Annotated in this window: 57 protein-coding genes, 1 tRNA gene and 4 pseudogenes (2 of these 62 running past the window's edge); 23 read left to right on the top strand and 39 right to left on the bottom strand. The window is 36.6% G+C overall.

Features of this window, described 5'->3' with window-relative positions:
• Positions 1–714, bottom strand: partial view of a malate synthase A gene (gene aceB / locus NZD88_RS09150; RefSeq protein WP_259828833.1) — the beginning only. The gene continues 864 nt to the left of window position 1, outside the view; only the first 714 of its 1578 coding nucleotides appear in the window; the start codon lies at positions 712–714; the stop codon falls past the left edge of the window.
• Positions 715–839: 125 nt separating this feature from the next.
• Between aceB and NZD88_RS09145 the strand changes: the two genes are divergently transcribed.
• The 3 genes from NZD88_RS09145 to NZD88_RS09135 all read left to right on the top strand — a co-directional run bounded on the left by NZD88_RS09145 (position 840) and on the right by NZD88_RS09135 (position 3884).
• Complete coding sequence (locus NZD88_RS09145; protein WP_259828832.1) at positions 840–2324, top strand: helix-turn-helix domain-containing protein; 1485 nt, start codon at positions 840–842, stop codon at positions 2322–2324.
• A 110-nt stretch (positions 2325–2434) separates the two neighbouring features.
• Complete coding sequence (locus tag NZD88_RS09140) at positions 2435–3088, top strand: ComF family protein (protein WP_259828831.1); 654 nt, start codon at positions 2435–2437, stop codon at positions 3086–3088.
• Positions 3089–3194: 106 nt separating this feature from the next.
• Positions 3195–3884, top strand: a complete 690-nt coding sequence (locus NZD88_RS09135) for an alpha/beta fold hydrolase (RefSeq protein WP_259828830.1) — start codon at positions 3195–3197, stop codon at positions 3882–3884.
• A gap of 1 nt (position 3885) precedes the next feature.
• On the opposite strand, the gene upp is transcribed toward NZD88_RS09135, so the two are convergent.
• On the bottom strand, positions 3886–4539 hold the full coding sequence (gene upp / locus NZD88_RS09130) for a uracil phosphoribosyltransferase (protein ID WP_169236390.1): 654 nt from the start codon (positions 4537–4539) through the stop codon (positions 3886–3888).
• Between the two features lie 83 nt (positions 4540–4622).
• Positions 4623–5933 (bottom strand): ribosome biogenesis GTPase Der, encoded by a 1311-nt coding sequence (gene der / locus NZD88_RS09125; RefSeq protein ID WP_169236389.1) that lies wholly within the window; start codon positions 5931–5933, stop codon positions 4623–4625.
• A gap of 256 nt (positions 5934–6189) precedes the next feature.
• Here der and NZD88_RS09120 point away from each other — a divergent pair.
• Positions 6190–6260: transfer RNA gene (locus tag NZD88_RS09120), tRNA-Gln, on the top strand.
• 97 nt (positions 6261–6357) lie between these two features.
• Here the strand turns inward: NZD88_RS09120 and NZD88_RS21360 are convergent.
• The 25 genes and pseudogenes from NZD88_RS21360 to NZD88_RS09020 all read right to left on the bottom strand — a co-directional run bounded on the left by NZD88_RS21360 (position 6358) and on the right by NZD88_RS09020 (position 23133).
• The gene (locus NZD88_RS21360; RefSeq protein ID WP_423738660.1) at positions 6358–6546 is read right to left on the bottom strand and encodes a polymorphic toxin-type HINT domain-containing protein; all 189 of its coding nucleotides are present in this window, start codon (positions 6544–6546) and stop codon (positions 6358–6360) included.
• A gap of 59 nt (positions 6547–6605) precedes the next feature.
• Positions 6606–7079, bottom strand: coding sequence for a CPCC family cysteine-rich protein (locus tag NZD88_RS09115; protein ID WP_259828829.1), 474 nt, complete (start codon positions 7077–7079; stop codon positions 6606–6608).
• 4 nt (positions 7080–7083) lie between these two features.
• Positions 7084–7413 carry a hypothetical protein gene (locus NZD88_RS09110; protein ID WP_259828828.1) on the bottom strand — a complete coding sequence of 110 codons (330 nt, stop codon included), beginning with the start codon at positions 7411–7413 and terminating at the stop codon, positions 7084–7086.
• Positions 7414–7422: 9 nt separating this feature from the next.
• Positions 7423–7473, bottom strand: a pseudogene (locus NZD88_RS21355) (hypothetical protein); the annotation flags it as partial.
• A 52-nt stretch (positions 7474–7525) separates the two neighbouring features.
• Positions 7526–7825 (bottom strand): hypothetical protein, encoded by a 300-nt coding sequence (locus NZD88_RS09105; protein ID WP_259828827.1) that lies wholly within the window; start codon positions 7823–7825, stop codon positions 7526–7528.
• A gap of 11 nt (positions 7826–7836) precedes the next feature.
• Positions 7837–8133 carry a papain fold toxin domain-containing protein gene (locus NZD88_RS09100; protein ID WP_259828826.1) on the bottom strand — a complete coding sequence of 99 codons (297 nt, stop codon included), beginning with the start codon at positions 8131–8133 and terminating at the stop codon, positions 7837–7839.
• Positions 8134–8186: 53 nt separating this feature from the next.
• Positions 8187–8231 (bottom strand): annotated as a pseudogene (locus tag NZD88_RS21350) (hypothetical protein); the annotation flags it as partial.
• A gap of 37 nt (positions 8232–8268) precedes the next feature.
• Positions 8269–8820, bottom strand: a complete 552-nt coding sequence (locus NZD88_RS09095) for a hypothetical protein (RefSeq protein WP_259828825.1) — start codon at positions 8818–8820, stop codon at positions 8269–8271.
• 11 nt (positions 8821–8831) lie between these two features.
• A complete protein-coding gene (locus NZD88_RS09090) occupies positions 8832–9311 on the bottom strand; it encodes a hypothetical protein (RefSeq protein ID WP_423738659.1) in 480 nt (159 codons plus the stop codon).
• A 17-nt stretch (positions 9312–9328) separates the two neighbouring features.
• Positions 9329–9934, bottom strand: coding sequence for a hypothetical protein (locus tag NZD88_RS09085; protein ID WP_259828823.1), 606 nt, complete (start codon positions 9932–9934; stop codon positions 9329–9331).
• Positions 9935–9936: 2 nt separating this feature from the next.
• A complete protein-coding gene (locus NZD88_RS09080) occupies positions 9937–10218 on the bottom strand; it encodes a hypothetical protein (protein ID WP_259828822.1) in 282 nt (93 codons plus the stop codon).
• Positions 10219–10239: 21 nt separating this feature from the next.
• Positions 10240–10299, bottom strand: a pseudogene (locus NZD88_RS21345) (hypothetical protein); the annotation flags it as partial.
• Between the two features lie 65 nt (positions 10300–10364).
• Positions 10365–10781 (bottom strand): hypothetical protein, encoded by a 417-nt coding sequence (locus NZD88_RS09075; RefSeq protein WP_259828821.1) that lies wholly within the window; start codon positions 10779–10781, stop codon positions 10365–10367.
• A 4-nt stretch (positions 10782–10785) separates the two neighbouring features.
• Positions 10786–11193: an HINT domain-containing protein gene (locus NZD88_RS09070; RefSeq protein WP_259828820.1), complete on the bottom strand. Its 408-nt coding sequence runs from the start codon at positions 11191–11193 to the stop codon at positions 10786–10788.
• 76 nt (positions 11194–11269) lie between these two features.
• Complete coding sequence (locus NZD88_RS09065) at positions 11270–11881, bottom strand: hypothetical protein (RefSeq protein ID WP_259828819.1); 612 nt, start codon at positions 11879–11881, stop codon at positions 11270–11272.
• A gap of 2 nt (positions 11882–11883) precedes the next feature.
• Positions 11884–12273 carry a hypothetical protein gene (locus NZD88_RS09060; protein ID WP_259828817.1) on the bottom strand — a complete coding sequence of 130 codons (390 nt, stop codon included), beginning with the start codon at positions 12271–12273 and terminating at the stop codon, positions 11884–11886.
• 37 nt (positions 12274–12310) lie between these two features.
• Positions 12311–12808 (bottom strand): hypothetical protein, encoded by a 498-nt coding sequence (locus NZD88_RS09055; RefSeq protein ID WP_259828816.1) that lies wholly within the window; start codon positions 12806–12808, stop codon positions 12311–12313.
• A gap of 4 nt (positions 12809–12812) precedes the next feature.
• On the bottom strand, positions 12813–12947 hold the full coding sequence (locus NZD88_RS09050) for a hypothetical protein (protein WP_259828815.1): 135 nt from the start codon (positions 12945–12947) through the stop codon (positions 12813–12815).
• Positions 12948–13024: 77 nt separating this feature from the next.
• Positions 13025–13240 (bottom strand): hypothetical protein, encoded by a 216-nt coding sequence (locus NZD88_RS21340; protein ID WP_423738658.1) that lies wholly within the window; start codon positions 13238–13240, stop codon positions 13025–13027.
• A gap of 36 nt (positions 13241–13276) precedes the next feature.
• Complete coding sequence (locus NZD88_RS09045) at positions 13277–13579, bottom strand: hypothetical protein (protein WP_259828814.1); 303 nt, start codon at positions 13577–13579, stop codon at positions 13277–13279.
• A 2-nt stretch (positions 13580–13581) separates the two neighbouring features.
• Positions 13582–13881 (bottom strand): hypothetical protein, encoded by a 300-nt coding sequence (locus tag NZD88_RS09040; RefSeq protein WP_259828813.1) that lies wholly within the window; start codon positions 13879–13881, stop codon positions 13582–13584.
• On the bottom strand, positions 13878–14201 hold the full coding sequence (locus NZD88_RS09035; RefSeq protein WP_259828812.1) for a hypothetical protein: 324 nt from the start codon (positions 14199–14201) through the stop codon (positions 13878–13880). Before NZD88_RS09035 ends, NZD88_RS09040 begins: the two co-directional genes overlap by 4 nt.
• 2 nt (positions 14202–14203) lie before the next feature.
• Complete coding sequence (locus NZD88_RS09030; RefSeq protein WP_259828811.1) at positions 14204–18223, bottom strand: DUF6443 domain-containing protein; 4020 nt, start codon at positions 18221–18223, stop codon at positions 14204–14206.
• A gap of 9 nt (positions 18224–18232) precedes the next feature.
• A complete protein-coding gene (locus NZD88_RS09025) occupies positions 18233–21589 on the bottom strand; it encodes a DUF5977 domain-containing protein (protein WP_259828810.1) in 3357 nt (1118 codons plus the stop codon).
• A gap of 2 nt (positions 21590–21591) precedes the next feature.
• Positions 21592–23133 carry a T9SS type A sorting domain-containing protein gene (locus NZD88_RS09020; protein ID WP_259828809.1) on the bottom strand — a complete coding sequence of 514 codons (1542 nt, stop codon included), beginning with the start codon at positions 23131–23133 and terminating at the stop codon, positions 21592–21594.
• A gap of 508 nt (positions 23134–23641) precedes the next feature.
• Here NZD88_RS09020 and NZD88_RS09015 point away from each other — a divergent pair.
• Positions 23642–23836, top strand: coding sequence for a bacteriocin-like protein (locus NZD88_RS09015; protein WP_169235696.1), 195 nt, complete (start codon positions 23642–23644; stop codon positions 23834–23836).
• A 150-nt stretch (positions 23837–23986) separates the two neighbouring features.
• On the opposite strand, the gene NZD88_RS09010 is transcribed toward NZD88_RS09015, so the two are convergent.
• Positions 23987–25219: an autotransporter outer membrane beta-barrel domain-containing protein gene (locus NZD88_RS09010; protein WP_259828808.1), complete on the bottom strand. Its 1233-nt coding sequence runs from the start codon at positions 25217–25219 to the stop codon at positions 23987–23989.
• A gap of 129 nt (positions 25220–25348) precedes the next feature.
• Positions 25349–27628, bottom strand: a complete 2280-nt coding sequence (gene katG, locus NZD88_RS09005; RefSeq protein ID WP_259828807.1) for a catalase/peroxidase HPI — start codon at positions 27626–27628, stop codon at positions 25349–25351.
• A gap of 330 nt (positions 27629–27958) precedes the next feature.
• Here katG and NZD88_RS09000 point away from each other — a divergent pair, with 330 nt between their 5' ends.
• A complete protein-coding gene (locus tag NZD88_RS09000) occupies positions 27959–28420 on the top strand; it encodes a heme-binding domain-containing protein (protein ID WP_169235699.1) in 462 nt (153 codons plus the stop codon).
• 11 nt (positions 28421–28431) lie between these two features.
• Positions 28432–28845: a thiol-disulfide oxidoreductase DCC family protein gene (locus tag NZD88_RS08995; protein WP_259828806.1), complete on the top strand. Its 414-nt coding sequence runs from the start codon at positions 28432–28434 to the stop codon at positions 28843–28845.
• An 84-nt stretch (positions 28846–28929) separates the two neighbouring features.
• On the opposite strand, the gene NZD88_RS08990 is transcribed toward NZD88_RS08995, so the two are convergent.
• Positions 28930–30363, bottom strand: coding sequence for an alpha-amylase (locus NZD88_RS08990; RefSeq protein ID WP_259828805.1), 1434 nt, complete (start codon positions 30361–30363; stop codon positions 28930–28932).
• Positions 30364–30551: 188 nt separating this feature from the next.
• Between NZD88_RS08990 and NZD88_RS08985 the strand changes: the two genes are divergently transcribed.
• Both NZD88_RS08985 and murA read left to right on the top strand, forming a co-directional pair.
• A complete protein-coding gene (locus NZD88_RS08985) occupies positions 30552–31241 on the top strand; it encodes a DUF4290 domain-containing protein (RefSeq protein WP_259828804.1) in 690 nt (229 codons plus the stop codon).
• Positions 31241–32548 carry a UDP-N-acetylglucosamine 1-carboxyvinyltransferase gene (gene murA / locus NZD88_RS08980; RefSeq protein ID WP_169235703.1) on the top strand — a complete coding sequence of 436 codons (1308 nt, stop codon included), beginning with the start codon at positions 31241–31243 and terminating at the stop codon, positions 32546–32548. The genes NZD88_RS08985 and murA overlap by 1 nt, the downstream gene beginning before the upstream one ends.
• A 73-nt stretch (positions 32549–32621) precedes the next feature.
• Here the strand turns inward: murA and NZD88_RS08975 are convergent, their stop codons facing one another.
• The 4 genes from NZD88_RS08975 to NZD88_RS08960 form a co-directional block, all read right to left on the bottom strand.
• Complete coding sequence (locus NZD88_RS08975; RefSeq protein WP_259828803.1) at positions 32622–34547, bottom strand: DUF2207 domain-containing protein; 1926 nt, start codon at positions 34545–34547, stop codon at positions 32622–32624.
• Between the two features lie 2 nt (positions 34548–34549).
• Positions 34550–35098 carry a LemA family protein gene (locus NZD88_RS08970; RefSeq protein WP_169235705.1) on the bottom strand — a complete coding sequence of 183 codons (549 nt, stop codon included), beginning with the start codon at positions 35096–35098 and terminating at the stop codon, positions 34550–34552.
• 227 nt (positions 35099–35325) lie between these two features.
• The gene (locus NZD88_RS08965; protein WP_259828802.1) at positions 35326–35643 is read right to left on the bottom strand and encodes an NIL domain-containing protein; all 318 of its coding nucleotides are present in this window, start codon (positions 35641–35643) and stop codon (positions 35326–35328) included.
• 269 nt (positions 35644–35912) lie between these two features.
• The gene (locus tag NZD88_RS08960; RefSeq protein WP_259828801.1) at positions 35913–36584 is read right to left on the bottom strand and encodes a YiiX/YebB-like N1pC/P60 family cysteine hydrolase; all 672 of its coding nucleotides are present in this window, start codon (positions 36582–36584) and stop codon (positions 35913–35915) included.
• Between the two features lie 102 nt (positions 36585–36686).
• On the opposite strand from NZD88_RS08960, the gene NZD88_RS08955 reads away from it, so the two are divergent.
• The 6 genes from NZD88_RS08955 to NZD88_RS08930 all read left to right on the top strand — a co-directional run bounded on the left by NZD88_RS08955 (position 36687) and on the right by NZD88_RS08930 (position 45425).
• The gene (locus NZD88_RS08955; RefSeq protein ID WP_259828800.1) at positions 36687–37391 is read left to right on the top strand and encodes a response regulator transcription factor; all 705 of its coding nucleotides are present in this window, start codon (positions 36687–36689) and stop codon (positions 37389–37391) included.
• 9 nt (positions 37392–37400) lie between these two features.
• Positions 37401–38756 (top strand): sensor histidine kinase, encoded by a 1356-nt coding sequence (locus tag NZD88_RS08950; RefSeq protein ID WP_259828799.1) that lies wholly within the window; start codon positions 37401–37403, stop codon positions 38754–38756.
• Between the two features lie 402 nt (positions 38757–39158).
• Positions 39159–39854: an MgtC/SapB family protein gene (locus NZD88_RS08945; protein WP_259828798.1), complete on the top strand. Its 696-nt coding sequence runs from the start codon at positions 39159–39161 to the stop codon at positions 39852–39854.
• Between the two features lie 61 nt (positions 39855–39915).
• Positions 39916–41010, top strand: a complete 1095-nt coding sequence (locus NZD88_RS08940) for an efflux RND transporter periplasmic adaptor subunit (protein ID WP_259828797.1) — start codon at positions 39916–39918, stop codon at positions 41008–41010.
• Between the two features lie 70 nt (positions 41011–41080).
• Complete coding sequence (locus tag NZD88_RS08935; RefSeq protein WP_259828796.1) at positions 41081–44176, top strand: efflux RND transporter permease subunit; 3096 nt, start codon at positions 41081–41083, stop codon at positions 44174–44176.
• Positions 44166–45425: a TolC family protein gene (locus NZD88_RS08930; RefSeq protein ID WP_259828795.1), complete on the top strand. Its 1260-nt coding sequence runs from the start codon at positions 44166–44168 to the stop codon at positions 45423–45425. The genes NZD88_RS08935 and NZD88_RS08930 overlap by 11 nt, the downstream gene beginning before the upstream one ends.
• Before the next feature lie 247 nt (positions 45426–45672).
• Here NZD88_RS08930 and NZD88_RS08925 read toward each other — a convergent pair whose 3' ends face one another.
• Positions 45673–46155, bottom strand: a complete 483-nt coding sequence (locus NZD88_RS08925) for a DUF1801 domain-containing protein (protein WP_259828794.1) — start codon at positions 46153–46155, stop codon at positions 45673–45675.
• 125 nt (positions 46156–46280) lie between these two features.
• Positions 46281–48077 (bottom strand): T9SS type A sorting domain-containing protein, encoded by a 1797-nt coding sequence (locus tag NZD88_RS08920; protein ID WP_259828793.1) that lies wholly within the window; start codon positions 48075–48077, stop codon positions 46281–46283.
• Between the two features lie 403 nt (positions 48078–48480).
• On the opposite strand from NZD88_RS08920, the gene NZD88_RS08915 reads away from it, so the two are divergent.
• The 6 genes and pseudogenes from NZD88_RS08915 (at position 48481) to proC (ending at position 52948) form a co-directional block, all read left to right on the top strand.
• Positions 48481–49686 (top strand): pyridoxal phosphate-dependent aminotransferase, encoded by a 1206-nt coding sequence (locus tag NZD88_RS08915; protein WP_259828792.1) that lies wholly within the window; start codon positions 48481–48483, stop codon positions 49684–49686.
• Positions 49687–49696: 10 nt separating this feature from the next.
• A complete protein-coding gene (locus tag NZD88_RS08910) occupies positions 49697–50185 on the top strand; it encodes a hypothetical protein (RefSeq protein WP_259828791.1) in 489 nt (162 codons plus the stop codon).
• 4 nt (positions 50186–50189) lie between these two features.
• A complete protein-coding gene (gene murB, locus NZD88_RS08905) occupies positions 50190–51203 on the top strand; it encodes a UDP-N-acetylmuramate dehydrogenase (protein ID WP_259828790.1) in 1014 nt (337 codons plus the stop codon).
• A gap of 18 nt (positions 51204–51221) precedes the next feature.
• Positions 51222–51494 (top strand): annotated as a pseudogene (locus NZD88_RS08900) (cytochrome-c peroxidase); the annotation flags it as partial.
• A gap of 68 nt (positions 51495–51562) precedes the next feature.
• Complete coding sequence (locus tag NZD88_RS08895; protein ID WP_259828789.1) at positions 51563–52117, top strand: hypothetical protein; 555 nt, start codon at positions 51563–51565, stop codon at positions 52115–52117.
• Positions 52118–52126: 9 nt separating this feature from the next.
• Positions 52127–52948, top strand: coding sequence for a pyrroline-5-carboxylate reductase (gene proC, locus NZD88_RS08890; protein ID WP_341483009.1), 822 nt, complete (start codon positions 52127–52129; stop codon positions 52946–52948).
• Here proC and NZD88_RS08885 read toward each other — a convergent pair.
• The gene (locus tag NZD88_RS08885) at positions 52929–53351 is read right to left on the bottom strand and encodes a VanZ family protein (protein WP_259828787.1); all 423 of its coding nucleotides are present in this window, start codon (positions 53349–53351) and stop codon (positions 52929–52931) included. The two genes, proC and NZD88_RS08885, sit on opposite strands and share 20 nt — an antisense overlap.
• A gap of 55 nt (positions 53352–53406) precedes the next feature.
• Here NZD88_RS08885 and lnt point away from each other — a divergent pair, with 55 nt between their 5' ends.
• A complete protein-coding gene (gene lnt, locus NZD88_RS08880) occupies positions 53407–55041 on the top strand; it encodes an apolipoprotein N-acyltransferase (protein ID WP_259828786.1) in 1635 nt (544 codons plus the stop codon).
• A gap of 452 nt (positions 55042–55493) precedes the next feature.
• On the opposite strand, the gene NZD88_RS08875 is transcribed toward lnt, so the two are convergent.
• Complete coding sequence (locus NZD88_RS08875; protein ID WP_259828785.1) at positions 55494–57209, bottom strand: T9SS type A sorting domain-containing protein; 1716 nt, start codon at positions 57207–57209, stop codon at positions 55494–55496.
• Between the two features lie 240 nt (positions 57210–57449).
• On the opposite strand from NZD88_RS08875, the gene rpmB reads away from it, so the two are divergent.
• Positions 57450–57671, top strand: partial view of a 50S ribosomal protein L28 gene (gene rpmB, locus NZD88_RS08870; RefSeq protein ID WP_002976757.1) — the 5' portion only. Its footprint extends 21 nt past the window's final position; the window shows 222 of its 243 coding nt (coding positions 1–222); its start codon is at positions 57450–57452; its stop codon lies off the right edge, out of view.

Here is a 57671-nt window from a genome sequence, read left to right as displayed (position 1 = left end):
TTTGATGGTTCCATTTGGAATTCCAAGATAATTTTGGGCAAAAACAAAAACATCATTCCACCAGCGTGCTTCTTTATAATGTTCTAATTTCGGAAGGTAAAAATAGGGACCACTTCCGTTTTTCAATAACTGTTGAGCATTGTTAAAAAAATAGATTCCAAAATCGGTCAGCGAGCCTGATGTTTCTTTACCATTGATCTCCATATGTTTTTCCGGGAGATGCAAGCCTCTTGGACGTACCTGAAGAACAGCTGTTTTTTCATTGAGTTGATAAGATTTTCCATTTTCAGCGGTGAAATCTATATTTCGCCTTACGGCATCCGCCAGATTCATCTGCCCCTGAATACAGTTTTCCCAGGTTGGCGAGCTGCTGTCTTCAAAATCAGCCATAAAGGTTGATGCTCCGGAATTCAATGCATTGATGATCATTTTCCGGTCTACAGGTCCTGTGATCTCTACTCTTCTATCTAAAAGGTCAGCGGGAAGTGATGCACAGGTCCAGCTTCCGCTTCTCACCTCTTCAGTCTCAGGAAAAAATTGAGGAAGATTTCCCAAATCAAAAAACTGTTGTGTTTTTTTTCTTTCTTCTAAAAGCGCCAGTCTTTTTGGGTTGAAATTCTGATGAAGGGCTACCAGAAAATCGGTCAGTTCCGGAGTGAATATTTCATCAAACTGCTTCTTAGCTTTTATTTTTAATTGAGTTCTGGTTTCCATAACCTATTGATTTTGTGATTCGATGTTACAAACATAAATAAAAATTTTCACAATCAGCGAACGTTCGCTAAATATTTTTAAAATTTATTATGCGAATAATCGCATTCAATTATTTATATTTGAATATGAATTCAGACAGTGATTTTATCAAAACAGTTTTCGGACTAAAGCTGAAACAGCTGAGACAAAAGAAAAACTGGTCTCTGCAGGATCTTGCAGTAAAGACCGGTTTATCCAAATCTTACCTTAATGAAATTGAAAACGGAAAAAAATATCCGAAGCATGATAAAATCATCCAGCTTTCGGAATCACTGGGCTCTACTTTTGATGAACTGGTTTCTACTAAACTGGATAAAAGTTTGGCCCCGTTCAACGAGATCCTGCAATCGGATTTTTTCAAGGAAGTACCACTGGATCTTTTCGGAATCAGCAAAAACAATCTGATCAGCATCATCAGCGATGCGCCTAAAAAGGTAACCGCTTTCATTAATGCATTGATTGAGATTTCACAGAATTATAATTTAGGAAAAGAACGTTTTTATTTTGCCGTACTCAGATCTTTTCAGGAGCTGTATGATAATTATTTCCCTGAAATTGAGGATAAAACAGCTGAATTCATTAAAGAAAACGGATTGGATATCAACAAAGACCTGAGAGCTTCTGTTTTGGAAAGTATTCTTACGGAAAAGTTTCACTACAGCATCCGGTCGGAGGATTTTGAACAGTTTGGAATTCTGGATAATCTCCGTTCGCTGTTTGTTCCTGAACAGAAACTTTTACTGTTGAACCGGAAACTTGAAAAAGATCAAAGAACATTTATTCTGGCTAAAGAAATAGGGTTTAATGTTTTGGAGTTGAAGATTCGTCCCAACACATATTCGTGGCTGGATTTCGGAAGTTTTGAAGAAATTCTGAATAATTTTTATGCGTCTTATTTTGCCGGAGCTTTATTAATTTCCAAGGAAAGAACGCTTGAAAAAACCTCAGACTTTTTACTCCAGCCCACCTGGGAGCCGAAAAGCTTTGAAGAGCTGATTGAAAGCTTTACAGATTCTCCGGAAACCTTTTATTACAGACTGACCAATCTGCTTTCTTCTGAATTGGGAATAAAGGATTTATTTTATCTGTGTTTGGTTAAGAAAAAGAATTCAGATAAGATCCAGATCTTAAAGGAACTTCACCTGAATCATCAGCAGGCACCGCACGCCAATGCCATGAACGAACACTATTGCCGAAGATGGATTGCAGTAAAAAACCTGCACCATTTAAAGGAGAATGAGACACTGACCGATGCCCAAATTTCCCATTACAAGGATCAAGGGGTAAGTTATCTGGTGATTTCCACTTCACAGAAAAATCCGTTTTCAGATGGAAGCAACCGAAGCTATTGCCTTGGAATTTTATTAAACTCCCAGACCATCAAAAAGATCGGTTTTATAAAATCCCCGACTTTAAAGACAATTAATGTAGGAGTCACCTGCGAGTCCTGCAGTATTCCGGATTGTGAAGTACGGCAGTCACCGCCGGTCCGACTGGAAAAAGAGCATTTTAACCTGAGTATGAAGAATGCGATTGAGAAGATCAGGAAACAAATGATGAGTGATGAGTGATGAGTGATGAGTGATGAGTGATGAGTGATGAGTGATAGTTGCAAAATTACAAATTCAACAACTAAATTCTAATCTCTAGCTTCTAACTTCTAATTTTAAAAACACACATAATGATATTAGATTTATTTTTCCCCAACCGCTGTATTGAATGCAGCCGGATCATAGACGCAGATCTTTTGGTCTGCAGTTTATGTTTTGAACAGATACATTTTACTCATTTTGACTATTTTGGAGAAAATTTCATTAAAGAAAAATGCAGGTTGCTGTTTCCAGTTGAAAACACGTATGCTTTGATGAATTTTGAACAAGAGAGCTTAAGTCAAAAACTCATCCACGAACTGAAATACAAAAGCAGAGAAAATGCAGGTAAAACTCTTGCGCATTGGGTTACAGAACGTCTGAATTTCAATGATGAAAAACCTGATATTCTGGTATCTGTTCCGCTTCATCCTAAAAAATTAAAGGAACGGGGTTATAACCAGTTGCATGTATTTACAGAAACATTATCAACGTTTTATCATATTCCGTTTGACCATGAATTAATCCAAAGAAATCACTATTCAAAAGCACAAGCACTGAAGGATAAAAAACACCGTTTGGAGACAGCTAATCCGTTTTCTCTTTCAAAACCTATTTCCGGAAAGCATGTTCTTTTGGTTGATGATGTTTTCACCACCGGAAACACAGTCTCCTCGATCGCCTGGGAGATCTTGAATGCTGGTGATAATAAAGTGAGTGTTTTGGTGATGGCGGTGGATGTTTAGTTATTAATCATCACAACACTAAAACTCTCAAACAATCATACCCTCCAACTCAATTCCCTTTCTGCTTTCAATTCTTTTTCCTAATTTTCCGGTAAACTATTAGATCATGAAAAATCTGCTTTTGCTACATGGTGCATTGGGACACCGTGATATTTTTAAGCCTTACGAAAAGAAATTGTCAGAATATTTTAATATCCATACGCTTTTATTTTCCGGGCATGGAAATACAGAACTGGCGGAAAGTGGTATCAGTATTGAAAAATATACCGAGGAAGTAAAAGATTATCTGGAAAAAGAAAATTTAGAAGAGGTCTGTATTTTCGGACACAGTATGGGAGGTTATGCAGCGCTTTGCTGCGCGCTAAGATATCCTGAAAGAATTCATTCGATCATGACGCTGGGTACAAAATTCGACTGGACCGAGGAACAGGCTTTAAAGGAAAGTAAAATGCTTGACCCGGAAGCTATTCTTCTGAAAGTTCCCCGCTATGCCGAACAGCTGGAAAACCAACACGGAGCACAATGGAAACAGCTCCTGCCTGCTATTGCAGAGATGATGGTTTCACTTGGCAAAAACCCTCCTCTGAACGAAAGTAGTCTTTGGGCTATTGCTATTCCGGTACAGATCATGACCGGAGACAAAGACAATATGGTGAGTATAGAGGAAAGTATTGCTGCTTACCGCAGTATTCCAAATGCAAAATTGGCCATACTTCCGGATACCAAGCATCCTATGGAAAAAGTACGGCCTAATTTATTATTTGATCTGATGAAAGATTTCTGGAATCTTTCTTAATTTATCGTTGTAGTTTTTCACCGTAGCTTAAATCTCCGGCATCGCCAAGTCCTGGTGTGATGTACCCTTTTGAAGTCAAGCCTTCATCGATGGCTCCTACCCAAATTTTTGCATCAGGATAAGCTTTCTCAATGGTTTCTACGCCCTGTCTGGAAGCGATGGCCACAACAATATGCAGCTGGGTTGGAGTTCCGTTGGTCAAAAGGTCTTTAATGGCTTCAATTAAAGAGGCTCCTGTTGCCAGCATTGGATCAGCTACAATTAATGGTCTTCCTTCAATATTCGGGCAGGTGAGATAATCCTGTTTGATCGAAAAATAGTCATTGGCATCATGCTTTCTGTAAGCGGCAACGAAACCACAGTCTGCTCTGTCGAAATAACTCAGGATTCCTTCAAATAAAGGTACTCCAGCTCTCAAAATAGTGGTAATCACAGGCTGAACTGCAATTTCCTGAACTTTGATTTTATCTAAGGGCGTTTGGATCTCTACTTCTTTATATTCTAATCCTTTACTGATCTCGAAAGCTGCAATCTCACCTATACGTTCCATATTTCTACGGAATCTCATTCTGTCATGCTGGATGTCTATATTCCTAAGCTCATTGATCCAGGAGTTTACTAAAGAAAATTGTTTTGACAATACAATTGTATTCATTATTCTGAAAAAACTTTTTATTTAAAATATTAACTTTAATATGAATAAAATCCCTTTTAGAAAAATCTAAAAGGGATTGTTTTTTATTTCTGTCTGAAATACACTTCAATAGGAACTCCGGTAAATCCGAATTCTTTTCTCAGCTGGTTTTCAGTAAATCTTTTGTAAGGTTCTTTTACGTACTGCGGCAGGTTACAGAAAAATACAAATTGTGGTGACGGCGTTGGAAGCTGTACACAATATTTGATTTTAATATATTTTCCTTTATTGGCCGGCGGCGGCGTGCGTTCAAAAATAGGAAGCATTATTTCGTTTAGCTTTGAAGTTTTGATCTTCATTTTACGTGCTTCGAAAACTTCCATAGCCACTTCCACAGCTTTTAAAATTCTCTGCTTTGTTAAAGCTGAAATGAATAAAATAGGAATATCACTGAACTGGCCGATTTTATCTTTGATCACTTTCTCGAAATCACGCATGGTATTGGTTTTCTTGTCTTCTACAAGGTCCCATTTATTCACCACAATCACAATTCCTTTTCTGTTCTTTTGTGCCAATCCAAAAATATTCATATCCTGAGATTCCCATCCTAATGTAGCGTCTACCATAATGATAACCACATCAGAAAATTCAATGGAACGAATGGATCTCATTACCGAATAGAATTCCAAGTCTTCATTTACTTTAGACTTCCTTCTCATTCCGGCAGTGTCTACCAACACAAACTCGTATCCGAATTTATTATAAAGCGTCTGGATACTGTCTCTTGTAGTCCCTGCAATATCGGTTACAATATTTCTTTCTACATCAAGCAAAGCATTGGTCAAAGTAGATTTCCCTACGTTTGGACGTCCTGCAATGGTGATCTTAGGCAGACCTTCAAACGGATCTTTGTAGTCTGTTGTCGGGAAATCTTTAACGATATCATCTAAGATCTCTCCTGTTCCAGAACCTGTAGCTGAAGAAAGTGTGTAATATTTTTCAATACCTAACTGGTAGAATTCTGTAGCGGGAAGTTCTTCTTTTGAAGAATCCACTTTATTGATAACAACGTAGATCGGTTTATTTGATCTTCTTAACAGACGGTAGATCTCATAATCTGTATCAGTAAGACCTTCTTCTACATTCATCATAAAAATGATAGACGTAGCTTCATCTACTGCCAACTGAACCTGCTTGCGGATCTCTTCTTCAAAAATATCATCCGTTCCTACATCATATCCGCCTGTATCTATAACTGTAAAATCTACTCCGTTCCAGTCAGATTTCCCGTGATGACGGTCTCTGGTAACCCCAGCCGTAGAATCTACGATGGCTTCCCTTCTTTCTAGTAAACGGTTAAAAAGTGTTGATTTTCCTACGTTGGGACGCCCAACGATTGCGACAATATTTGACATAAAAATGTTTAATAAATGAAATTATTAATGGGTATCTCCAACTTTTGGAGCCCAATTTTTTGCAAAGATAAGATTTTATTATTTAGTGATTAAAAAACACCACCATTGAAACTATTTTTCAATAATTCATTGCGTCATCTATTTAATTAAAAATCATGCAATTATAGATAAACACTCGTTTTTTCGCTATTGATTTGCAAAAAATATTTTTTCAATCAAATATTTTTTATAATTTTGCCTCACCAAAAAATAATACAGACCCATGGTGTAACGGTAGCACTCTGGTTTTTGGTACCATCAGTTGGGGTTCGAATCCCTGTGGGTCTACAACCAAACAAAAGCAACTCGCTAATTTACAGTAAGTTGCTTTTTTATTTTGGAAAATTGGTCACGATATTGGTCACTTCTTCGTAAAAAATGCCCATTATTCATGTTTCCAGCAAGTGTTATGCACCAAAATTCCTTTCTCAGAAACATAATAATTATGGTTATCTTCTACTTTAAAGTTATAGGTTTTTACCTTTTCATCCAAGAAATTAATAGATTCTACAGGAGAAGTTTTTCTGTCTAAAGTAGTAAGAAGTATTCCTTTTCTAAAGTCTTTAACCTCTATTTAGCTTTCGTTTAGATAGAATTAAATGAGGCTATACAAAAGTACAGCCTCTTATTGATCTATATTAGAGAATCATTCTTATAATATTTTACTTTGCCTTCAATGTCTACAAATTTTAAAAATCTGTCTAAAATAGCTCCCTTTGTTTTAAAATTATCTTTTGCTTCTTTTAATGTCATATGATTTACATGACTATACTTAGATTCATCATGACCTCCATCATCTTCCCAAAAACACACCTTACAAATTTGATAGTTCCCTTTTTCAAGAATCGTTTTGTAATTACAACAATGGCATGTAAATAATTCTTTTGGAATACCTTTAACATCAATTGACAGTTGATACAAATCTCTGATTTTCCCTTCTATATATGATAATCTTATTCCAATATATCTATCTCTTATATATTCAAATAATTCTTCTTTATCTAATCCTTCATCATCAATCATTTTTTCACGTTCTTGAATTGTCATTTTTGAGTATTCATCTAATGATAATATATTTATAGCTGAATTTAGATCTAATTCTATCATAATTTTATTTTATTAAAGTTGCGGCATAATCAAGTGCATCTTGAAATGGAGTCTTTACAGTCATTGCAGGATTTGCTTTATAAAACGTTCTAATTTCTCTTACATCCATTCTTCCCACAAAAATCTCTTGAGTATTAGAATTAAATTTTATTAAGAAATTTTTAACTGTTTGTTCTTGAATATGCTCTCCAGTTTCTGCAGCAAAATTTTTAGCTAATTTTAAATATTGTCCTTGTGTGATCTCTCCAAATTCGAGTCCATGCTTAGCAAAATGAATTCCTAATTCACCTTTTGAAAAACCTTTCCAAACAATACCACAATTATTATGTACCAAAATATCTTTCTAAGAAACATAGTAATTATGGTTGCCTTCAACTTCAAAGTTATAGACTTTTACTTTTCTTTAAAATAAAATATTCCCTTACTGTAAAGGAATATTTTTGATTTTATATATGTTCTTTTTTAAATAAATGATATTCTCTAAAAAAAACATCTACAGAGTTTAAATTTTCATTCTTACTTATTATATCTATAAAATCAGCCCAAGTTGCATTGTTTTCAAGATTAAACTTATTTTGTAACCATTCGTAAAAATTATGTCTAAAATCATTTTTAAAATTTTCATCCTTAAGATGTTCATTTAAAAGATAACCACCTAAGAATGCTTCTAAATAAAACACATCCTTTCCACGAAAATACATTTGAGGTCTTTTCTCAATGTATGGAAATAATTCTTCTATATTCATAATTCAAAAATTTAAAAGGGAGTTACTACAGGAGGTTGCATTTTAGGAAAACCAATTCCTAAATCATATAGCCATTTAGAATATTCAACTTCTTTGGGAAACATATTATCATATACCATATTACCTACTTTTACACCAACATGGTCACCATTAGTTGTAATACTCTTGTCTAAAGTTTCTGACCAAATATATCCAGTATCAGATTTTAAAATTACCATTTCTCCTTTTATCCCTTGTGATGCCATTCGTGACATTAGTTCTGCTGCAAATTCTTTACATTGAAATAGTTGTTTTAATGGGGAAGGCAACGATTCATAATTGCAGCGATACCGCAATCGTTATGCACCAAAATCCCTTTCTCCTAAACATAATAATTATGGTTGCCTTCTACTTCAAAGTTATAAGTAAAGAGTTATTCCATTAAAGGAATAACTCTTTTACTATTATATATAAAATCCAGAAATTATATTTTCCTCTGTCTTTAAAGATTGAAGTTTATCTATTATATCACTTTTGGTAATATTCTTTAAGAGTAAAAACCTATTTAAAACAAAAGCAATTTCGTTAGGATAATAATCAAAATATATATCTTCAGATCTTTTATTTGTTGTTGCAATTAAATAATCCATTGTTGAATAGGTCCAGTAATATTTATTATTGCTCTCTTTTGAAACAGCTTCGATCATTATGACATCTAAATCTTTTTTATCTATTTGAAAGTTGGTAAAAAATTGAAAATTCTCATTTTCTGTCAACAAAAATTTATTTTTTAGTTTAAAGAAAAACATTCCATTTTCATTAATCTCTGTTGGACTATAAAAAATTACATCCTCATCTTCGTAATCATAATAGTTTCCGTCTTCTTTATAAAGCATTATATCACAAATGAATGCGCCTTTATACTTATAGCCTGATGTTAAAGAGTTTCCTCCTAAAAAAGTTGTAAATTCATAAGGTTGAAAACCTAAAAGTTCTATATTTTTATCTATATTCATATATAAATTTTTTATCTAATGATATAAGGATGTAAACTGCCAATACTTGTTCCAGTTTCATCCAGCCAAATTCGAACATGAGTAGTGGTTCCCGACTGATTTATTGCTCTTCCATAATCTAATATAATTTCCGAAACACCTCGAGAAGAAGTACCAAAAGTACCTTCCCCTCTTCCAATTCGTAAAGCGGCTTCTTCTAACACATCTTTATATGATAGTCCTTTTTGAAACATGTGCGACAAAGGCCTACCTCCAATATTAAATTCACCTGCGAAGAAATGTTCTGAAAGATGTTTTGTAAAAACAGATGATTGATTTTCTAATGTCTTTGCTATCGCGCTTGTCCATTCACAGTTGTTATGCACCAAAACCCCTTTCTCAGAAACATAATAATTATGGTTGCCTTCTACTTCAAAGTTATAGACTTTTACTTTCTCATTCGACTCTACAGGGAAAGTTAAAGTTGTTTCCTTAAAAAAAGAGTAACTAATAGCTACTCTTTTTTTACTTATGATTCTATTAATGGGATATCTTCATAGTTATCGACATCGAGATTAAGAATATATTCTATAATTTTATCAACATTTGTTTCTGGACAACCTTTTCCTTCATCCCATACAGGATTTTCAGGATAAAAAGATAAATCACATTTACCGTCTTTTTTAAAAATAACAACAAAATTATATTTCATTTTTTTGTCTTTTATTGATAAGTCACTTATATCACAACGAAGCATCATATTTTCGATTGTATAATTATTTACAGTATTAAATAATAATGTCTTATATTGTATATCTAACTCTTTTAATTTAAACATGAAATAATGATATAGTTCGTAGCGAATATCTGTTGTTACATTTGCAAGATATTTTGTGTAACTAATTGCTGTATGCGTATTGTTAAATTTTTTAAAAGTATTATATTTATTAATAAATTGCAGTTTCGTTGTAGTTCTCATATCTTCAATATCATAATAAACGGAAATATTTTCCTGAGTTCCAAATACAATAACATTCTTATAAACGTATTTCACATAATTGTCACTTTGTTCAAAGTTTCTATTTAGATTATAATCATCAAAATCAAATAATGAATATTTTATTTCTTCTAACATAATTATTTAAATTTATCTATTATAAGCTTTCCATCTCTATAAATTCTGAATCCTCCATCTGGGTTAATAATTGTTGAGTTTCCTGCTTTAAATTGTTTAATTATCATTTTGCCATCTACTATATCAACATTTTTTGCTCCTTCTCCTACTAATTTAATTATTCTATCATCTGTTCTAGTCTTATCTAGGAATTTAAGAACACCTTCTAGGTGATTTAAAGTAGCTTCTTGTGAAGTAAGTGATTTTGTTTCAATATTAGCAGCATATTCTAGAAATTGAGCCATTCTATCTGTCCAACAAGTATTATGTACCAAAATCCCTTTCTCAGAAACATAATAATTATGGTTGCCTTCAACTTCAAAGTTATAGACTTAAAAATGTATTTTTCCCCTATTTGAATAAAATAGGGGAAAAATTTATATCATATTTTCTATTCTAAAATCGAAGTATTTTTATTAATAATGATATTTAGGTGCGTCAAATTTTTTATTATTTCAGTAATTATTACCCAAGATCTTTGCTCAAGTTTTAATGGTAACATTTTTTCACTATAATAAATATAGATATAGTTTTCATCAAGGAACTTTATGTTACTAGGAATTTCAATTTTTAAAACTTCTTTTAAGTTTATAATGCTTAAAAAACTATTATAAATATTCTGGTTTGTTATTAACCACCAATCAAGATCATTTAGATATAATGAAATTATAGGTATTTCATCTGTTAATAAATTTATTTTTCTAAGAATTATATTTTGTTTAGAAACTTCTAAAGATTTCCAAAGTGATGTATAATTGAGTTCTAATTTACTTCTTCTGAATTTCGCTTCTAAAATAGATACTTTCATATTGTTATGGAATTGGTGCAGTAAGTCGTATTGATGATTCGCTTAATTTTTCAAAGGTGAAACCTAGTCTTCTAGCAATTGCTTCATTAAACATTTTATTATTCATTATGTCTGTTCCTCTTACTTCAAGCATTGTTGCTCCATGACTTTTTGCTTCGTTAAACATCGTTTTTATTAATAAATTAAGATCTGTAGATTCAGTTGCTTTCATTAATGTTGAAATAGATTTTGTATATGTATTTCCAGAAATATAATTTTTTGAATACATAAAATATTGACCTTCAGCATATAAATCATTCGTCAGTCCTAAAAATCTCTCACAATTATTATGCACCAAAATCCCTTTCTCGGAAACATAATAATTATGGTTGTCTGCTACTTCAAAGTTATAGACTTTTACTTTCTCATCCAAGAAATTAATGGATTCTACAGGAGAGGTTTTTCATTCTAAAATAAGAAAAGAGTAGCCTTGACTACTCTTTTTTTACTTATGATTCTATTAATGGGATATCTTCATAATTATCAACTTTAAGATTAAGAATATATTCTATAATTTTATCAACTTCTCTTTTAGGACATATTTTTTCTTCGTTCCATTCTGGATCTTCAGGATAAAAAGAAAACTTACATGATCCGTCATTATTAAAAATAATCAAACAATTGTATCTCACCTTTTTATTCATTATACTCAAGCCTTCAAAATCACAACGAATACTTCGATTGTCCTTAGAATAATTACGATAACTCCCAACCAAACCAAATGAAAAATGAGTATAATTAAATTCTATTTCTTTCAATCGGTGTAAAAAGTAATGATATAATGTATACCTTATATCGGAAGTTACCCTAGAAAGGTAATACATATAGCTTAAAGCATTCGAAATGTCACTAAATGTTTTTAAGGAGTTTTCTTTATTAATAAATTTTAATTGAGTGAGAACTCCCATTTCTGTATCATCATAGAAAACTGAAATAGAATCTTTATATCCGTAAACAATAACATCCTGATAGATAAATTTTATACTTGTAGAGTCTTGAACAAAATTTATATACTCAAAATCTGAAATATTGAAAATTGCATTTTTAAGATTTTCGATCATTACTATTTTATTTTATTAATAACTATTTTTCCTTTTTGGAATATTTGAAAACCTCCATTTGGATATACAAGAGTTGCGTCTCCTGCATTCTTTTGACTTATCTCTAGAACTCCTTTACCCACAAGTTTGACATTACTCATATCATCAGCAACAAATTTTAAAATTCTATCATCTGTTCTGGTCTTATCTAACATTTTAAAAACATTTTCTAAATGATTAATAGTTGCCTCTTGTGACGTAAGAGATTTAGTTTCAATATTTGCTGCATATTCCATAAACATTCCAAGTCTTTCTGTCCAACAAGTATTATGTACCAAAATCCCCTTCTCAGAAACATAATAATTGTGGTTGCCTTCTACTTCAAAGTATAGACTTTTATTGTTAAATAACAAAAGAGACTGATTTTGGTCAATCTCTTTTTATTGTTATCTAAATTTTGCTATTCAAAGTTTTTTTACTTGGATTTAAAAACCACCTTCCTTCTTTTTTATATAGCAATACATTACATATTAGCATTTTAGCAAAAAAAGCTGGATAATAAGAATCTGTAATTACTAACAACTTTGCTTTATTAGTCTTTTCAATACATATAAAATTTGTCTTAGGATGTTGGTTATTCTCATTTTTATAATTAAATTTTTCGTAATCATTACATAATCCTTCAAGATCTTTAGAATACACCTCATCATACTTATTATCTATTATCGAAATAACTCTTTCAGTTGTAACTAATAAATACGAATTATTTAAGCTACAATTTAAAATAGGTAATTCATTTTTTTCTAATAAAACAAATTTGGATTTATAGCTATCATCTAATAATTGTGTATTCATTTTATCATTAAATGTAAGCCAATCTTTTGGTTCTTTGTCTACACATTTAAGACTAATCTCAATCGCTTTATCTTTAAATTCTTTTGTATTCATAATATTAATGTAAAACTTTTTCCCAAACAACAGTATCACCCTCTCTACTGAAGAAATATCCATATTCTCTAGCCCAAAGAGAATTGTGTTTAAGGTTTTGATTCATTACCATATTAAACTGTATTCTAACTTCACTCATTCCATATTTTTTAGCCATAGTTTCAGCCCCTTCTGTTAATGCTTTAAATACTGCATTTTTAGGAGCATTACTAGCTCTTACAATGCCATTAACTTGAATTCCATTACGTCACCAGTAAACCATCCCATATTTATACTTCCATCAAAAACTGAAATATGTTGACGGAACTGTCCCATAAATTCAGTCATTAAACTACAATTATTATGCACCAAAATCCCTTGCTCAGAAACATAGTAATTATGGTTGCTTTCTACTTCAAAGTTATAGACTTTTACTTTTCTTTGAAATAAAATATTCCCTTACTGATTAGTAAAGGAATATTTTTGATTTTATATATGTTCTTTTTTAAATAAATGATATTCTCTAAAAAAAACATCTACAGAGTTTAAATTTTCATTCTTACTTATTATATCTATAAAATCAGCCCAAGTTGCATTGTTTTCAAGATTAAACTTATTTTGTAACCAATTATAAAAATCATATCTAAAATCATATTCTGCCCTATTTCCTAAACGGTTACTGTCATTAAGTAAATAACCCGAAAGAAAGGCACTTAATAGAAATATATTTCTTTCTCCGACATATACTTCTGGTCTTCTTTCTATATGTGACATTAATTCATCGAAATTCATAATCATTTACTTTCCATAAATAATTTATACTCTCTAAAGAAAACATCCACAGAATTCAAATTTTCATTCTGACTTATTTTAAATATATAATCAGCCCAAGTAAAGCCTAAATCCATGTTAAATTTTATTCTTAGCCATTCATGAAAATTAGATTGGAAATCTATATCACTAAAATTCTTATCATAGATTTGCTGACAAGATAAATACCCTCCAATAAATGAATCTAAAAGATAAATGTCTTTTGTTTTTAAATACATTAAAGGTCTTTGCTCAATGTAAGGTAATATTTTATGTATTGTCATGGATAACTCTTGTTAGAGAAATATTCTTTAAAGAAAATTTCTAAAGTATCTAATAGTTTTTCTATTTTTTCTATTTCGGTCAAATTTTTATTAACATGTTCAAATTGAGAAAACCAACTCATGTTAGGGGCTTTAAATTTGACTCTTTTTTGATACCATCCTGAAATTTCTCTTTCTAAATCTATATTAGTGGAACAATCAAAACTATAAAAAAAACCTTGAAAATATATAATATAACTATTAAAAGTGTCATCGTTCCAAAAAAACATTTTTGGTCTATGCCTCATATACTTTATTGTATGTAAAATTTTGTTTTCCATAATTATTTTAATGTTCTTGTCGCTGTTACTTCAAAATTTATTGATTCATTAAAATCGAATAATTTGATATAATCATCTAGCATCATTCCTGCTTTTCCTGTTAATCTATCAAAGACCCTTCCATCCTTTATCGCTGTTACATGCCATCTCCATCCTGAATTTTGTCCCATTACATCACCTAATTCAAACCCAAATTTTGGCGTAATCTGTAAATATTCGGCTCCTTTTCCTAATGCGCCTACAGCTCTGTCTGCTACAACTTCACAGCCATTTCTTATTACACTTAAACTTCTTGCTTTACTAAGCCAATCTAAGCAATCATTATGCACCAAAATGCCTTTCTCAGAAACATAGTAATTATGGTTGCCTTCTACTTCAAAGTTATAGACTTTTACTTTCTCATCCAAGAATTTAATAGATTCTACAGGAAAAGTTTTTCCTTCTAAAGTGGTTAGAAGCATTCCCTTGGTAAGGTCTTTAGCTTCTATCCAGCTTCCGTTTACATAGAACGGGTGTTCCGGTGTACAGGTAATTTCTGTACCGTTTACAGAGATTTTAACTAATGAAGAAGACGTATTGCGGGATAGCTCAACTACTTTTTTCAGCTCTTTTTTGCCCGTTCCTTCGTTGTAGCTCCATACCAGATCGCCTTCTTTGATGTCTTCGATCTTTTTGCTGCCTTTTTCTGTGGCTACTAAAGTTCCCTCTGTAAAGCATAGCTTAATCAATCCTCTGCTTAAATTCCCTAATGGTTTACAGATAAAACGGCTCATTCCTGCTGCTCTCCAACCCACTGAAAGAAGTTCTCCCCCCATAAAAGATGCCGGAAGCTCCAAAAATAAGAACTGTTCGGCTTCTTCGGTACTTTTTGCTGCCTTACTATTATTTACCGCTATCTGAAAGTTAGAAAGGTTTTGTTGGTAGTTACCTATAGACTGGCTTGAGCTTAACCCAAAAAATGCGCTTGTAAGCATACTGTTTACACTATCTCCCATGCTGATGATGGCACTGGAAATTATGCCTGCAAGAGAAAAACCGCTGCCGCTACCGCCTCCGCTGCCGACTATAATTTCATCAACTGCTAATTCATCATTTTTTGTATTTTTCCATCCGCCTTCAACTCTTTGCCACCAGCCTTCTCCGTCTGTCCATACCTGACCGATAGAATATCCGTTACTATCTGTTGGAGGTGTTGATTTTAGCCCCAGAAAATCTATAAATAAAATAGGATTATTGCTGGCAAAGGAATAGGGCTGCAAAGTTGTATCTGCTAATGGATCAACGACTCCAAACCTTCCGATGTCCGACATGTATTGTCTAAAACCAAAGTCATTCCATCCCGTTTCTTTCTGCAATTCATGACCATTATATCCGTATTTATTGGAAGGGTTCCCGGCTAAAAGGTTATACCCTTCGTGCTTCATCCCAAAAGGATAGTAATTGTTTTCTTCAAGAACTTCTGCGCTGCCGTTTGTATTTCTACAATAGCTCAAACGTACATTTCCCAGATGATCAGTATAACTGTAAATATATTTATTATTCTCAAAATTGTAATATCCTTCTGCGGTAGGAACAAATTTTAAGGTGCTTACATTTTGTTCTGTTTCATACTGAAAGCCATCCAGATAATCAGTTACGACTGTAATCTCAGGAGAAAAAAATGTTGCACCTTCTCCATACGTGTATACTTTGCGTAATTTACTCCCATCCGCCCTGTACAGATAATTGGCTTTAACACTACGAATGTCCACTTTACCTGTGATTAAATTTCTTACATTATATGTTTTGTCAAATTTAATATATTGAGGAAGGTTAAGGAAATTGTAGTCAGCCTGCAAAATACCTTTATCTACATGATTCTTCATATTGCCATTATCATCGTAGGATATGGCAGTTCCCGAGGTATCCGGATAACCGCTGTAATTCGTTGAGCTATCGGTAACCGAATTCAACCTGTTTCCTGCATAATCATACGTAAGATTATCAATCGCTGCAGCTACTGTTTCGCTTCCTTTTGCCGCTGTTCTTTTCAGGTGGGTAATATTTCCGTTGAAATCATAATCCATTTTCTCATAATACTCCTGAGCAGAAGGGTTATCATCTCTTTGATAAAAACCTGCAGAAAGCCTGTTGGCTCTGTCATAAACATAACCGTATCTTCGTAAATTATCATTCGGTGTAGTGCCTGTTTTCCAGTCTACTTCTGCAATATTTCCGTTGTATCTTGGTTTTACCTGAAGATCAGTATATTCAGCATTTGGAGTTTGCAGTCCTTCTACCTGATTATACTTTATCTCGTAACCAAACAATTTACCGTTCAGGTTTTTAGGATCATTAATCTTCGTCATCCAACCTCTGATATTGTAGATATAATTAATATCCTGCAAAGGATTGACTGCTGAAGTTCCTCCTACTTTTTTATTTTTCACCTGAGAAAGCTCATTGTAGGTATTCTGGGACAAAATCTCCACAGGATTACCATCTACCTGATGCTTGTGAGTAAGCAACCTGTCTTGTGAGTCATATTCAAACGTTTCACTAATGACTCTTTCAGCATCTGCAGAAACCCTTTTATGCTTTGTCACTGAACGCTGGGTAATTCCCATAAAGTCGACTTCTGTTTCCGTCTTGGTATACCCTCCTAAATGATTAATAGAATAAACTCCGATAGCTCTGCCTTTGTTATCATAAAAGCTGAACATTTGAGTCCAGTCATCATTCTCTATATTCTTTACATAAGAAGCAGTAGGCAATGTTTTGGTGCTTATAGAAGAATTCTGAGCATCCTGTGTTAATACATCCCGCCCTAGAACCTGTGTAGGAATATTAATACCTGAAGGAAGTGATGGATAAGTATCATAATAGTTAACGCTTAGAATTGTCATGCTTCCTGTCGGGAAAGCATTTTTTGTATAATATACATCCATTCCGTTTAAGGTAAATGGAACTGTATTTCTTTCTTCATTGTTTCCCGCATTGACATACATATTATTGAGTGCAGTCTGCATTGCCAATCTTGAAGCTGTATTGGCAAAGAATCCAGTATAAACAACCCTTCCGAATTTATCATATTTAGTGAACATCCAGCCTTTTTTAGCAAAGTTATTGGTGGTTGTTCCCAGCATAGCATCTTGTGTCAGTATCACTCTGTCCTGCTTGTCATACACCAAATATTCCCATCCTTTTCCAGGGATTCTTTTTTCAACCAATCTTCCGAATTCATCATAGCGATACTGATAGCAAAGACTATTTCTCTTAGTTTCATCAATTGCCGTTAAAGCCGAAGCCAAGGGCGGAATGACAAACGCAAGCTGATTGTACTCATTATAAACATAATAAGTATCGAGATTATGTGTCCCGTCATTCTGCCTGATGAGTACCGGTTGTCCTTTTCCATTTTTATACTCTGTTGTTGTATTGCCATCTTCATCTGTAGCAGAGGTTTTCATTAATGAATTTACAGGATAGTATGCTGAAAAACTCAATTGGGAGTCTGTTCTATTTTCTACCCATGTGGTTGTAATACCGTATTTTTTTACTTCAGTGGCTGAAGTATTGGTCTTATAGCTATAGGTTATAGGTTTATCCGACCATGCGTTTCCTACATTGAAGGTTTCCTTTACCCTGGCCAATGGAAGATTTTCTAAAACCTGCTTAGAATATATCTTTTCTGTACCATAAATTTCAGGGTTGGTTGCATTAATTAAAGGATTTTCATAGATCGCACCATTCTGTGTCCCGGCCTGCGGAACAGGCAAGTATGATTTTGAAAGCCTTCCGTCCGCATCATATTCTATATGGCCAACTACATCTTTCTGTGTTGGAGAAGCTTTTACCCCAACGATCTGCTTAGGTCTTCCCAACCCATCAAAATATTGAACGGTTTCTGCTTTTTTTATACAGTCTGCATCCAGGCAGTCCTTTGTATATATATAATTTTTTGTATTGGAAGGCGAAATGCTCTGTGCAAATATTTGTCCAAAAGTCATCAAAAAACCTCCGATGAATAATATCTTTTTCATGTTTTTGTATTAAAGGATAGCTGGAAATGTAATATCGAAATTCACTATTGTACCATTAGGCAATGATGATGATCCTGTTGTAAGCTTTGCGAAAACATTTCCATTAGGATAAATAGTAATTTTCCAATTTCCATAGGTAAATGTTCTTCCTGCAAAACTCATTGTGCCTGTTATAGCTCCTATACAATTCCCATTTATTTTCCCAACCGTTTGCCCAATTGCCCAGGAAAGACTACTGTCATAAGGAAAGTTTATCTGTAATCTAAAACTCGATGTACTTGGCATAGTTAGAGATGCACTATTTAATACAGCAATATCATATCCCTTAGAGATTGTACATGATAATGGTGTACATCCTGCATTTTGATTAGCGGTATTCTGCCCGTTAGCCTGAATATCCTGCAATGCCTTTTGATTGGCATCATCTTGGCTCACTAACGAAAAATATTTCTTGGCAGGAACTAAGTAGGTATATTTATTAGACAAATATCCAATAGAACAATTATTAGTAACATAATCATTACCCATTTCGTCATTGGTATAAATCGTAGGAGAATAATGATAATCATACGTTTTTAGAATTTTCCCGTCTTTATCTAAAATTTGAGATATTCTGTGAAAGGAATCATATACATGGATTTCCCTAAATCCATTGGCAGAAGTCTTACTTGTGATTCCAACAAGAGGATCATAGGTATACGTTTCTATCTGATAATTTTTTAACGCATTATCTTTTCTCATATTATCAAGGGCGAGAATCAGCGCTGCTTCATTAGAGGAATCGTCATCATCAGCATTTGAAGCAGAAACAGCAGCAGTAACAGAACTAAGATTTGCAATATCGGTATAAGTAGCCCCTACAATTTTGGCTATGGCCTGTGTTTGGTGATATCCCCAAATAGTAACAGTTGGAATACCACTTTCTGCACCGGTTTCTCTTAAATTGCCTTTATCATCATAGTTGTTAAAAGTAATTTTTTTTGAAGAATTTTGATTTTGAATATTGTATATTAAAGCCGATGTTGGATATAATGTAGACTGATCATCTAATTTCACTTCCGATTTACTCACAACTGTTCCGTCATTCTTAACTTGTGTTTCTAAAGGAGTTGATACGATATTGGCATTAAGAAGTTTTTGAATGTTTTTTTCATTAGCATATTTGAAATTACTTTCAATTACCGATCCATCGTAAGATACTTGTTTACGGGAAATTACATTATTATATAGGCTCTCATATTGATTTTCTAATGTATTAGTTAAGAAAACGCCATCTATTTTATCTTTTATTGTTTTAGTTTCTTTTTTTATAAAGATTTTCTTAATAGGCTGTCCGTCATATTTAATATTGCTAAATGTTAAAATTTCGGGCTGATAAGAGAATTCTGACTCTTGTATAAGATCGTTATTATTTCCATATACTTCCTTTTTCTTCATAAGGCCTGCTCGTGTCAGATATCCGCTAAAGTTTATAAATGAATAAGTCAATCCTGAAAGATTAACTATTTCGTCAGAATTATAAAAAATATACTTTACATAAGTCTGATCTAATTTATTAATCACTTTAATATTTGAATATCCAATAATTCTATTGGATATGTTTTCTTGAAAATAATCGGCTAAAAGTCCTAAATCTTCATCAATACTTTCTCCACTTGTTGTCAGGGGATCAGAAAATTTATTATATTCATATTCTACCCATTTTGAAGGCACCACCGATTCTGCATCATAGTTTTTAATGCTTTTTATTCTTAGTCCATACCCTAATTTATTATTGTGCTTTCTTGCTTCTTTGATCCTATAAAATTCCAGCTTACCATACCCTTGTCTTGCTCCGGATAAAAAGACCTTTGATCCCGAATATGGAAAAACTTTAATCGACGGGCATGGATAGGTGGACATGGAATTTATATAATCACTTGAATGTGAAACACTCCCATCAGACTGTAACAGATCATATTGTATTTCATTTGAAACACCTGGCTTTGAAGGAGGATAAGGATATAGAGAATATGAATACTTTACATATAGATTTCCTTTGTATCCAGATGGTAAATTTAAATCATAATTGATTGAAGGATCATTAGTATCAAAATTGAGTGTATAAACTTTATCCAAATCATAATAATCATAACAAGCACCAGCGGTACAAAAATCATTAGAAGCAGCATTTCCTTCTTCAATCGAATTGCTTTCAAATTCATATTCAATACGCCCCCCTGTCGGTAAATTTATAGTTTTTAGAGAATTTAAATTTGCAGTTTTGGGATTTGTCCCTGATGGTGAAATTAGAACCCCTTCATCCAAACTACAGGGATCATAAATATTAACATAACCAAAAGCATCAAAATTATCAGGACTTCCTCCTAAAGCCTTATTATATTCAAATGTATGGTTGCTCAGAACATGATTATCTTTATCCAAGCTCTGAAGGTTATTCAAAAATGTTCCGTCTCCTAAGAAAGCATATTGATTAATGATATTATTATTTTTGTCTCTCAGAATTAATTTATCCATCCGATACCAATCTGCATTTCCTTTGTTTTGAACTGAATGCGGATTAGGATTAGGGCTGTATTTAAATTCAATACTTCCATGCCCATTAACATTAATTTTTTTGATTTTATTTTCTTGTACTGTTCCAATAAACTGACTAACCAACTCCGTTGTGGTATCATATTCAAAAGTGGCAATCTGCTGGTTTTTATTATTTGTTATCGTAGATAACAAAAAGGCACTATTACCTACTTTGGTATTTGATGGAAGCTCCTGTTGGGTATTTCGATACCCAAAATGAAACTTATCAATATTGATTTTATCAAAAAGATATGAATTTCCGTTTTCATCAATAATTGTGAAGGAAGAAACTTTATTTGTCGTAGCACTATTTTTAGTAATGATTATTTTATTATTCGAAGGCTGTAGTTGTACAGCAATCAGTTCATTTGTAATCTGATCTTTTCCAATATAAAATCTACCTGATTTCCCCAAAAAGCTATAATAATAAATTTCTGATGATGATTCATTGGTGGTATCTGAACTTAAATAATCATTAACATTCTTCAGATTATTTTTAAAAATACTTCCACCATACTGTAAGCCCCAGCCTTTTCCGACATCACTAATCATTTTATGGGCAGAAACACCTTCAGCAGAGTAAGAAATTGATATCCCAATATTGATATTTGATAATGCAGGTATATTAAAAAGGGGTAGACTTATATCAGGAATTCCATTATGAACATTTACATCAGAATTACTTAGATAATCGTTTTTTTGAAGTCCTATCGGTTCATTCTGGCCCTTATAATTTGCAGAGAAAAGCATAATTATTGCCATCAAGACTTTGTACATATAATTTTTCATTGTTATTTTTTTATCAATTTCGCATTCGCTGTTTTATTCATATCCGTCTTTATCGTCACCAGATAAGCCCCTTGAATCAAATTCTGGGTATTAATCTTCGTCACTTTATTCTTCGTTTTCACAGTCTGAAGCTGTCTTCCACCCATATCATACAGAATAATATCTGCTTCTTTAAATTCAAAGCCTATTTCCACATAAGCATACTCTGATACTGGATTCGGATAGATTTTAATGTCTTGTTTCTCGATCAGCTGATCAAGCTGTTTATCTCCCAATTTCACGATCTTCCAATTTTCTTTTCCTAGTTCCTCAGCGCTGGTACCCGCTAAGATTATTGAACCATCTCTATTAAGTTTAATATCTGAAAGTCTCTCCTCTCTTTGTCTCTTGTCTCCATTTACATGTTTTCTCCACTGCTCATTTCCATCTGCATTTAAATAAAGCATCCAGAAGGTTTCATCGTCAGTTTCAACTCTTCCTTCTGTCTGCGTGTAGCCACCTAAAAGGATTCCTTTTGAAGATTTGTCATCTGCCGAATGAAGCACACTCATTCCCATTAGTATATCACGGTTCTTGAAATTGTAAGACTTTTGCCAGATCTCTTCTCCTCTTTCGTTAAGCGAGATTAGCCATAGATCTGTTCCTTCTTCAATACCAACACTTTTATTTCCTGATCTTTCTGAACGGCTTTCGCCACCGATGATATAGCCAGTCGAAGTTAAAGCCAGAGTTCTTAGGTGATCATCTTGTTTACCTCCAAAATCCTTTTCCCATTCCACTTTTCCGTCTTTCGAAAGTTTAATGATATAATAATCTCCTTCGCCGAAGTTTTCGGTTTTCTTAGAACCTCCAATGTTGCTTCTGGAGTAAATACCTAACAATGCACCTCCATCTTTCGTTGGAATCATCTTTTCAACTTCATCCAATCCTTTCCCTCCTAAAATAGATTGTGACAGTTCTTTTCCGTTCTTATCGAGTTTGATAATCAAAACATCTTTTGAACCATAGCCTTTAGCTGAATTCTGAACATTTCCAGCTACAAAAAATCCCAGATCAGTAGTCTGAATTACAGATCTTGCTTCTTCATCGGATGCTGACCCCAGTGTTTTTTGCCATAGTTCATCTCCGAATTCGTTTAATCTGATCAACCAAATGTCCGATCCGCCTTTGGAATCTTCTTTTTTATCAAAACCTTTCCCGGAATACGAGGTGCCTGAAACTAAAAAACCTCCGTCCTGTGTAGCAACGGATGCCGATAAATAGTCATGGTTCTGTCCAGAAAAATATTTTTCCCAAACCTGTTCGCCCTGTTGGTTGAGTTTAACCAGATGAAAATCATAGCCATTATTTTGTTTTTTTTCCGTTGAAAATTTCTGAGATTGGATCGAACTTCCTGTAATTAGATACTGTTGATCTATTGTTGTCGTTACCTGGCTTAAAAAATCCTGAGTAGAGGATTTGATATCTTTCTGCCACAATACCTCCTGGGCAGATAGCCCCAGAAGAGTGCATAAAGTAAATGCACCGGAGTAGAATTTCTTCATCTTTTGTGTATTTTTAGTTTAAGATTAGCTTTTATAATTTTGGCGGTAAATTTAACACTTTTTAACGCATTTCAAATCTCCCTATTGAGATTTAATATGAATTTTATCACACAAAAGATTATTATATATTTTAAATCTCTTGTAATACAAATCTATTATAGCATAACGACAGAACGTGTCGTGTTAAATTATAGCTGCCTTATTTTATAAAAAGCTGGAAAACATTCACCTAATAGATTGACAGTCGTTTTATTTAAAATGATTTACCTCAAACAAACGGCCAGGGTATTATTATGATAAAGGAGAATTTACCCTAAAAGAGTATCAAAATTTAATATCTGATCCATCTAAAAATGGAGCCTAAAGACTATATCAATTTTGTTTCAAAAAAAATTCACGTTCCGGTGTATTTTTATATTTGTAGTAATATATATTTTTTTTATATTAGTTCAATAAATACAATATCCGAAAAGCGGATATTGTAAGAAAAAATTAATCCAAAATTACTATGAAAAATTTAAAAAAAATTTCGAGAGAGAGTTTAAAAGCTGTTAAAGGTGGAATTACACAAGAATGTGCAGTCTGGTGGGGTTCAGGTAAGCCATATTATAAAACTGAGGCCGCTTGTATTCAAGCAGCTGCAAATAATCCAGATGATTTTCCTTACTGCCATAATGAATGTGGACGTTGGTACGGTTACTAAATTTTAAAATAAATAAATTACAATGGCTGTTTTCTAGTGAAACAGTCATTTTTTTTGTTGAGAATCTCCCAATAGAAGTAGATCCTCAACATGAAAAAAAGCCATCCTATTTTAGAATGACTTTTATACATTTCAGAGTAAATCAAAATTTTAATATCTCGAAATTACCACCCAAGCTGAGCCCGTACTCTGTACCACAATTGCTCTTCCCCAATCACTGTTATTCAAACCGTAATTAGTGAAATTACCTCCATTAATTCTAAAATTTCCAGCTACGGTAACATTTCCAGCCGTATCATTAACCAAATTATACACTTTCCCCTGATTAGCCATACTTGCGGCCGGAAGTGAAATATTTCCTGCTACAAGAATCGTATAATCATCTGCGGCAACAGCCCCCGAAGACAAAGTTTTTATTTTTGCATTTAAAGACGAACCATCTTTCCATGATAATGTTCCAGCCCCGTCTGTGACTAAAGCCTGATTGGCCAGGCCATTTGTTCTTGGAAAAGTATAGCTACCCTGAAGTGCATTGGAGGCATCACGATAAGAAAAAGTAACTCCTTTCAGTTTTTCCAAAATAATATCTGTTGATTCAACCCCATTCCCATTGTGGCTCAATGTAAGATTATTGACGGTTCCATTGCTTATTCCCCATACAGAAGCATTTACACTTTGATCCGGATTATTCGCCACCAAAGCAAAAGATCCGCCAGTAGCCCCTGAGAAAGCAGCCATACTACCGCCGCCTGCTCCATAGTTTGACTGTAAACTGCTTATTCCTGGTCTCGTCATCACTACACTTGTACTGGTAGCAGCAGACAAGTCGTTATTGTCAGCATAATAGAGTCCATTTCCGATTCCGAAAAGATTTGTATCTATCCCAAAGTAATTGCTTCCGCTTCCATACTGAGCTTTCATGTCACCTTTCACTTCAAATTGCCTGTCAGATACCGCATCAGTGGCAGCAAAACCAATCCCCACTTTTCCATTTTGATAGATATTTTGAGTATTGGCAGTTGCAGGACTTCCTGTATTCTGTATATTCCATGGTGATGCAGAAATACCTGTATTCAGTTTTACCCATTTATTCAAATCACCGTTAAAGTAATAGTATCCCACGGAATCGACATCTACCGTTTGATTGCTTAAAGCTCCGGCAGCCGTCACATATACCAGAGCTCCGGTCTGTAAAGGAGTGTAGATTTTTACATTTAGCTGATCGCCAGTGATTCTGGGTGCAATAATCCCATCCAGTTTTGAAGTATCAGTTGGATTTCCAACTACATCGAATGTAGCGTTTGGCAGACTTGTATTCACTCCTACTTGAGCAAAACCCAAAGAACCTACCAATACTAAGGCAGGAAATAATTTTCTTAACATATTTGTTTGTTTTTCAACAAATATATAATTTATTTACATATTACATCAATTTATTAATCAATCAATATAATAATCAATAAAAAAAGACAGCATTTTCGACTGTCTTCACAATATTATGTTAAGTAACGATTATTTTAAATCAAATCTATCCAGGTTCATCACTTTTGTCCAAACTCTTACAAAATCATTGACAAATTTCCCCTGAGCATCATTGCTTCCATAGACTTCGGCAATCGCTCTCAATTCAGAATTGGAACCGAAAACAAGATCTGCGCGGGTAGCTGTCCATTTTGGCTGACCCGTTGACCGGTCAGTCCCCATATACACTTCACGATCTTCTGAGATTGATTTCCACTGCGTTCCCATATCCAGAAGGTTAACAAAGAAGTCGTTGGTAAGCACTCCAGGACGGTTGGTAAATACGCCGTGTTTTGATCCGTCAAAATTGGTATCCAAAGCCCGCATTCCACCTATTAATACAGTCAGTTCCGGAGCTGTAAGCGTTAGAAGCTGTGCTTTATCGATCAATAAAGACTCTGTGGATACCGAGAATTTACTTTTCAGATAATTACGGAATCCGTCTGCGGCTGGTTCCATATAACTCATAGATTCCACATCGGTCTGTTCCTGTGAAGCATCCATCCTTCCGGGTGTGAAAGGCACTTTAATATGCTGCCCTGCATCTTGTGCTGCCTTTTCTACGGCTGCACTTCCTGCAAGAACAATCATATCTGCGATTGAGATTTTCTTTCCTCCGCCTTGAGAATCATTAAATTCTTTCTGAATCTTCTCCAATTCTCCCAAAACTTTCTGAAGCTGAGAAGGATTATTGACAGCCCAGTCTTTTTGAGGTGCAAGACGGATTCTGGCTCCATTAGCTCCACCACGCTTATCACTACCCCTGAATGTAGAAGCAGAAGCCCATGCAGTAGATACCAGCTCAGAAATACTCAGCCCTGAATTCAATATTTTTCCTTTTAGTACATCAATATCTCCATCATTCACCAATTCATGATCAACTGCCGGAATAGGATCCTGCCAGATCAGTTCTTCCTGTGGCACATCCGGTCCCAAATACCTTGCTTTAGGGCCCATATCTCTGTGCGTAAGTTTAAACCACGCTCTGGAGAAGGCATCAGCAAACGCATCCGGGTTTTCATAGAAATGTCTTGATATTTTTTCGTAGACAGGATCCAGTCGTAATGAAAGATCTGTCGTAAGCATTGTAGGTCTGTGCTTTTTATTGGAATCAAATGCGTCAGGAATGATCTCTGCACCGTCTTTTGCCACCCACTGATGAGCGCCGGCAGGGCTTTTCGTAAGCTCCCACTCGTTTTCAAATAAATTCTTGAAGAAGTAATTACTCCATTCTGTCGGAGTTTCTGTCCAGGTTACTTCCAGCCCGCTGGAAATGGCATCTGTTCCTCTTCCTGATTTGTATGTGCTGCTCCACCCTAATCCCTGAAGTTCAATTCCGGCTGCTTCCGGTTCTTTTCCTACATGATCAGCGGGACCGGCCCCGTGTGTTTTTCCAAACGTATGTCCACCTGCGATCAAAGCTACCGTTTCTTCATCGTTCATCGCCATACGTCCGAAAGTATCTCTGATATCTTTAGCCGCAGCAATAGGATCAGGATTTCCGTCCGGACCTTCAGGATTCACATAAATAAGTCCCATTTGTACGGCTGCAAGAGGTTTTTCAAGATTTCTGGAATGAATATCACCGTCTGCATCGTCATCAGTAGGAAGTACACCATGTTGTTCCGTTACTCCTTCTGATCCGTGAGCATAACGAAGATCACCTCCCAGCCACGTTTTTTCAGATCCCCAATAGATATCCATATCCGGTTCCCACACATCTTCACGTCCTCCCGCAAATCCGAATGTTTTAAAGCCCATAGATTCCAGAGCTATATTTCCGGTAAGGATCAAAAGGTCTGCCCAGGAAATGTTCTTTCCATATTTTTGCTTAATAGGCCACAACAATCTTCTGGCCTTGTCCAAACTTACATTATCCGGCCAGCTGTTCAACGGTGCAAAACGCTGCTGTCCTGCTCCTGCTCCACCACGGCCATCACCTACACGGTAAGTCCCGGCACTGTGCCATGCCATACGGATAAACAGAGGGCCATAATGACCAAAATCAGCGGGCCACCAGTCCTGAGAATCCGTCATTAACGCATGAAGATCTCTTTTTACGGCCTCAAGATCCAGGCTTTTAAATGCTTCAGCGTAGTCAAAGTCCTTATCCATAGGATCTGAAAGTGATGAATGCTGACGCAGGATATCTACCCTCAATTGCTCAGGCCACCAGTCTAAATTCTTGGTTCCTCCGCCTGCTACAGCTTCCTTTTTCATGGTTCCATTATGGAATGGGCATTTACTGATGTCATTCAAATCTTTTTCCATTGTCGTTTAATTTTTTATGTTGATTAATACAGTTTCTTTGTAAAGACATGACAAACTTATAAAGTTTATATAATATATACAATCTATTAATTTTAATTTAAACCATAGTTAAAAACTATAATCAATTCAATTTTACAAATCTTTTTATAACATGAGATCAAAAGGCACAATAATGCAATTAAGTTAATAAAAATTAAAGAACATCTGTATAAAAAGCAAGATGAAACTATCATATTTAGAATGATTCAAATGAGTGGTCTATAATTTGATAATCAGTTCATTCGATTTAATAAAATTTGATTATTTTTATATTTCAAGCATACAATTGATATGAAAAAAATACTCGTTATTCTTCTTGTTGCATTCATTATTATTCAGTTTTTTCCGATTGATAAAACCAATCCGCCTGCTACTCCGGGTATGGATTTTCTGAAGATTAAAAACACGCCGGAACCTATCGCAAAGATCATCAGTACATCATGCTATGACTGTCATTCCAATGAAACTCAATATCCATGGTATTCCAGTATTTCACCAGCTTCATGGTTTGTTAAAAATCATATAGATGAAGGCAGAAAACAGCTTAATTTCTCTACCTTTGCTGTATACGAGCCCAAGATACAGGCACATAAATTGGAAGAATGCATAGAAATGATCGAGAAAGAAGAAATGCCTTTGGAATCGTATTATGTAGGACATCAGGATGCCAAATTGACTCCTGAACAACGGAAAGAATTGGTTAAATATTTCAAAAAAGTAAAAGAAGACACCGAAAGGAAAATGGTATTTTAAACATCAGCATCATGCGGGAGAACTGGGAAGACAAACATATTGTATTTTTTGACGGCGAATGCGGCGTCTGTAATTTTTGGGTGCAATGGATTCTGGAACGGGATAAACATGATAGGTTCATGTTTGCATCTCTGCAATCAGATTTTGGCCAGAAGTTCCTGTCTGAAAGAGGTCTGGAAAATAAGGTATTCAATACGCTTTATCTCTGGAAACCGGGGAAATATTACTATACAAAATCACGTGCGGTACTGCAGATAGCCCATGTACTTGGTGGTGTTTATAAACTGTCCGCTGCAGGAAAAATAGTCCCCGCTTTTTTAAGTGATAAAGCTTATGATCTTGTTTCAAGAAACAGAATGAAACTGGCTAACCAGAAATGCTTTCTCCCTGATCAAAATCAAAAGAAAAAATTTATTGAAGTCTGATCTTTAATTACAGATTTCTGCAAAACGTATATGAAAAAAAGCAAAGATGAATCATCTTTGCTTTCTTAATTTATTAGACTTTTTTTATTGGTTCAGAGACCATATTGAATAACTGTTTGGCGGAGACTGGATTTTCACCCATTTATCTCCCTGTGTTGTAGGATACCAAGTCGAGTTACCCGTAAAATCTTTAATCTGCTGACTGCTCCAGTTGGTTTCCACCCATCTTTCCTGCCAGCTTGAAGAATTGTTGATATAGACTACCAGTCCCGGATTTCCGTTGTACCCGTTACGTCTGGCAATATATTCATCATTATCCGTATAAAGGATTGAAGTGGTTCCGGTAGCTTTATTGTTATGGATCCAGATCAGATTGTTCAGTCTTTCTTTATTCAGCCATTCTTCATAATCCCGGTAAAAGATAGTTGGATACCCTTCATGGGTAAGAATATAGGCATAGGCCGGCATTTTGTTGTTAATAATATCCGTATCGTGATTGGCTACGAAAGTGACAGCTTTGTAAGGATTTCTCTTCCACATCATATCGTCATTCAAAGCATTTAAATTTCCGTTGTCAAAAGCTTCATCCATTTTATAATATGCTGCAAAATCGAATACGGAACTGTTGGCATTATTAGCCCACCATTCCAGGGTATTCACATTAGAATCCCACAACTCACCCACGGAAAACCCGCCCACGTTACTATTCCAGTTATTGACGACCCAAGGTCCGAAACCTTTCACATAATCAAATCTCCAGCCGTCAAATTTCATGACATTCTTATAATATTTCCCGACAGAATCATCTCTTCCCCAAAGCCAGTCCTGAACGTAGGGACTAGCATGACAAAGATCCGGAAATCCACCAAAAGCGCCTTCATCATTATTTCCGTAAGAATTTTTGTAAAAATCATTGTAGCTTCTAGGAAATTTCCCTGAAGCAATGGCTGAGAAATCGGTCCATGTGCTTGTTCCGGTAAAAGGGTTGGCCTGAGACTGTCCGCCACTGTTGTGATTAATGACAATATCTGCATAAACCTGCATATTTTCAGCATGGGCTTTTGTAATCAGTCCTTCCAGTTCAGTCCTTGATCCAAACCGGGTTTCTACGCTTCCGTTCTGATTGAAATTCCCGAAATCATAGTAATCTGTAGGATCATATCCCATTGAGTAGGCTCCGTTCTGAGCTTTTGATGCAGGCGGCAGCCATACTGCCCCGATTCCTGAATCTGACCAGGCAGCTAACTTACCTTTCACGGTATTCCACCAGTTTCCACCTTCGGGGACATCCCAGTAAAAACCCTGCATAAGCACTCCCCCTCCGGGACCGGAGACAAATTTTCCGGATACAGATCCGCTTCCGGTACTGAAGGGACGCCCATCATGGTTGGTAACGTTTACGGTTTTGGAATGCACTTCTTCATTGCGGAGATTTTCATTGTCGTTTTCATCATTGTTCCGACAGGCACTAAAGATTGTTAAAACCAGCATCGAAACTAATAAATGTGTTTTTTTCATACTACTATTTTAATTATTAATCTAATAACTAAATTACAATTTTCTTAAAACAAAGTCTAAAAAAAGTGAGATATTTTCATTTTCACGAAAAGATCTCCATAAAAGACTGCATAAAATTTTCATTAAAAAATCATAAACTTTTCATATTTTCAAAACAAATTTTCTTTTAATCCATATATTTGCATATTATGGAATATAACACCCAAAGAACTCAGCTTCATATGCCGGAATATGGCAGAATCATACAGCAGTTGGTTGAACGCTGCAAGGAACTCCCTACCAAAGAGGAAAGGAGTGAAATGGCAATGGCTATTATCGATTTTATGGGTCAGAGAAACCCTCAACTCCGTGACGAAGAAAATTATAAACATAAACTTTGGGATCATCTTTTTATTTTAGCAGAATATGATCTTGATGTAGAATCCCCATATCCTTTTCCTACCAGAGAACAATTGGCCGAGAAGCCTAAAAGAATGGAATACCCTAAACTACAGGGAGATTTTAAGTTTTACGGAAAAAGTATCCTTCAACTGATTGAAAAAGCGATTGAACTTGAACCGGGTGACGAAAAGGAAGCCCTTATCGAGGTGATCGCCAATAACATGAAGAAGTCTTACAATGTATATAATAAGGAACATGTAACGGATGACGTTATTTTCCGCCATCTGAAAGAGTTGTCTGAAAACAGGCTGGACCTTACCGGAATAGAATCTCTTGAGAAGAGCAAAATCTACTACACCAGCAATAACAATAGCCGTAACAACAGCAACAACGGACGAAATAACAGCAACAACGGACGAAACAGCAGCAATACTAATAATAAAGACCAGACTAATAAGAGAAGGCATAACAACAACAACCATAAAAACAGAAAGTAATGAGTGGAACATTTCAGATAAGGGGAGGAAAAAAACTGCATGGGGAAATAACTCCACAAGGGGCAAAAAATGAAGCTTTACAAATTTTATGTGCTGTCTTGTTAACAGATGAGGAGGTAAGAATTAAAAATATTCCTGATATCCACGATGTAAACAGGCTGATCGAAATTCTTGGGGATTTCGGGGTAAAAGTAACAAAAAACGGCCAGGGCGATTTCACATTCAAAGCCGATAAGGTCAATTTTGACTATATAAAATCAGACGAATTTAAAAAAGATGGTGCTAAACTGAGAGGTTCCATTATGCTGATGGGCCCGATGCTTGCCCGTTACGGTGAAGCGTATATGCCGACTCCGGGAGGTGACAAGATCGGAAGAAGAAGACTGGATACGCATTTCCAGGGATTGGTAGAATTGGGTGCTGAATTCAATTATGATGAAGAGGAATATTTCTATTCATTAAAAGCTAAAGAACTGAGAGGAAAATTTATCCTTCTTGAGGAAGCTTCTGTGACCGGGACAGCCAATATCGTAATGGCTGCTGCCCTTGCCAAAGGAAAAACAAGAATTTATAATGCCGCCTGCGAACCTTATCTTCAGCAACTTTGCAAAATGCTGAACAGAATGGGCGCTAATATTTCCGGAATCGGTTCCAACCTTGTGACCATTGAAGGGGTAGAATATCTTCACGGTACGGAACACACAATGCTTCCGGACATGGTAGAGATCGGATCATGGATAGGCCTTGCCGCCATGACGAAATCTGAAATCACCATCAAAAATGTAAACTGGAGCCAGCTTGGCGTGATTCCAAATACATTCAGAAAATTAGGAATTCAGCTTGAACAAAGCAATGACGATATCTTTATTCCTGCTCAGGAAAATTATAAGATCCAGAAGTTCATCGACGGATCTATCCTTACCATTTCAGATGCTCCTTGGCCGGGGTTCACACCAGATTTATTATCTATTATTCTGGTAGTGGCTACTCAGGCGAAAGGAAGTCTTTTGGTTCACCAGAAAATGTTTGAATCCAGATTATTCTTTGTAGATAAACTGATTGACATGGGGGCACAGATCATTTTGTGTGATCCACACAGAGCTACGGTAATCGGAATGAATCAGGAATCTCCGTTAAGAGGAACGACCATGGTTTCTCCTGATATCAGAGCCGGAAACGCTCTTCTTATTGCAGCCCTTTCTGCGGAAGGAAAATCCATCATCCACAATATCGAGCAAATCGACAGAGGTTACGAGAATATTGACGGAAGACTGAAAGCCATTGGTGCTGACATTGAAAGAATTTAAAAATACATTGTATTCCAATAAAAAAGCGTTCAAATTAATTTTTGAACGCTTTTATTTTTTTGAAACATCGCGGTTACCAGCCGCCTCCGCCTCCGCCGCCACCTCCGCCGCCGGAGAATCCACCACCACCGGATCCGCTGCCAGAACTGGATGGCTTTGTAGATGCAGACTGTATAGATTGCGTAAGACTTGAGTTTAAAGTATTTCCGAATGCATAATGATTCATTACGCCTCCGTAATACCAGGTATTGTTATATTCTGTTGATGTTCTTTTCAGCAAATCATCAAATTTCTGTCCCCAGATCTGATCTACTCCCATCACCATAGCAAAAGGAAGAAGGGTCTCGAAAACCTGTGGGGTCATCTGAGGAGGATTATGGAATTTCAGCTGCTCATTTTCGGCTGCTCCCATATACATTTTGAAACCGTCAATCAATGATTTTTTTCTCAACTTTTCTTTGGATGGCTGTTTGATTAAATACTGATACAGCATCATCACTGAAAATGCCAGAACAATGAAAATATAGCAGACACTGAAATTGATACTTTCAGCACCTGTACTTTCCTGAGAAACAACTCCTATTACGCCCAGTATAATACTAATGGGAATAGGGATAAAGAATAATAGTTTCCATGATAATTTTTTCGCAAAAAATGCTATTAAAGCAAACGCAACAAAAAGAATAATATATAAAATTACTCCGGCAAATACTCTTTCAAACTCAGGTAATATATGGTAGCTTATCAATAAACCTAGGCCGTAAACCAAAGTAATAATGATCCATGGGAGTAATAATTTCTTTGTATTATTTCCTTCATTTAAAAAATCATCATGCTGAAATTTCAGTGTTTCTTTAAAATTAAGAACTGCTTTTTCAATTTTAGAATTGTATTTCCCGTCAAACTTTACAGAATTTTCAGATGCTGAAAAAAGACTGTTCATCAGGTTGATTTCTTCTTTAGACAGGGTTTCATCTGCCGGTTTCAGCTTTTCCAGCGTAAAAGTTTTGGTATTAAAAAATCCCAACAGACCCGAATCTTCTCCTTCAATGATCTTGACATACCCTTTTACGGCAAGGTTCACAACGGCCGCGGTAAGGTATTTATTTTTAAAACTTTCAGAATTGATATAGCCCAAAGAAGATGGTGAAAGATTTTCAGGAACGTTGAACTGCGGATAAACGGTTGGCGTTTCGGGGTCTATTCCATATTTTCTCCATATTGAATAGAGATACATCAAAAATCCTAAGAATACAATACATCCACCCATCAGAATTCCATATTTTTCAAGAAAAGTTGGCGGCGGCGGTGGGACCATAAGTCCTTTTTTGAAACCCACTGCAACAGTGAGCCCTTCATTAGCCTTAAGCCCTGCAGCGCTCCACTCTATGGAATGATCTGACAGTACCTGAGCCGTACAGTTCTGGCTATTGCTGCCATATGCTCCGGTGTAGCAAGAGTTCTGGATGATTCCGGCCCCTTCCGGAAGGTTTACTTTGGCGGAAATAGAATCTACATCAAAATCCCAGTAGGTTCCGTTTACGTTCCAGTAAAATTCATCATACTTCGCAAAAAATCCGATCTGGTTCTCTGCTTTGTATCGTATTTCATAGTCGTAGGTTCCGGGATCCAGGATGATATCTTTGTTTCCGGCGTATATTTTCAAATAACCGTCTCCGGTTTCTTCATGGTAATTTTCATCGATCCCGTTTTTTTTAACCGAGATAATCGTGTACCTTACTTTCTGTGTCTTATTGTTGAGATTTCTGGATAAAGGAAGTGCCCGGAAAATACCTCTTTTGATATTATTTCCGAGACTGTACACTTTTATATTTTCCGTGACGGTAATTCCTGAATTTTTATCCACGTCGATATCCGAATGGAAAGAAATAATTTTTTCCGGCCCTATAATCGACAACTGATCTGCCCTTGCCAGCTCATTTTGGGCAAAAGCAATGAAAAAAAAATGAAGAAGGAAAAGCTGTAACCACTTTTTCATTCCTAGAATTTTACAGTTGGAACTTCTCTTTCAGCAATATTATCCAGTTCGAAGAAAGGTGATTTCTCAAATTTGTACATATTGGCAATGATATTACTTGGAAAAGATTCTACCAGTGTATTATTCTCACGCACCGTTCCGTTATAATATCTTCTTGATTTCTCAACATCATTTTCTATGGAAGTAAGTTCGCTCTGCAGCTGTTGAAAATTGGCATTAGCTTTCAAATCAGGATATTGCTCTGCTACAGCGAATAAATTCATCATCGCCTGATTCAGGTTTTTCTCAGCCGCTTCTTTAGCCTGAACAGAATCTGCCCCTACGGCCTGTGTTCTGGCCCTGATGACACTATCAAGGGTTTCACGCTCGTGAGTGGCATAGCCTTTCACTGTTTCCACAAGATTGGGGATGAGATCATGACGTTTTTTAAGCATAACATCAATACTGCTCCACGCTTCCTGAACCAGATTTCTCAGTTTTACAAGACGGTTGTAGATAGACACTGCATAAATAGCGAACGCTGCGATTAAAGCAATAATAACTAGGGTCATAAATTTTTATTTTATATCCTTTAAAAGTACTGTTTTTTTGAATCGGAAATAGAAATTTAAGAATACTCGGGAATTATTTTAATGGAATTCCCTTTAAATCATTAAAAATATTGAAGTGATATAAGAAAATAAAGCTAAAATAATAAGATTTCTATTTAAACTCACAACATAGAAAAAGTACCCGGAAAACCGGATACTTTCTGTAATTAAAACTATATGAATCTCCCCTAAAAATACTTCCGGCAGTTGTATTCCACCATGGTACTTAAAAGTTTATTTTTATTCAGATAGAACTCCAGCTGCTGGTAGTCTTCTGAATTGACATTAATATATAACTGTACTGAACCAAAACTGTTTCCATTCACATATTCTACATTGGCAGATAACACCCTGTGACAGATCCCAAACTGATTGTAAATGGTGTTCATTAAATGCTCAAATTTCATTTTGCCATTCAATTCTATTTCCAGTATCAGCTCTTTTTTAGGCAGACCAATTGTATTATTCGGTATTACCTGTAATGTTGGATTAAGTGTAATCATCATTAAACAATTTTTTGGTTAAACATTTTCTAGATCATGGTTGCTTTCTTGCGTTAAATCTTTGACAAAAATATAAAAAATTATTAGTCTACCAAATTAGTGGACTAATAATTTTAAACTTTAACATAATTTTTTTTAAGCTTAGGATCATAAAAGAGAATTATTTCCCACAGATTACACGGAGATCACAGATTTTAAAATAATCCAAATAAAAAAAATACCCCTAAAGATCATTGAAGTCTTTAGGGGCAATAGTATTCTTATCGCATGATTTACAGTTCTCCTACTCTTTCCAGTTTTTCTGAAGCGGCAAGTCCATTGGGATTACATCCGGGCTCTCCTTCCGGAACAGCTAAGTTTTTCTTTTTATAAAATTCTGTCCAGAATTCATTAGTCTTACCCGTTTTAGGATCAATAAATGTCATAGGCTCTAATTTGAAGATCCTGTTGTCACGGAAAGCCCTTTCGATATAATCTGAACAGTAATATGAATTTTCATCCAAGATATAATTGAAATTATAAGGCTTCCCCAACATGGATTCTGCTTTTTTAAGCGCTGCAGGAACAGATTTCTGATAGTCAGATTTTAAACGGTAAATCATTACTTTTTGTCCGTCATTAGACTGATCTTTAAGAAAAGATGTCAGGTCTTGTTTCTGGGAACCTCCTTTTGGTGCAGCGTGCAGCACATACCAATGATTCTTTTCTTTTTCTACAATTCCGATATGATCAAATGATGCTTCCTTCTGTTTTTGAGTGACATTATTAATCGCTCCTGAAAGTCCGGTTTCTTTTGCTGTGACAAAAAGCAGGTCTCCATTCTTTAGCTGCCCGGTTTTAGGATGGGAAGTACAATTCTGCAATAAGAGCATGACAGCGAGGAAAATAATATAGATAAAGCTTTTTCCGGTTTTCAAAAAAGGACCGTTTTTTAATTTAATCATAACAGGTTTATGTTGAGCCGTCAAATTTACAAATTGCATTCATTATATGTATGTGAAAATACTTAATTACCTTTGCAGGACCAGCAATAAAACCAGAATTCTATGCCTCATATCCTGTTAGTTGAAGACGACAAAAGACTTTCGCAGCTGATTGCGAGAGGAGTGCTGGAAAATGATATGGAAGTAAACATTGCTGCGGACGGTGAAACAGCTCTAAAACTTACTGAGTTAATGGATTTCGATCTCATCATCACAGATATTATCCTTCCCATTAAAAACGGACTGGAATTCTGCAAAGAGATCAAGGCGCTGAAACCTGAAATCCCCGTCATTATGCTGACAGCATTGGGAACTACAGATGATAAACTGGAAGGTTTTGATTCCGGAGCAGATGATTATTTGACCAAACCCTTTGAAATGCGCGAGCTTATGGCCAGAGTCAAGGTTCTGCTTAAAAGATATTCCACCTATCGTCCGGAAACCTCATCTGTGCTACAATACGAAGACATTGAGATGGATTTGAAATTAAAAACCGTCACCCGTGCCGGACATCCCATCAAGCTTACTCCCAAAGAGTTTAACCTGATGAAATTCCTGCTTGAAAATCCTGAAAGGGTTCTTTCCCGCCATGAAATCGCAGAAAATGTTTGGGATACCCATTTTGATACAGGTACGAATTTCATTGATGTCTACATTAATTATATCAGAAAAAAAATAGACCGCAACTTTGAAACCAAGCTCATTCATACCAAAGCAGGCATGGGTTTCATTTTAAAAAAGGGCTATGAAGACAACTCCAACATTTAAAGATTCGCCATGAAAGTTAGAACCAGGCTTACTTTACTGTTTACATTAGTGACTGCGATGCTCATCAGTTTTTATGGGGTTGCGATTTACTATTCTTCAAAGGAAGCCAGGGAAACTTCGTTTTACACAGAACTAAAAAGCGAAGCTGTTGCCAAAGCCAATCTTTTTTTCCAGGGGGCATTAAGTGAAAAAGAAATGCATCAGCTGTATAAAACTAACACCCAGACTTTAAGTGAGGTTCAGGTCGCGATCTATGATTCCGATTTCAATCTTGTATATCATGATGATTCAAAAGTGGATTACGTGAAGGAAAACTCAGAAATGCTTTCAAAAATCTTTAAAAGCAAGCAGCTTTTTTTCTTTCTGAATGATTTTCAGGTGACAGGAATAGTCTATTCTCATAAAGGAAAAGAGTATGCGATCACAGCAGCAGCTTATGATCAGTATGGTTATAATTCAATCAATCATTTACTGACCATCAGTATTATTTCCTTCATTATTATCCTTGTCCTTATTTATCTTGCGGGTCTTTTTCTTTCTAAAAAAGCGCTCAGCCCTGCCGTGAAAATGGTGGAACAGATCAAAAGGATCAATGCAGGAAAGCTACAGCTCCGACTGGATGAATCCGAAGAGAAAGGAGAGTTCCACGAACTTGAAAAAAACTTCAACCAAATGCTGGAAAGACTGGATCATTCTTTCAGTACACAAAAGCATTTTGTCTCCAATATTTCCCATGAACTGAATACACCGCTTGCAGCCATGACCGCCGAACTGGAACTGGCTCTCCAGAAAAATTATACTCAGGACGAATATCAAAAGATCATCCTGAATGCATTAACGGATGTGAAAAACATGAGTAAACTGTCCGGAAGTTTAATGGATCTTGCCAAAGCCAGTTATGACCCCACTGAAATAAGTTTTTCCGAAATCAGAATAGACGAAATGCTGATGGATTCTTATGCTAAAATCAGGAAAGAAAACCCTCAGTATAAAATCAACCTCAACATTGATCCTGAGATGGATGAGCAGAAACTGATCCACAAAGGAAATCCTTATCTTCTTCTGGTGGCATTCAACAATCTTATCGATAATGCCTGTAAATACGCTTCAGACGGCACTTGTTTTATTGACGTTGCTTCAGTTTCTGATCATCTTTCCATTCAATTTATCAACAATGGGCTGCCTGTTTCTGAAAAGGATCAGCAGAATATATTCAAGCCTTTCTACAGAGCTGAAAACTCCCTGGATCAAAAAGGATATGGAATAGGCCTCTACCTTACCCAAAAGATCATTAGTCTTCACCATGCCCAAATCCAGATTTCTTCCAGAGAAAACACGACTACTTTTCAGATACTGTTTACATGAATTTATTTGAGACATCAGATTTCAGACAGAATCGTGATGAAATAGAAATTTAGATTTATTTTAATCGTTAATAAAGTTTCGAGATACGCGTTTCCGGTTTCGCATTTTGAAACAGCAACTTGTCAACTCGCAACCAGCAACTAAATTCCACTTTCATACACTCTCCGACCCTCAAATTCTAAAACTCTAAAACCCTCATACTCTCTAATTTCTAACTTCTCTAATAGAATTCTAATAACATTCTAAACCATCTCTAATAGCTTCCCCCAGCCGTTACCATTACTTTTGCAGCAAAATAATTCAAACTATGGACCCAGATCCTTCCAGTTATTATCAACCTTAAGGTTTTTCTGAGCATGCTTTTTCTGTATGCCTGAAAAGGCCTGCCAAAAAGAAAAAGTTATGAATACATTAGAATTTGCTACCCGCTTACTGACCGCTCTTATTTTAGGTGCATCCATTGGTTTTGAAAGACAGTGGCATCAGAAAAATGCAGGGCTCAGGACCAATACACTGGTATGTCTGGGATCGGCAGCATTTGTTTTATTATCACTCAGAATCGGAGGTGATGCTACAGGTAGAATAGCCTCATACATTGTCAGTGGCATTGGTTTTCTGGGTGGTGGTGTTATCATGAAAGACGGACTTACCGTTCGTGGACTGAATACCGCTGCGACCATCTGGTGTTCTGCCTCTGTAGGTTCACTGGCTGCTTTGGGATTTGTGACCGAAGCTGGAATCACCACCGGACTTATTATCTTAATCCATACGGTCCTGCGTCCTCTGGGAAAAGCATTAGGCTCAAAAACCATCTGTACCAGCACTTCAGAATATCTTATCACCATTACATGCAGAACTGAAATTGAAAACCATGCAAGAGTATTGCTCATGCAGTCTTTTAATTCAACTGACCAGATCTTACTCAAATCCCTGACCAGCGACGATACTGAAACACCGGAAAACATTATTATTTCTGCAGAAGTCTATTCTTTGTCGCCTCAGGATAACATTATTGAAAAAGCAGTCAGCAGACTCACCCTGGAAGATAAAATCACTAGAGTAAGCTGGGAGATTATCGGAACTGAAAACGATTTATAAACTTAAAAATCAATCTAAAATGATTCTAAAAAATGACCCCCAACTGATTAATATATTCTCAATGAAAACACTATTTTTCTCTCCTGTTCTTTTCCTTATCATTTCCTGTAGCGGTAAAAAAGAAGAACCTCAGCAAAAAGAAACCTTCAGCATCAAAGGAAATCATGTTATCCTATCAGAAAACAATCCGGTCTTAAAAAAAATCATTACAGAAACTGTTACGGAGCAGGAATACAGTAACCGCATTACTTCAGCAGGAACGATAGAAACCATTCCCAATAATTATGCAGAAATAGCCAGTCCTTTTTCCGGAAGGGTGATCAGATCCTTTGTGAATATTGGACAGAGCGTAAATGCAGGAAGTGCGGTTTTTGAGATCCTTGCCCCTGGATATTCGTCTGTGCAGAAAGATTATTCTGATGCATTGAATGACGTAAGACTTGCAGAAAAAAATTACAGACGTCAGCAAGACCTTGTCAGACATGGTGTGGGTATCCAAAAAGAACTTGAAGAAGCAGAAACCGAATATCAGAATAAGAAAACATCGCTTTCCAATGCTTCTTCAACTTTGAATGCCTACAACAGCAAAAGCTCTGGAGGAACTTATATTATAAAAGCACCGATCAGTGGAGAAATTATCTCCAATAAAATCGTTACCGGCCAATATCTGAAAGAAGATTCGGAACCGGTGGTGATTATCGCCGAACTTTCAAAAGTATGGATCACAGGTGCTGTGAAAGAGAAAGACATCCGTTTTATCAGTCCGGGAGATCCGGTATCGGTGAAAGTCAATACCTATCCGGATATGGAGATCATCGGAAAGGTATATCACATCAGTGAACTCGTAGATGAAGATACCCGAAGTATCAGAGTCTTAATCCAATGTGATAATCCGCAGAGGAAATTAAAACCCGGAATGTTCGCAGCGGTTACCTATTCAGCAGGAACAGAAAAAGCGGTGATTATCCCCTCCGGTGCACTGATGCAACAGGGAGACCGCCAGTATGTCTGGATAAAATCCGGTAAAAATGAATTCACAAAACGTATCGTCGTTCCCGGCAGCACGGCTGAGAAGACCACCAAGATCAATTCAGGGCTCAAACCCGGAGATATCATCATGACTCAAGGTGGAATCTATTTGCCCGATACAAAATAATACCTCTTCAATAACTCTGGAAGCCTTCGCCGACTGAGCAGAACGGTTTCCGGACTATTCAATCAATCTTATGAAAAAATTACTCACACTCTCTATACAAAAGAGATGGCTGATGCTTGCCCTTTTCTTATTACTTGGAATTTTCGGATATTATTCGTGGACCAAACTCTCCGTGGAAGCCTATCCTGATATTGCCGACACCACATCACAGGTAGTTACCCAGGTACCCGGGCTGGCTGCCGAAGAAATAGAACAGCAGATCACCATTCCTTTGGAAAGATCTCTGAATGGCCTTCCGGGAATGCATATTATGAGAAGTAAAAGTACCTTCGGACTGTCTATCATCACGATGGTGTTTGATGATGGGGTTGATGATTACTGGGCAAGACAGCGGATTCAGGAAAGGCTTTCAGAAGCAGAACTGCCTTACAATGCCCAACCAGGATTGGATCCTTTAACCTCTCCAGTGGGAGAAATTTACCGCTACATTATTGAAGGAAACGGACAAAGTCTCAGGGAACTGACCGATCTGCAGAATTTTGTCATTATCCCAAGAATCAAACAGGTTACAGGGATCGCGGATGTGACGAACTTTGGCGGAATCACCACTCAGTTCCAGATCGAGCTGGATCCTCAAAAATTGGATCAGTATGGATTATCTTTATCTGAGGTTACGGAAACTATCACCAAAAATAACAGCAATGCCGGAGGAAGTATGCTGCCGAGGGGTGACCTTGCTTATGTAGTACGTGGAATCGGGCTGATCAAAGATTTAGATGATCTGGGTAAAATTGTCATCAAAACAGAAAAAGGTGTTCCCGTTTTTTTAAATGATGTAGGTACTCTGAAATACGGCAATCTTGAAAGAAAAGGAATCCTGGGTTACACAGACAGGAAACGGAATTATAACGAAAGTACAGGAGGAATTGTACTTCTGCTAAAAGGGCAGAATCCTTCTGTAGTCTTAAAGGATGTTCATCAGGCTATTGAAGAACTGAACACCCGTATTCTTCCGGCTGGCGTAAAAATCCATCCTTATCTGGACAGAACAGATCTCGTTAATACAACTTTGACTACAGTCACCCATACGTTAACGGAAGGAATTGTTTTAGTCATTATCATCCTGATCGTATTTTTAGGAAGCTGGAGAGGGGCGCTGCTTGTCGCCATCACGATTCCTCTGTCTCTGCTCATTGCATTTATCCTGATGTATTTCACCAATATCCCTGCTAACCTCTTGTCTTTAGGCGCTATAGATTTCGGGATTATTGTAGACGGATCTATTGTCATGCTGGAGGTTATTTTAAAAAAGAGAGAAGAAGATCCGGAAAAGGAACTGGAAGAAAAAACCATCATCAAGCGGGCAACAGAAATCGCAAAACCTATTTTCTTTTCAACCGTCATTATCATTACAGCTTATCTTCCGCTGTTTGCTTTTGAGCGTGTAGAAAAAAAGCTTTTTACTCCTATGGCTTTTACAATCGGGTATGCATTGCTGGGAGCATTGGCTGCTGCTTTGATTTTGATTCCCGGACTGGCCTACGTTATTTACAGAAAGCCTCAGAAGATATTTCACAACCGTTGGCTTGAAAAAACAAGCAGTCTTTATGGTAAAAGAATTGGTAAAATTATAAAGGCTCCTAAAAAAATGCTGATTCCAGCAGGCATTATACTCATCTCAGCGGGATTCCTTTCGTTTATGGTAGGTAAAGACTTTCTGCCGGAACTGGATGAAGGGTCTATCTGGCTTCAGGTACAGCTTCCGCCCGGAATTTCATTAGACAAAGCCAGAGAGATGAGTGATTCTTTACGTACTCAGACCATGAAACATTCTGAAGTCACCTATGTCATGGTACAGGCCGGAAGAAATGATGACGGAACAGATCCGTGGACGGCTTCCCATTTTGAAGTATCTGTAGGAATAAAACCTTATAAAGAGTGGGCATCCGGAAAGACTAAGGCCGATCTTATCAAAGAACTGGCTGATGATTATAAAAATATGCCGGGATTTTCTGTAGGATTTTCCCAACCGATGATCGATGGGGTTATGGATAAAATTTCCGGTGCACACAGTGAACTGGTCGTCAAAGTATACGGTGATGATTTTGACGGAACAAGAAAAATTGCAGGACAGATTCTTTCTACCTTACAAACAATTCCGGGATCTGCTGATCTTTCGATTGATCAGGAGCCACCGCTTCCGCAGTTGCAAATTATTGCAGAACGGGATAAAATTGCACAGTACGGACTGAATGTTTCCGATGTGGCAGACCTCATCGAAACAGCCCTTGGCGGAAAGGCTATTTCACAGATCTTTATCGGCAATAAAGTCTACGATATTTCGTGCCGGTATGCCGAAAACAGCCGGAATACTCCTGATAAGGTCGGGAATCTTATGCTGACTTCTGCTTCAGGTGCTAAAATACCGCTTTCACAGGTGGCTGAGATCAAATTGAGTACCGGAGAAAGTACAATCACCAGAGAAATGAATAAAAGACATCTCACTGTAAAACTCAATTTAAGGGATCGTGATTTATCTTCTTTTCTGAAGGAAGCGCAGGATACGATTGAAAAAGATATCCGCTACGATCATCAGAAATATGAAATCAAATGGGGTGGACAGTTTGAGAACAAAAACAGGGCTTATTCCCGGCTTGCTATCATTGTTCCGCTGGCATTGGCCGTGATGTTCTTACTGCTTTACGGGGCATTCGGAAGCTTCAGACAGGCGCTTGTCCTGATGAGCATTATTCCTCTTGCCTTATTCGGAGGTATGTTAGCATTAAATGTACGGGGTATGACTTTAAATGTTTCCTCAGCAGTGGGCTTTATAGCACTGTTTGGAGTGGCCGTACAGAACGGGGTCATCATGGTATCTCATATCAACACGCTAAGAAAACAGGGGGTTAATCTAAAAACATCGGTGATAAAAGGAGCAGAAGACCGTTTCAGACCTGTATTGATGACCGCTTCGGTTGCCGTAATCGGCTTATTCCCTGCTTCACTGGCTACCGGGATAGGTTCTGATGTGCAGAGACCTTTAGCCACAGTCATTGTTTATGGTCTTATGTTTTCAACCCTTCTTACTTTATTTATCCTTCCCGCTATTTATTATCTCGCAGAATATCATTTCGACAAACAAAAAATAACATCAGATGAAGTTTAAAATCATTTTTATCATATCCGTGTGTGCAACTTTCCAATTTTCACTGAAAGGTCAGGAAAAAGAAGTTCTCAATTTTTCGTCTTATCTGAATGAGGTCAGAGAAAAAAACCTCAGTTACGCCGCGCAGAAATACAACGTCAGTATGGCAGAAGCTTCTATCCTTACTGCCGGAATTTTCCCGGATCCCCAACTTGAAATGGAGACCTCGGACAATGGTGTTTCAAAAAAGATGGGCTATACGATAGGAACTTCGGTAAGCTGGACCCTGGAACTTGGCCAAAAAAGAAAAGCAAGGATAGAAACGGCAAAAAACCAGGCCGAATACGCTAAACTTCAGCTTCAGGATTTTTTAAGAAATCTGATAGCAGACGCATCTGTTGGGTATATTGAAGTTTTAAAAACAAAAGCTCTCGTTGAAGTCCAGAAGGATTCTTACCTGAGTATGGATCAACTTGCAAAATCCGACAGCATCCGATACAGGCTGGGAGCTATTTCGCTGGTCACGTCTAAACAAAGCAGACTGGAAGCTTCTTCTTTGCTTAATGATCTGTATATGACAGAAAGCATTAGCAGACAGTCCGTCTCATCTCTTTCTATATTCCTGGGAACCGGTATGGAAGACAGAGAGATTAATGGAGATTTCAAAGCTTTTAACAGAGATTTCAATCCTGAGGAACTTATTTTGGAGGCAGTGAATAACAGATCTGATCTTTTAGCCTCAAAGCAAAACATCAATACTGCTGCGAGCTTGGTTAAGCTTGAAAAGGCTAACCGTATCATTGATTTGGGGTTAAGCTTAGGCGCGGAGCACAATACCTGGGCAACCAATGAAATTGCACCCTCACCCGCTGTAAATGCTATAAAACTGGGAGCCAGCATTCCTCTGAAGTTTTCAAACCGAAGAAATGCTGATTTGAAAATTGCAGAAATGGGACGTATGCAGGCAGAAACCGAGTATAAGCAGATCGAAAACAGCATCCGCACTGAAGTCATGCTGGCCTATCAGCAATACCAAGCTACACAGAAGCAACTGAAACAGTTTGATAACGGAATGCTTGCCGAAGCCAAAAATATCCTGGACGGCATCAGCTACAGTTATCAGAGAGGTGAAAGTTCTATTCTGGAAGTTTTGAATGCACAGAGAACGTATAATAATATCAGGCAGCGCTATATTGAAACGCTTGCGGATAATGCGGTAGCACTTGTTGAATTAGAAAGAAAAACAGGGATTTGGGATATTGATTTTTGATGTTAGGGGTTTCCGGATGAGCACGAGTGATTGTGTTTATTGGTGTAATTTGTGTTTAGTAATTAACCACCCCGTCAAAAATTCTTTGAATTTTCGCCACCCCTCCACGGGAGGGGAATGATCGCCGTTTAAATGGTCGTCCATTTTTCATAAGAGTGCTTGATAGCAATACTGAATAATCTCCTTCATTTTTCCTAAGCTTAAGTTTTGCTTCTTTTCCGGTTAGATTGATAAAGTAAATAAGAGTCTATTTCTTTTTTGAAACGGACTCTTTTTGCTTTTTAAACTGAGTTTCATAAAGATTGATCCAGTCTTCAACGGTCATTTTTTTACTGACCTCGGCAATCAATTCAAAAGGAATATCCTCCATTTTTTTGAAACGGATGCATGATTTTCCCATATCCAGTTTTCTTGTGGAGTATTTCGGGTATTCAGCAACAAACCAGTCTAACAATTCAGGATCTGCATAGATTCCCATGTGATAAAGGGCGATAAAATTCTTTTGAGAAGCCAGCGATATAAAAGGTAATGGGGAGCCTGGCGTACAGTGATACCCTGCCGGATACATCTCCAAAGGAACTGCCCAACCTACCATGCCGTAACTGGTGCCCTGCTGAAAGCCTTTCGGCAGATTGTCATTTATAGTATCAAATAACTTTTTGAATACTTCCTGTCTTTCTTCAGGAATTTTTGAGATATAATCGGCTACAGAGTCTGCTGGAATTTGCATTTTCAGTTCAGTTTTATTGTCATCCAAAGTAATAAAATTTATAGATATCCTGATTTAAAATTGAATCAAAAAAAAGCAGCAGTACATGAATGCACTGCCACCTAACTTTATTGACATTAAAAAAATTATTTTTTGATCGTTTTCACAGTAGATTGTGATCCGTCTTTGAAATAGATCGTAACAAAATACAAACCTGTGTTCAGCGTACTCAGATCAAGTTCCTTCACAGCTCCGGTAAAGGTTTTTACTGTTCTGCCGGAAGCATCTCCTACCGTTACAGATTTCACTTCTCTGCTGTCTGAAATATATAAAATATCTTTGAACGGGTTTGGGTGAACTGATGCTTTCTTCACTCCCTCTTTTACTTCGGAAGTACTCAGCTGAGCATTTTCAACCTTAAAATTATCAACATAAAAATTGTAATCCTGCGTATTATCTACTGTTCCTTCAGTTGCGTAGAAGGCAAATACAGTATTGGCTCCATTATATCCTACAAGATTATAAGAAAATTCGTTAGATGTATTGGAAGGTGAATTACCTGTATTCCATGTTTCCAGTACGGTCCATGTAGTACCACCATCATTAGAAACAAGGAAATTAACCACGTCGTCAGATCCCATCTGGGAGCCATTTGTACTTAAGTAAGCCGTAACACCATAATTAAATTTCACTCTGTAAGAACCTGCGGAAAGATTGAAGGGCAGTGTTTTTAGCCATCCTGTTCTTCCAGTTGTATATAAATTGATCGTCGCTGATCCGGCAGAGCCTACCCCTAAGAATCCACCTGCTCCCCAATAAGATGTTGTCCCGGTAGGAGCTGTCGCAGGAGTACCGCCTGAAAGTGCGGCTGTCCAGCAAGTTCCCGGAAAGCTGTTGAAATCATGGGTATATGACGGAACAACGGCACCACAGAGTGTGGTAAATGTTCCCGATAATGACCACCCACTCTGAGCTGTTGCAGTACTGCAATTACTTCTTACCCAATAATAATAGACCGTACTTGGTGATAAAGATGGAATGGTAAAGGAAGTTCCCGTAACTCCAGCGTGATTAGGCGCTGTCGCAGCTGTAGGAGCCGTATTGCTGGTACTGTAATACACATCATAGCTTACCGCCTGAACACTGCCCGGTATTGTCCATGAAACCTGAGCAGAATTGGAAGTCAATGTACCTACCGGCTGAAGTGTAGGCGCTACACAATCGGTATAAGCATCCGCTGAAAAGGCAAAAACATTCGCGATTCCTGTTCCACTGACTTTCGTTACGGTAACGCTTTGAATAGGTTTGGTCTGATTGGCTGCATCAATAGTCAATGCAGACTGATACAGTCTTGGATTTGTAGAATTCGGTTCCAAAACATTATTACTTCTGTTAATCCTTCCGATTCCCTGAACGGCATAGTTGGACCCGCCATACCAGTCTGAGATCGCTACTCCGGAAAATGTCTGAGAGGTAGCATCTGTAAAGTTGACGGTGACATTCACTGTACATGTTCCGCTTCCACCGGTAGAAAGCATGTACACTTTAAAAGCAGGAACCGGTGTCAAAAATGACAGTGTTCCGGTATTGCTTCCTGTAGTATTACTGGAAATTTTCAAGGAATTATTTCCATACAAATCTCCCAGTTTAAAGCTCAGTCCCGGTGTAGAAGCCACTGCAGAATTAATAATCCCGTTCACGGGAAGCCCATAAGTAATGGGTGTACTTGTAGAGGTAAGTTTAAAATCCCTTGCTACAAAGGCAAAAGACACTCCGTCCACATCTTCTGTAGTACTTGATGTAGCGGGACCCACATCATTGGCAATAACGTCGGCTGTATATCCGGACGAGACAGGCATGGTCTGAAAATTTTGGGCATTCACAGCGGATACCGCAAAAAGAGCCATCGCTGGTAAAATTCTCAATGGTAAATGTATTTTCATAATTATTTTTTATAAGCCCTGAAATTTAATAAAAAAATCAATACAATGTCAATATTATTATAAGATAATTAAACATTGTTCAATAATATTAAAGTATCAATATTTTTAACCATATAAAAACATTATTTTATGACCAAATGCTTTATTCACATTTTAAGATATTATTTTAACAATTTCAATCATTTTGACCTATAATCAATCTCCAATAGCCCATATTTTTAACAAACTGATGACCAGTATGAAGCATAAATAAAAAGGATTACGCCGGCCATCAAAAGAACCGGCAACAATCAATTTTAATTCACTGATTTTCAAAACAATTAAAAAGCAATCAAAATGGACAACAGGTTATTTTATTATTGAGAAATTAAATCTTATTTTTGCCATACAAATTTTTTGAACAATGCCGAATATTTCAAACAGAGCACAGCATATGCCGCCATCGCCGGTAAGAAAACTGGTTCCTTACGCTTTAAAAGCGAAACAGAAGGGAATAAAAGTATATCACCTTAATATCGGGCAGCCTGATATTGAAACGCCGGAAACAGCTTTAAATGCTTTAAAGAATATTGATCTTAAAGTATTAGAATATGCGCTTTCTGAAGGTAATATAGAATACAGAAAGGCCTTAACCGACTATTATCACACCTTAGGTTTTTCAGATCTGACGCCTGATAATTTCATTGTAACGAATGGAGGTTCTGAAGCCTTAAACTTCGCAATTTCTACTTTATGTGATGACGGTGACGAGGTAATTATTCCTGAGCCTTACTATGCCAATTACAACGGTTTTACCAGCACATTCAACGTAAACGTTGTAGCGGTTCCGTCTACTATTGATACAGGTTTCGCCCTTCCTCCGATCGAAGAATTTGAGAAAAAGATTACAGACAAAACAAGAGCAATCGTTATCTGCAATCCAGGTAATCCTACAGGATATCTTTACACCCGTGAAGAGCTTCAGCAGCTGGCAGAAATTGCTTTGAAATATGATATCGTTATTATCTCTGACGAGGTATACAGAGAATATGTTTACGATGGAAAGCAGCAGATTTCTATGCTGGATTTCCCTGAACTGAGCGAAAATTGCATCATCATCGATTCAGAATCCAAGCGTTATTCTATGTGTGGCGTAAGAATCGGATGTATGCTGACCCGTTCTAAAAAAATTCATGATGCAGCGATGCTTTTTGCACAGGCAAGATTAAGTCCTGTACTCTTAGGTCAGATTGCAGCAACAGCAGCTCACCAGAACGACGGTGCCTACATCAGAGCGGTAAGAGAAGAATATACGCACAGAAGAAATATATTGGTAGACCTTCTGAATGCTATTCCGGGAGTAATTTGCCCTAAGCCAAGAGGTGCATTCTACTGCGTTGCAGAACTTCCCGTAGATGATACTGAGAAATTTGCACAGTGGCTTTTAGAAAAATACTCTCTTAACAAGGAAACGATCATGGTAGCACCAGCAGGAGGTTTCTACAGCGATCCTGAATTAGGAAAAAAACAGGTAAGAATTGCTTATGTGCTGAAAGAGGAAGATCTTAAGAAAAGCGCTGAAATTCTTAAAGAAGCTTTGAAAAAATACAGAGAAGAATTTAGCCTGTAAAATATAATCTATGGTGCCGGCAATAAAAAATACTTATCTGAAACTCCTGTTTTCAATATTTTTGTTGCCGGCATTTTTTTCCTGTGACAAGACAAAGAAGCAGATCCCAGCTACTCATCAAAATCCGAATGAAATAACGTTCATCAGTCTATCCAATATCGGAGGTGATCAGGGAGATTATAAGATCATTAAAGTCACCAAAGACTCCATACGCGCGGAACAGGGCATCACAGCCCGCGGAACTCATAAGGAATGGAGCACAGCCATCAATGCACAGATCTGGAAACAGCTGATCTCCTCGATCCATACTAAAGATCTTGATGAGATACAAAGTTCTCCCAGCAAACAGTCTGTAGACGGCATCGACGAAACTTTTCAGATCAGAACTCCAAAAAAGTCACATATTTACGTCAATTCTTATGCGGATACGGTGCATTACCAACAGCTGAAGCAATTCAAAGAACAACTCAACATGATTCTTCCAACAGAATACCAATAAAAATATGCAAGAAAATTTTTCCTTAAAGCCTTACAATACATTCGGTGTTGATGTCAACGCAAAATACTTTATTGAAGTATACACGATTGAAGAACTGAAGAATGCTATTAATGATTCTAAAGATCATGATCTTCCTGTTTTATTTTTGGGCGGCGGAAGCAATATCCTGCTGACTAAAGATTTTGAAGGTCTTGCCATTAAACTCAGCTTAAAAGGAATTGAACAGGAAGATCTGAATGAAAATGAAGTTCTTGTAACGGCAAAAGCCGGGGAAAACTGGCATGAATTCGTGATGTACAGCCTTGAAAAAAAGTACGGCGGACTGGAAAACCTTTCTTTGATTCCCGGAAATGTGGGTACCTCACCTATGCAGAATATTGGGGCGTACGGAACTGAAATTAAAGATATTTTCGTGGGTTGTACTGTTTTGGATCTTGAAAATCTTGAACTGAAAACATTTAACCTTGAACAGTGTCATTTCGGATACAGGGATTCTATTTTCAAGCAGGAAGGCAAAGGAAAGTATGTGATTCTGGAGGTTAGTTTTAAATTAACAAAGAAGAATCATCACATTAAAACAGAATACGGAGCGATAAAAACTGAGCTGGATCATTTAGGAATTACCAATCCTACGATCCAGGATGTTTCCAAAGCTGTCATCAATATCAGACAGAGCAAACTCCCGGATCCAAAGGTGACCGGAAATGCAGGAAGTTTTTTTAAAAACCCTACCATTCCATTAGCCCAGTTTGAAGATTTAAAGCAAAAGTTTGAACATATTCCCGGGTTTCCAAATGGAGATGTGGTGAAAGTACCTGCCGGATGGCTCATCGAGCAATGTGGCTGGAAAGGAAAACAGATAGGCAATGCAGCCTCACACCAACTTCAGGCGCTGGTTATCGTGAATGCTACTGGAAATGCTACGGGAAAAGAAATTTATGATTTTTCAACGCAGATTATCAATTCTGTTAAAGAAAAGTTCGGAATAGAACTGGAACGGGAGGTGAATATTATATAACTCCAGCCGATTATTATACCTCAACTGAGAGATCTTCTGTTTACCCAACCGTGGATGCACAAAGGATTATTCGGTGATCTGGAAGGTGTAGTGAATATCTATGACAGCGGAATGCACATGATGGATCCTTCTCCTGAAAAGAAACTTCAGGATCCGCTTTATCCGTCTTCCGATCCTTTATTAAAACCTTTAAAATTAACTCCGTAAGAAAAGAAAGCGCTTGTCTCTTTTCTGGAATCTCTTTCGGGAACGAAATTTAGAATGAGCCGTCCGGAATTTCCAGTGGAATAGTTTTAAGTTCATCCCAATCCTATCTTTTTTACTATAAATAGTTTATTTTAGCTAAAAATATCGAAGTTATGGGCAAAAAATATTCAGAAAAGGCATTTAAGAAATTAATCCAAAAGCATATTGATGCCACCGATTTCGTGAAAATTTATCTTGATGATGATTCTGCTATATCCGGTTTCCTGGTTAAATTTTCTGATGATTTTGTCATGATTGAAGAGACCAATGACTTTGCGCTGACAGGCACTAAAATTGTTCCATATGACAGAGTCAGAAGTATTCGAAACAATGGATATGATGATGTTTCAAAGGCGATTTATCTGAATGAAAATTTGATCTGTTTTAATCAGAAAATTATTGATAAAACTCATTTAGAAAATTCAGAATCTCTTTTTAAATCAATCAAAAAGCAAGGCTACCATTGCATCATTGAAAGTCAAAAAAATAAAAAGAATCTGTTTTCAATTGGTGAAATTTTAGAAGTAAATGCAAAATCAGTGATGATCAATAACTATGATCCAGCGGGCAGAATCAATAAAAAACCCAGGAAAATTTCTTTTAAAGATATAGATCTCATTAACTTTAATGATAATTACTCCAAAGTTTTCAGAAAATATTTGAAATAAAAATCACGGATAAACAAAAACACACGTATGAAAATCACTATTCTCGGAGCAGGCAATATGGGCCTTTCTTTTTCAAAATCCTTCTTAAAATATGACCTGATCAAGCCTGAAAATCTACACCTGATCACAAGAAGTCAGTCTAAAATTTCCAAGATCGCCGAAGAGTTTCCAAAATCTAAAATCTCTACTTTTGAAGAAACCCAGGAACTGGATGCAGATCTTATCATCATTGCTGTAAAACCTCAGGATTTTCTGCATGTTGCCCAGAATTTTCAATTTACATTAAAAGAAAACCAAATGGTCCTGTCTATCATGGCCGGAATCAAAATTGAAAAGATTCAACAATTATTAAATCACCCGCTTGTCGTAAGAGCGATGCCCAACTCTCCTACCCTCTTGGGAATGGGAATTACCGGGTACACTGCTGCTAATGGCATCTCCTTCAGCCAACTGATCAATATTGAAAGACTTCTGAACAGTACCGGAAGATCGGTGTATCTGGAAAATGAAGATCTTCTGGACGGTGTTACAGCCCTTTCAGGAAGCGGACCTGCCTACTTTTATTATATTATTGATACTATGATCAAAGCTGGGATGGAAATGGGCATTGAAGAAAATCTTTCTAAACTGTTTGTACAACAGACCATGCTGGGTGCATACCACCTGATCAATAATTCTGAAAAAAGTCTTGAAGAACTCATTAAAGACGTTGCCTCCAAAGGCGGAACAACCGAAGCGGCGTTAAAGACATTTGAAGACAACAATTTTAAAGAAATTCTAAAAAACGGAATTTTAAATGCTGAAAAGCGGGCTAAAGAACTAAACGGATAAATTTCTTTTCTATCAGCCTGCAAAGCAGCCAGCCCAGAAAAACACCGAAAGTATTAAGAATGATATCATCCACCTCAAATATGCCCATTCTTGTAAAATACTGAAGCGCTTCAACGATGACTATAGAAGAAACGAAAACGTACAACAGCCTTTTCAGATCTTTAAGCTGAGGAAAGATCCACCCCAAAAATCCAAAAGGAATAAACATGATGATATTGCCCAGCACAATGAGCACAATATCTTTCCATCCAATGGTATTGTGGATAAACTCCAGCGTGGAGAGAATAGGCTCTACTGTAATCTGATTGTCTTCGTACTGAAATCTGCCCATTCCTAAAAACATAAGGTAGAGCAACACCAGTGTATACGGAACAATAACAATTTTATAAAATTTCTTTAACATCAAGTGCAAATTTATTCATTTCAAAAACATTAAATTTGTGTGTTAAATTAATTTAATGAAATACCTTTTACTTACGCTTATTTCAGCAATGCTACTATCCGTTTCGTGGCCCACTTACGGAATACCGTTCTTTATATTTTTTGCCCTTGTTCCTCTATTGATGATGGAACACGGCATATCAAAATTTTCAGCGTACAAAAGAAAAAGCTGGATGGTTTTCGGGCTCTCCTACCTTTGTTTTGTAGTCTGGAACATCGTAACGACGGGATGGCTGTATGGTTCCAAAAACCCGGACGGAAGCCATTCTATGATGGCCGTAGTTTTTCCGGTCCTTGTGAATTCGTTCCTCTATTCTCTTGTTTTCCAATGTTATCACTGGTACAAAAATGCACAGGGAACCTACTGGGGATTAGGGTTCCTTATCGCTATCTGGATGAGTTTTGAAAAATTCCATCTTAACTGGGAACTGACATGGCCATGGCTGAATTTAGGAAATGTATTTTCAGAATACCCTAAACTGATCCAATGGTATGATACACTGGGAGCAACCGGCGGAAGCTTCTGGATCTTACTCATCAATGTTTTAGTTTTCTATACTTTAAGAACCTGGGAAGCCGGAAGAAAGAGAAAAGATCTGATCAGAAATGTTTCTATTGTAGCTGCCCTGATTATTCTGCCTATGATTATTTCATTAGTCAAATACAATAACTTCAACGAAAAACCTTCCGGACAGGTGAATGTTCTGATGCTTCAGCCTGATCTTGATCCTTATGCTGAAAAGTATTCAAAGGACAGCCTTACCATTGAAAACGACCTGTTAACTTTAGCAGAAAATAATTCAAAAGGTAAAATCGATTATTATATTGCGCCAGAAACTGCACTTCCGGGAAGAGGTTCTATCTCTGAACCCACTTTTGAAAAAAGTGTCCTTTTAAATAATGTCAAAGGATTTTTATCTAAACATCCGGGAGCCGTTTTTGCCACAGGAATTTCTTCACACCGTTTTTATAAAAATCAGGAAAATATTCCAAAAGAAGCTTATCAGCTCAATCCTGAACTTTGGGTAGAAAGCTACAATACCGCCATTCAGATTGCACCACAGGAGAAGATTCAGGTGTATCATAAAGGAAAACTGGTACCTGGTGTTGAGATCTTCCCATACATGAGTGTTTTAAAACCTCTTCTGGGCGATGCCATGCTTAACCTAGGCGGAACCGTTGCTTCTCTGAGCATAGACAAGGAAAGAAAATCCTTCTCAAATCCTTACAATAAAGGCCGTATGGCACCCATCATCTGCTACGAAAGTATCTATGGTGAATTCACAACAGAATACGTAAAAAAAGGCGCCAATTTTATGGGTATTATGACCAACGACTCCTGGTGGGGAGTTACAGAAGGACACAAACAGCTTCTATCTTATGCGAAACTAAGGGCTATTGAAAACAGAAGAGAAATTGCCCGTGCTGCCAACAGCGGTATATCTGCACATATCAATGCCAAAGGAGAAGTGGTAGCTGATACTTTCTACGGCGACCAAACCACATTATTTGCAAAAGTGAATCTTTATGAAACCACGACTTTCTACACAAGAGCCGGGGATCTTTTATCAAGATTTTCCTTTTTTGCACTGGGCTTTTTACTGTTTTACTTTTTGATTGAAAAGTTCAGGAGCAGGATTAAGAAAGCTTAATATTGATGATCATCTTTTTTAAACATAAATAGCACTAATGGTCCGGGTAAATAAACAAGATTCTCTATACTGACCTGTCTATTTATTATTGAGAAATTTCGACCACAAAAGTCACAATAGATTTTGACACTTAAGTTATTTTAAGTTTAAATACTTTGCGAATAAGAAGACCACAGTAAGTTTAAAAAATCAAAGGTTTTTATTTACTATTAGGGCTATCAATATGTTTGAGTAAAAAATACGATAACGATTCAAACGACAAAAGTTCCACTCCCGCGTAGGGTGGCGAAAATTCAAAGAATTTTTGACGGGGTGGTCCAGCATAACTCAATAATTAAAAAGAACTTTATCCGTCGGGATAAAGTTCTTTTTCTAGATGACTAAATTTTCACTATCAAAAAAATAGAAAAGCCAGCTGGACGACTGGCTTTTCTCACTCATAGAACTATCAGTTATTTAATCATTAGTTTTCTGATGATTATTTCGTTTTTAATTTTCAGTTTTACCACATAAACCCCTTTCGTAAGATGGGATACATTGACAGACTGGTCATTATTTAAAACAACATTCTGTTTTCTGCCATCCATCGAATAGATTTCAACGTCCGAAACTTTCTCTCCTTTAATATGTATTTTCTCTGATGTCGGATTCGGATATATTGAAATCCGGCTGTCTATATTTATTACATCCAGGGTTGCCAATGTATTTTGAGCAGACGCATCAGAAAATACGTTTGAAGCATCTATAGATTTTACACTCCAGTATACATTCTGAATGGAAGGATCAAGATCCAGGAACCACGATGGTGTTGTTACTACATATTTTGCAATATTGGAAGCTCCGGGTGTAGATCCAACTTTGATTTCATAGCGTAACGCTTTCACCGGTGTCTTATCATCAGATGCTCCACTCCATGAAAATGTAAAACGGTTTCCGGTCTTTGCTACATTAAGGACTGCAGGAGGTACAGGTTTCAGATTAACCTCAGTAGAAGTATTTTTGAAAATTTTGGTAAGTGAAGGCATGTCCGGATCCGCCCAATCAAATCCGGCCAGCAAAACATCCAGACGGTGGTCATTGTCAAAGTCAAGTAAATTAACAAAACCCGGCCCTCCTAAAGTATGCAGTCCTGTAGGTATATGTTCAGTGAAATTTTGGTTCGAAGTATCATATAAAAAAGTTTTTACGACAGCATCATTATTTTCATCATTTCCGGAAACTATAAAATCATAGTATCCGTCATTATTCAGATCCCCTGTCGTTACAGATGAATCAGCGATCTTAGGAACATTGATCTGCTCTACATTCAGATGCCCGGTTCCATCATTCATAAGGACGGCAAGAAATCCAGAGTAGCTGCTATCCTGGCCTGTAACTACGATATCCTGGTAACCATCAGCATTGAAATCTGCGAAATCCATTTTTCCGCCTGTCAGGGACGTAAAATCCTGCGTTAGCGTTAATGTTCCTGCCTGATTGATATAGACTCTAAATATGGGAACATCACCATCAGCAACTCCTAAAATAACGAGATCCAGAAGATTATCATTGTTAAGATCTACAAATTTGAAGCTTCCATTTTGTGTTCCCGGCAGCCAGCCTTTGAAGATTTCAAAGTCAGTGCCTGTATTCTTATAAAAATCCAGATTATTTAAAAAACCGGCTCCTTCTACATATTGAGTTCCATTGATCGCGTAATCAATTTTGCCATCATTATTGAAATCGCAAGCTTCCAAGGATCCATAGATCTTTCCTGCAAGGTCAGCTTCTTTTGTAAAACCGCTTCCAGTATTTCGAAATCTGTAATGTTTATAGTTTACAACATCATTATAGCTTAGCCCTGTAGAAATAATATCCAAAAGACCGTCATTATTAAAGTCCATGAATTTTATATCTCCCAGGTGGGTTGCATCTGTTCCCAAATTGACATAAGATACCAGTGAAGTTCCATTATTTTTGTATACTTCATTGAAAGAGGTGTCAACATTTCCATCATCATCACTATCAATGGCTCCGTTGATCACTATATCCTGCTTTCCGTCATTATCCATATCAGCCACACCTGCTGCCCCGTAATAAAAATTCTTCATACCGGTCTGGATTTCAGCATAATCCTGCGCCATCAGCCCAACAGGAAGCATAGATAAAAGAATATAAATCCTCTTCATATTATTTTTATTTAGATTAATTAAAAACAAAGATAAAACATTGGAATTTGCTTTTCACGGAAAGTTTACATGAAATATATCAGTCACTTGGCTCAGCTTATGTCGGGATTTCGACTATTTTAAAATTCATGATTATTAATCAGCCTGTTATTTGTAAATATTTTCCAAAAGATTTGTCTATATAAAAAATTCTTCGTTATTTTGCACTCTCAAATATTATACAAATAAGAACATCGAGATATGTCAAGAATTTGCCAAATAACAGGAAAGCGTGCAATGGTTGGTAACAACGTTTCTCACGCTAATAACAAAACGAAGCGTCGTTTTGAAATTAACTTATTAGAGAAGAAATTTTACCTTCCGGAGCAAGATAAGCACGTAACACTGAAAGTATCAGCTCATGGATTGAGAGTGATTAACAAGATTGGAATCGAGGAAGCTATTGAAAGAGCTACTAGAAAC

It is taken from the genome of Chryseobacterium pyrolae (genome assembly GCF_025153485.1).
GTDB classification, from domain to species: domain Bacteria; phylum Bacteroidota; class Bacteroidia; order Flavobacteriales; family Weeksellaceae; genus Chryseobacterium; species Chryseobacterium antibioticum.
The sequence above is the reverse complement of the archived record's forward strand: the minus strand, read 5'-3'. Positions and strand labels throughout refer to the sequence as shown.

Bases quoted from the DNA above. Each gene is read 5' to 3' on its own strand.
- NZD88_RS09145 (WP_259828832.1), top strand. From the start codon at position 840: ATGAATTCAGACAGTGATTTTATCAAAACAGTTTTCGGACTAAAGCTG.
- NZD88_RS09140 (WP_259828831.1), top strand. From the start codon at position 2,435: ATGATATTAGATTTATTTTTCCCCAACCGCTGTATTGAATGCAGCCGG.
- NZD88_RS09135 (WP_259828830.1), top strand. From the start codon at position 3,195: ATGAAAAATCTGCTTTTGCTACATGGTGCATTGGGACACCGTGATATT.
- upp (WP_169236390.1), bottom strand. From the start codon at position 4,539: ATGAATACAATTGTATTGTCAAAACAATTTTCTTTAGTAAACTCCTGG.
- der (WP_169236389.1), bottom strand. From the start codon at position 5,933: ATGTCAAATATTGTCGCAATCGTTGGGCGTCCCAACGTAGGAAAATCA.
- NZD88_RS09115 (WP_259828829.1), bottom strand. From the start codon at position 7,079: ATGATAGAATTAGATCTAAATTCAGCTATAAATATATTATCATTAGAT.
- NZD88_RS09105 (WP_259828827.1), bottom strand. From the start codon at position 7,825: ATGAATATAGAAGAATTATTTCCATACATTGAGAAAAGACCTCAAATG.
- NZD88_RS09095 (WP_259828825.1), bottom strand. From the start codon at position 8,820: ATGAATATAGATAAAAATATAGAACTTTTAGGTTTTCAACCTTATGAA.
- NZD88_RS09085 (WP_259828823.1), bottom strand. From the start codon at position 9,934: ATGTTAGAAGAAATAAAATATTCATTATTTGATTTTGATGATTATAAT.
- NZD88_RS09080 (WP_259828822.1), bottom strand. From the start codon at position 10,218: ATGGCTCAATTTCTAGAATATGCTGCTAATATTGAAACAAAATCACTT.
- NZD88_RS09075 (WP_259828821.1), bottom strand. From the start codon at position 10,781: ATGAAAGTATCTATTTTAGAAGCGAAATTCAGAAGAAGTAAATTAGAA.
- NZD88_RS09065 (WP_259828819.1), bottom strand. From the start codon at position 11,881: ATGATCGAAAATCTTAAAAATGCAATTTTCAATATTTCAGATTTTGAG.
- NZD88_RS09055 (WP_259828816.1), bottom strand. From the start codon at position 12,808: ATGAATACAAAAGAATTTAAAGATAAAGCGATTGAGATTAGTCTTAAA.
- NZD88_RS09050 (WP_259828815.1), bottom strand. From the start codon at position 12,947: ATGAGTGAAGTTAGAATACAGTTTAATATGGTAATGAATCAAAACCTT.
- NZD88_RS09045 (WP_259828814.1), bottom strand. From the start codon at position 13,579: ATGAATTTCGATGAATTAATGTCACATATAGAAAGAAGACCAGAAGTA.
- NZD88_RS09040 (WP_259828813.1), bottom strand. From the start codon at position 13,881: ATGACAATACATAAAATATTACCTTACATTGAGCAAAGACCTTTAATG.
- NZD88_RS09035 (WP_259828812.1), bottom strand. From the start codon at position 14,201: ATGGAAAACAAAATTTTACATACAATAAAGTATATGAGGCATAGACCA.
- NZD88_RS09030 (WP_259828811.1), bottom strand. From the start codon at position 18,223: ATGAAAAAGATATTATTCATCGGAGGTTTTTTGATGACTTTTGGACAA.
- NZD88_RS09025 (WP_259828810.1), bottom strand. From the start codon at position 21,589: ATGAAAAATTATATGTACAAAGTCTTGATGGCAATAATTATGCTTTTC.
- NZD88_RS09020 (WP_259828809.1), bottom strand. From the start codon at position 23,133: ATGAAGAAATTCTACTCCGGTGCATTTACTTTATGCACTCTTCTGGGG.
- NZD88_RS09015 (WP_169235696.1), top strand. From the start codon at position 23,642: ATGAAAAATTTAAAAAAAATTTCGAGAGAGAGTTTAAAAGCTGTTAAA.
- NZD88_RS09010 (WP_259828808.1), bottom strand. From the start codon at position 25,219: ATGTTAAGAAAATTATTTCCTGCCTTAGTATTGGTAGGTTCTTTGGGT.
- katG (WP_259828807.1), bottom strand. From the start codon at position 27,628: ATGGAAAAAGATTTGAATGACATCAGTAAATGCCCATTCCATAATGGA.
- NZD88_RS09000 (WP_169235699.1), top strand. From the start codon at position 27,959: ATGAAAAAAATACTCGTTATTCTTCTTGTTGCATTCATTATTATTCAG.
- NZD88_RS08995 (WP_259828806.1), top strand. From the start codon at position 28,432: ATGCGGGAGAACTGGGAAGACAAACATATTGTATTTTTTGACGGCGAA.
- NZD88_RS08990 (WP_259828805.1), bottom strand. From the start codon at position 30,363: ATGAAAAAAACACATTTATTAGTTTCGATGCTGGTTTTAACAATCTTT.
- NZD88_RS08985 (WP_259828804.1), top strand. From the start codon at position 30,552: ATGGAATATAACACCCAAAGAACTCAGCTTCATATGCCGGAATATGGC.
- murA (WP_169235703.1), top strand. From the start codon at position 31,241: ATGAGTGGAACATTTCAGATAAGGGGAGGAAAAAAACTGCATGGGGAA.
- NZD88_RS08975 (WP_259828803.1), bottom strand. From the start codon at position 34,547: ATGAAAAAGTGGTTACAGCTTTTCCTTCTTCATTTTTTTTTCATTGCT.
- NZD88_RS08970 (WP_169235705.1), bottom strand. From the start codon at position 35,098: ATGACCCTAGTTATTATTGCTTTAATCGCAGCGTTCGCTATTTATGCA.
- NZD88_RS08965 (WP_259828802.1), bottom strand. From the start codon at position 35,643: ATGATGATTACACTTAATCCAACATTACAGGTAATACCGAATAATACA.
- NZD88_RS08960 (WP_259828801.1), bottom strand. From the start codon at position 36,584: ATGATTAAATTAAAAAACGGTCCTTTTTTGAAAACCGGAAAAAGCTTT.
- NZD88_RS08955 (WP_259828800.1), top strand. From the start codon at position 36,687: ATGCCTCATATCCTGTTAGTTGAAGACGACAAAAGACTTTCGCAGCTG.
- NZD88_RS08950 (WP_259828799.1), top strand. From the start codon at position 37,401: ATGAAAGTTAGAACCAGGCTTACTTTACTGTTTACATTAGTGACTGCG.
- NZD88_RS08945 (WP_259828798.1), top strand. From the start codon at position 39,159: ATGAATACATTAGAATTTGCTACCCGCTTACTGACCGCTCTTATTTTA.
- NZD88_RS08940 (WP_259828797.1), top strand. From the start codon at position 39,916: ATGAAAACACTATTTTTCTCTCCTGTTCTTTTCCTTATCATTTCCTGT.
- NZD88_RS08935 (WP_259828796.1), top strand. From the start codon at position 41,081: ATGAAAAAATTACTCACACTCTCTATACAAAAGAGATGGCTGATGCTT.
- NZD88_RS08930 (WP_259828795.1), top strand. From the start codon at position 44,166: ATGAAGTTTAAAATCATTTTTATCATATCCGTGTGTGCAACTTTCCAA.
- NZD88_RS08925 (WP_259828794.1), bottom strand. From the start codon at position 46,155: ATGCAAATTCCAGCAGACTCTGTAGCCGATTATATCTCAAAAATTCCT.
- NZD88_RS08920 (WP_259828793.1), bottom strand. From the start codon at position 48,077: ATGAAAATACATTTACCATTGAGAATTTTACCAGCGATGGCTCTTTTT.
- NZD88_RS08915 (WP_259828792.1), top strand. From the start codon at position 48,481: ATGCCGAATATTTCAAACAGAGCACAGCATATGCCGCCATCGCCGGTA.
- NZD88_RS08910 (WP_259828791.1), top strand. From the start codon at position 49,697: ATGGTGCCGGCAATAAAAAATACTTATCTGAAACTCCTGTTTTCAATA.
- murB (WP_259828790.1), top strand. From the start codon at position 50,190: ATGCAAGAAAATTTTTCCTTAAAGCCTTACAATACATTCGGTGTTGAT.
- NZD88_RS08895 (WP_259828789.1), top strand. From the start codon at position 51,563: ATGGGCAAAAAATATTCAGAAAAGGCATTTAAGAAATTAATCCAAAAG.
- NZD88_RS08885 (WP_259828787.1), bottom strand. From the start codon at position 53,351: ATGTTAAAGAAATTTTATAAAATTGTTATTGTTCCGTATACACTGGTG.
- lnt (WP_259828786.1), top strand. From the start codon at position 53,407: ATGAAATACCTTTTACTTACGCTTATTTCAGCAATGCTACTATCCGTT.
- NZD88_RS08875 (WP_259828785.1), bottom strand. From the start codon at position 57,209: ATGAAGAGGATTTATATTCTTTTATCTATGCTTCCTGTTGGGCTGATG.